We start from the raw sequence: 57671 nt of genomic DNA on the forward strand, positions 1-57671 counted from the left end.
ATGAATGGACAAATTCTACACATTGTCTGACGTGCTCCACTGTAATACCATGTCTGGAGCCAGGTGCAGGCAACGTAATAACGTCAGCACCAGAATCGATCAAGTCCTTAATAATTTCATTGGAAGGTCTCTCGCTCAGTGGATCCCCCAATACTTTCTCAATGGTTCCGTCTTCCCATTTTCCGGCGCAGATCAGGATTTTGTCTCCCAGTGTTTCTTTTGCCAGCTTGGTAGCCTCAATGATCCGTTCAAAGGTTGTACCTGCGGAAGGATTTCCTCCCAATACGATAAAGTCAGCTCCAATCTCTAAGGCACGCAGGAAGTTCTCTCTGGAAGCGATTCTTCCTTCTTTGGCCTCCACATATTGTTCTCCCGCAACCTGAGCATCCGGGCTTGGACACTCAAAATAAATACCGAGCGGAACACCGGCCCATTCCTTGATTTGCTTCAGGCTATACGGCTTATCAGCCAGCTTGCCATGCTTCATTTCACGCAATCCGATATTGGATTCTTCCTTGATCATATCAAAGCCATTCAGCATAACCATATCTGCGCCGTAAGCTGCTTGGATCTCCGCATTGGTAACGCCATCGACCAGGCCGGAATTCAGCATCACATGATGCTGTCCCATAATGACGCGCCCTTCAGAAGCCAGAATGGATTCTTTTAGATCTGCTGCGCTAAATTTCAAAATATCCGTTTTCGTGCTTGCGATTAATCTTTTTGCCAATGTAATCTCCTCCAAGTCATTTATGTTTTAAGTGGTCGTTCGTCAGCACAAATGCTGTTCCTCGATGTCGGATATCATCTTGATGCGGTCGCCATGGCGTCCTCCTTCAAACTCAGCCTCCAGCCATGATTTCACTATCATTTTCGCCAATTCGCTTCCGACGACACGTGCACCGAATGCAAGAACATTTGTATTGTTGTGCTGCTTGGACAGCTGTGCAGAGTAAGGCTCGCTGCATACTACAGCCCGAATTCCCTTGACTTTGTTGGCCGAGATGGATATTCCCACGCCTGTGCCGCAAATCAGAATGCCTGCGTCAGCCTGCTTTCCGACCACAGCCTCTGCAACGAGCTTTCCATACTTCGGATAGTCGGTTCTTTCTGAAGTTTGCGGTCCATAGTCCATGACCTCATGACCCAGTTCATTAAGATAAGTTGAAATCGTCGTTTTAAGCTCTACAGCCACATGGTCGCTACCGATGGCAATTTTCATGGCTTTATTCCTCCCCGAATTAGATATTTTTTAATCTGTTAATGATGGTTTTGTAAGATTCTTCTTTACCAAACAAAGTGGATGTCCCCAGTACGAATCCTTCAACCCCGTAGTGTGCCAATTCGTTGATCTTCTCTTCGGAGATAGCCCCATCAACCACGATTGTATAATTCAATCCCTTTTCGTGTTTAAAAGCTTGCAGCGCTTTAATCTTGTCGTTCACGAAGGGTAAATATTTTTGCCCTGCAAAACCCGGATTTACGGTCATGACCAACACATAGTCAACCATGCCAAGTAAAGGTTCTACTGCAGCAATGGCTGTCCCCGGATTAAGAGCGATTCCCGCTTTTACCCCTCTTCCAACAATTCGGTCAATGGTGCGCGTCGGGTGCATATCGGCCTCCGGGTGAAAATAAATGATGTCTGCACCCTTATCGGCAAATAAATCAATATAGGCGGAAGGGTTGTCTATCATCAGATGTACATCCATTGTTTTTTGGGTTTGTTTACGGATAAACTCCAAATCCTGAAGCCCCATTCCGAAATTAGGGACAAATCTACCATCCATAATATCAATATGATAAATATCCACATTGGCTTCTTCCAGCGCGTTTACTTCATGTTCCAAGGAGCTGAAATTAGCGCACATCATGGAAGGACATAATAACATACTCATTCATAATCACCCTTCTTTTAAAATAGAGTAAACGATTACTCAAACGACATAATCTGTTTAACATTTTCCAAAAAGCAGCAGTTGATCTTTATGCCCTTTGGTATTGAATAAATCAGTAGAGAAAACGTTTACCCATTGAAAAAAATAACAACAGTTCATGGCTCGAACTTCATCACTTGTTGGTTTCTCACACATCATATGGATTCTGACTCTCTTGGGTAAACGATTACATTTAACATAATTAAAGTTATCATTTTCTGATATTGTTGTCAAACCATTTTTTTGTTGGATATTAAACGGGAAAGTTTACAGCATAATAGAGCACAGCTCAACCATCTTACTCTGGAGAGGTAAAACAGTACCTATGCTCACCTCTCCCTTGGCTAATGCAAGATGATATCTGACCACGAAACTAGGTGGTACTGCGTTGTATCAATCGTACTGGGATGGAATAATGCTGCTCTTGTTCCATCTTGTCTCCACTCAGCATACGAAGCAGCATACTGGAAGCTTTATCTGCAAGTGTTTCTTTATCCTGTTCAATTGTAGTCAATGGCGGATTACAGTATTGGGAAATTGTGTCATTATCAAAACCCACTATCTTGACTTCACCGGGGACCTGTACTCCGAATTTCTGTAACGCCAGTAATCCGCCCAAAGCCAACCAGTCATTAGTTGCAAAAATACCGTCAAACCGCAGTCCTTTTTCCAAGACATGTTTAATAGCAGCCTGTGCGGTCTCCAGAGTAGGCCCATCATTGCGAACTGCAACCAAGTGGTCCTCGGATGGATGCAGTCCATGCTTTTGCAAAGCATCTTTATACCCGTACAGACGCTCATTAACAGAGGATAGATTGTTTTGCTTGGTCAACAGCAAAATTTCCTTGCAGCCTTTGTTAATCAGCTCCTCTGTCGCCAAAAATCCACCCTCATAATGATTGGACTCAATAAAAGCTACGTTCGTATTAATCTTTGGTCGTCGGTCAATACATACAATCGGAATGGGACGTTTAAGCAATTCCGCAGAAAGCTCCTCCTGACCCGAAATGCAGATCAGACCATCTACCATTTTTCCATCCAAAGTTTTCAAATATTCTCGTTCCTTCTCCGCATCTTTAGCAGTATTACATATAATGGTAGAATATCCTTGTTTAAAAAAGAAGCTTTCCACTTTTTGTACAATGACTGAAAAAAATTCATTATTAATATCCGGCACCAAAACGCCAATCGTCTGTGATTTACTCATCCGCAGGCTTTTGGCGATGCTGTTAGTCTCATATTGGTACTTTTGGATTACTTCAACAACCTTCTGCCGTGTTTCCTCAGAGAAGCGACCATTCTCGTTAATCACACGGGAAACCGTAGCTACAGAAACTCCACTTAACCTGGCAATATCCTTTATGGACACTTGATTTTTTTTCATATTATTTCCCTCAAATAATTATATTGAGTAAACGTTTTCCTGATTGGAGATTAACATAATCCTAATATGGGTGTCAACTGACACACTAGCATAGAAAGAGTTTTCCGCCAAAATACGAAGAGACCACAAGTCAACATACCATTTAATGAGTAAATACAACCTTTATAAGGAATACTTTAGGAACAACTTGTATCTTAAGGAAAAATGAATTAATCGTATGGAGGTGATCATCATGTGGTCTAAAATAATTTCTTATATTCCAAGCTGGAGTACACTCTTTCAAGCAGGCCTCGCGTTGATTATTCCTTTAGGGATTTATTATATAAACACCTCGATTTATTCGTTTGTTGGCAGTAAGGGAGCGAAATCCAAGCATTCTTCTGGTCGTTCTCTTTCCGACGAACATAACGAAGGCCACACTGATCAGCAGCATGAACCAAGCTCCAAAATTACAGGGAATTATGATTCCGACTTAAAGTCGATCCAAGAAGCTATAGGCGAAAATAGTGATGTGCATTTTCGTGAGTTTGTAGTAAAGAAATATCATGCACGGTCCGTTTTAGTCTTCATAGATGGTATGCAGGATGAAAAGCTAATGAGCAAGCAGGTATTGGAGGTCTTGATGTTTGACGGCCAGCAGGCCCCACAGGAACAGCAGGAAAGTATAAATAGCTCTTTTATAAAAGAAAGCTTGATGCCGCTTACGCAAATTAGTGAAGTTGCTGATATGGAGGACCTGCAAGAGTCTATACTTTTAGGGCATACTGCCTTATTAATTGAAGGAATGAAGGGAGCACTGCTGGTAGGCTCGCCTAATGGCGCCATTCGCTCCGTCAATGAACCAACCTCTGAAGCATTACTTCGGGGTCCCAGGATCGGTTTTACGGAGGTATTAAGTGAAAATACTTCGATGCTTCGACGCCAAGGCATAAACAAAAGTCTGGAAATGAAGAAATTCCAAGTGGGAAGCCGAATCAAAAAAGATCTGGTTGTCGCGTACATCAAGGATATTGTGAATCCGGATCTCCTCGAAGAAGTAAACAGCAGAATTTCAAAAATAGACATGGACTTTTTAGCTGAATCCGGTTATGTGGAGCAACTTATTGAAGACAATTATTTAAGTCCGTTCCAGCAGGCTCACAACACTGAGCGCCCCGACCGTGTCATGAGTGCCTTGTTGGAAGGAAGAGTAGCGATTCTGCTGGATGGTACTCCCTTTGCACTTATTGTTCCGGTGACCTTCAGTATGCTACTCCAATCTCCCGAGGACTATTATGAGCGCTGGATTCCAGGGACACTTTTACGGGTGTTGCGATTTTTCGGAGCATTTATAGCGCTTATGGGTCCTGCTTTATATATCTCTTTTATATCGTTCCATCCCGGTTTGATTCCAACCAAGCTGATTATTAGCATCATCGAGACCCGTCAAGGCGTTCCTTTTCCATCTGTCATAGAAGTTATGATTCTGGAAATCTCTATCGAAATCCTGCGGGAAGCTGGCATACGATTGCCCAAGCCTATTGGTCCTGCCATGGGCATTGTGGGAGGCTTAGTCATCGGCGACGCTGCTGTCAATGCGGGCATTGTTAGCCCGTTCCTTGTGATTGTAGTTTCGGTTACTGCCATCTCTTCGTTTTCGATACCGACATATAGTGCGGGCATTACCTTGCGTCTTTTGCGTTTCGTCGGCATGCTATTTGCAGCAATCCTGGGCATGTTTGGAACCGTATTGTTCTTTCTGTTAATTTGTATCCATCTGACGAAATTAAAAAGCTTTGGCGTACCGTATGTGACTCCCTTCTCCCCTATGCGTCCAAGCGACTGGAAGGATGTGTACATTCGAGCCCCTATATCTCTGATGAAACGAAGACCCGTTATGATGAAAACTCAGCAAAGCAAGCGCAAATCATAGCACCCGGAGGAAGGAGGAAGGATTGTGTTTAGACGTTCTGATGATAAGATTACATCCAAACAGGCGGCAGTATTCCTGACCAATACGGTATTGGGCGCAGGGATTTTGACACTGCCGAGAGGTGTAACTGAAACGGTAAAGACTCCGGATGCATGGCTCTCTGTCCTGCTTGGCGGATGTATTGTCATATTAGTGGTGTTGCTCATGGTAAAATTAAGCCAACAATTTCCCGGAAACACTGTGTATCAATACTCCAGGAGAATCGTCGGTATCATTCCAGGAGGATTTTTAAGTCTATTATTAATCATATACTTTATCATCATCGCTGGCTTTGAGATTCGTGTTTTAGCTGAAGTGACGATTTATTTTTTGCTTGAAGGGACACCCATATGGGCGATTGTGATTCCATTCATCTGGGTGGGAAGTTATCTGGTTTTTGGAGGTATTAATCCCATTGCGCGGTTATACCAGATTGTACTCCCGATCAGTCTCTTCTTTTTACTCATCTGTTTTGTCCTTAGCCTAAGGATCTTTGAAATTGACCATCTTCGTCCTGTATTGAGTAACGGTATTCTTCCAGTAGTTAAGGGGCTAAAGTCGACTGTCCTTGTTTTCACTGGATGTGAAGTCGTCATGACACTGGTCGCTTTCTTGCAGTACCCTGAAAAAGCCGTAAAGGCCATGGTAGTGGGAATCAGCATCCCTTGGGTATTATACTTTTTGACCGTAGTTATGGTAGTTGGCGGGTTATCGGTGGACTCTACTATAACAAGTACCTGGCCCACCATTAATTTAATGCGCAGCTTTGAAATCTCCGGATTTCTTTTTGAACGTCTTGAGTTTCCGTTGCTGGTAATCTGGATGATGCAAATGTTTTGTAATTTCTGCAGTTTTTTCTTCAATGCATCCTTAGGTGTCTCACAGGTATTTGGCCTTAAATATCGTTATGCGATTTTCGGCTTAATCCCAATTATCTTTATCTCCACAATGACTCCTGTTCGTATGATGGAAGTGTTTAGCCTAGGCGATGCGATCGGATACATGGGAATCATTTTATTTTTTCTGGTCCCGGTATTTCTCTCCATCGTTTTCATGATCAGGAAGAAGGGAATGAAGCAAAATGTATAGGCAACAAATCCTATCTTTGCTGCTTGCCTTCATTCTCCTGGTAACTCAAGCCGGTTGCTGGAGCAGCAGAGAAATAGAAGAACTAAGCATGTATACAGGACTGGCTCTGGATAAGGGTGAGCCCAGCACAGTGGAAAAGGGCCTGGAAAAGGAAGGCAGCCGTTACTTCAAGAAAAACAAAATTACTGCCACTGTGCAAATCGTCCCCAAAAAGACTTTTGGAAACACGGCAAAACAAGGCGGTGGACAAGGGCCAAACTATATTAATATAGCTGCCACCGGGGATTCTTTACTTGAAATCTTCCGGCAATTATCCCTCCGTCTGGATCGCCCGATTATTGGTCACCATCTAAAGGTCCTGGTGGTTTCCACCAAATTGGCAGAACAACAGACGATGCAGCAATTGATGGATTTTGTGCTTCGTGATAATGATATTCGTCCGAGTTGTTTTGTTTTCTTAAGTAAGGAACGTGCAGCTGATACCTTAGTTACCAAATATAAGGACGAGGTCCCATCCATTCATATTCTGTATATGCTTCGTAATCATTTCAGAACCAGCAAGGTGATGAGAGGAGTCAATTTGTCTGAATTGGATGGGTTGATGCACTCCAAAAAAAGCTATATATTGCAAAACATTTCTGAATCCGATGGGGAATTAGAATTTTCGGGTGCTGGTGTTATTAAAGGAGACACCGGTCACTGGATCGGTAGTTTGGGACAACAAGACGTAGAGAGCATTGCATGGATTAAAGGTGATGTTGAGGGCGGAGCTGTCAAAACGTATGACAAGCGGAATGAAGCTATAACTTATGAGATCAAATCGGTAAAAAGCAAAATAACAGCTAAGGTGACCGAGGGTAACGATATCTCGTTTCACGTAAAAATTGAATCCAAAGGACGTTTAATCGAAAACTGGGATGAGAAAGTGAACCCGACAGAGACACGAAACATGAAAGAGGCTGAGAAAGAATTTGAAAAAGAAGTGACTAGAAGGATTAAGTCTCTTATGCACAAATTACAATCAGAATATAAAGTCGATGTCGCCAGTTTTGGTGAACGTTTAAATATTGAGCAGCCTCAAGTGTGGAAAAAAGTAAAGGATGATTGGGATTACAAATTCAGCAAAATACCCGTAACCTTCGATATAAAATTATCTATTACGGATTTAGGCTCATCTGCCGAATGAAAGAGTCGAATTGGCCTTATATAAAAGCCAATTCGACTTAAGATTCGCGGTTGTCTTCATAACCATCCAACACTGCAACGGTCGCTCCTGAATTTCCAGAAGCGGCTACACGCTTAATTCAAATTGATTTTAAATACATCCCCTGCATGGCCACCTAAAACGATCAAGCCACCTTTGGGCAGTACAACCGAATTGTTATTGCTAGCAGTTGAAAATTTTACAACCGCACCGTTTTCATCATAGACAGCGAAGCCTCCGCTTTTTGGAAAATCAACGGTCATCGTTTTATTGGCTGAGTTTTTATCTATTTTATACCATGTGGCTTGGCCATTAGATGGTATGGTGTACACTGATTTTCCTCCCAAGATAGGTTTAACAGCATCTTCACTGATATAGGATTGTCCATCTATGGTTAAATACTCCGAACCATCCTTGGTATAAAAATTCAGATCAAATGCATCTCTTCCACTCATAACAGGAATCTCAACGGCATTTACTGCTTTATTCTCATCCACAATTTTAGTACCACTTGCGTATCCATCATGATCAACGGATATTTTTTTTGTTATAAATGAGGGGGCCAGATAAAATATGGAAGATATCTTTTCATCCAAAGCATAATAATTTTTCCCGTTTCTATTTTCCCATGCCTTTTTAACTGTAGTATTTAGAGGATTGGCATCAAACTTTTGATATTCATAAATCACCATAACCATTTGGCCTAATCCCGGAAAGTTTAAATAAATGTTAGCCTTAATATACGTTTTCCCGTTTTTTTGTTTGTCAAAGCTTACGGCTACACTGCCATCACTGCTTTTGAATTGTCCATCACCTGTATACACATATTTTTGCGCCGGGACGAATCCATCCAAAAAAGCAGGTAAATCAAACTCACCGTTTTTAATCTCTACATTGATGGTTGTACCCACAGAACCGTATAATCCCGAATAAGAAAGTAAATCAGATGGCATTTCCACTTTTACAGGAGCCTCAAATGTTTTATCCGGTATGATGTCTTTAATGATGCCCTTATCTTTTAAAACTTCCAATAAAACGTTAGAAGCAAAAATACTATCTAAGATGGAAGACCCTCCAGATGAAAGCACAGCCATAGAAATTTGATGCTCTGGTATGGTGATCAAAGTAGAGTGATACAAAACAGTATCCCCACCCTTGGATAGCGCAGTTATTCCGTAATCACTAAACGGTGCCAACTGAACCGCATCCCAGCCAAGCCCATAATTAAAGCTGTTTGTCTCCTCAGGTACCCATATTCCTTTTCGATATTCATGACTTTGCATGGACTTCGCCGATTGTGCAGATAAAATATCGGGTCTGTTCCCCATTAATACTTCTGAAAACATAGCCACCTCTTCTGCGGTAGAGTATAAGCCCCCTGTCCCGATGACATTGGCATTTTCAACGGGTAAGGCCCCCTCAATCGCAGGAAAATAAGTTTTGGACAGCTTTTGTCTGTCAAACTGATCGAGTGGTGTTTTCGTAGAGTTCAAACCCAAAGGGGCACTAATATGCTTTGCCAGAAATTCGGTATAACTTAGACCACTCACCCGTTCAACCAATATTTCAAGCAATTGAAAACTATCATTACTATATACAGAATATTCGCCGGGGTTGGATTTTAAAGTTTCTGATCGTAATCTCAGCAATAGCTCATCATGATTTTCTGTATCATTGTCATTAAATAACATACTATTTTTATAGTGGGCACCGTAAAGACCCGACGAATGATTTAACAGCATACGCGGTGTAATTTGTTTGTATCTTTCATCAGCCATTGTAAAGTCCTTAATGTATGTTGTTAGCGGCTGATCAATATCTACCTTATGGGCATCCACCAGCATCATCGTTGCAGCAGATACATACATTTTGCTTGTAGAGCCTATACCGAACATCGTATCCTTGGTGATTGGCTCGTTGGTTGCTTTATTCTTTACACCCACGCTATCCGATAATACGATGTTTCCATGGTCCCTAATGGCATACTGCACACCGCTAGCACCGTATTTGGATACCAGCTCCGAGGCCAGATTGCGAGCCTTTTCCTTAATGGGTTCAGGATTGTCTTGAGCAAAAGCATTCGTCATCGGCAGTACAAAAAGCATAGCCGAAATGAACACAGCTATTATTTTCTTCATTCCATATTTCCTCCTCTTATGGGTTCCCAGATTATTACTGGACTGATCATACAATGAACGAGGATTCTATATAAAAAAGTCACCCTGAAACGAAAAAAACAATCCCTAAACAGCAAGATGTCTAAGAATTGTCCTTATAAAATGGCAATAAAACCATATTATCGAATACTTTATTTTTTGTTTCAATGGTCATATTCCCACCGTATTTGTCACATATTCTGGATATATTGGTCAAGCCAATGCCATGTACATCCGGGTTTGATTTTTGACTATGCAAATGAGCCACTTCATTCTCCACATGATTAAGGATGTGAATGAAAAGCGCGGACTCATTGGAATGTATTTTAATAAGAATGTACCTATCATCCGCAATCTTGATCTTTTTAGATGCTTCTATGGCATTATCCAGCATATTGCCCAGAGCGACACACAAGTCATAACGTTCAATATTTACTTTTTGTGAATACAAGTTAAGCTGAGTATCCACCTTGATGCCATTGGCCTGAGCAATATTAAGACTATTTGTGACAAGAGCATCTATAACCAGATTACCGGTATTAACCCTTTGATAGGCTCCTTCGATTTTATTTAATGTAACCTTAATATGTTCACTCGCCTCAGCCAATTCATTTCTCTTGATACATTCTTCAATATACAAAAACTGTTGGTGTGTATCATGAATGATTCTTTTCATATTTTTGAAGCTGTAAACCGTTTTTTCGTAGTTAGCATCTTGGTAGTCCATCTGATGTTGTAATTGAGCATTTTCATGCATTAATTGAAATTTTTCAATGATATTATCGAAAATATATATGATAAAAACATTTAAAAAAATAAAGCTAATAATAGAACCAAAATAATACATATTCTTTTCACTATAAACAGATAAAACATTGACCTGGTATAAACTTATGATGGGAACGATTAAAAATAAAATATAGTAACGATGCTGCAAAGGGAAGGTTCTGCGTTTGGCAAATAGCCGTATAATCTGAATGACAGCAAACATGATAATGCAGCTGAGTAACATAACCTTAGAGGATATCAAGTGATCTTGCCCACCCAAATGGCTAAAGTTGCTAATTTTAACGGAGCCTATAGCATATAAAATATAAAGAGATATAAAATTAACGATGGTTATCAATACAGCATAAAGGATAGAAAAAATGATCTTTGTCTTTATTTCCACTGTATACGAGTGCGCTAAACTAAATATGACAAGTAATGCCAAAATCGAGGATAGCGTAGGAGACAGATAAACACTTAAATATAAGATGTTCAGCAACCCGAAAATAATGAAATATATGAATCTATTTGGCTTTCGATTGGACTTATCAAAAACCGAGTTAAAGTAAAAATTCACTTGAAAGCACATCACCAGTACAACACATAGGTTAAGAAGCAGGTAGCTATATTCCATCATATTAATGCATCTTCATGATCATAAATTTGGTATATAGATCTTTAACTTCTTTTATTTTAGAACGCCCAATAGGTAACTTCACATCATTTGACATCAAAACATCACCGCCAGCAAATTTTTTCACATGAATTAAGTTTATAATAATCGAACGATGAATTTGTAGAAAATTATGTTCTTTTAATGCTGAAGCATAGTCCGAAAGAATCCCTTTGCTATCATAGGTTTTAGTAGAGGTTACAAAATGCAGTTTGTTTTTTATGGTTAAGCTTTTGGCCACTTCAATACTAATGATATCATCATATTTTAAAAGCACTTCCTCATAAGCTGACTTGATGATAACGAATTTTTTATCGAGAGATTGAAAATATTGACACAGCTTTATCATTTTTTCCTCAAAGATATGGGGAGCAATCGGTTTTATTAAATACTGAAATGTGACTACGTCAAAACTTTCCACCATATATTCAGGGTAGCTCGTTAAAAAAACAATCTGTTCATCCAGGTGATTTAAATTCCTTATTTTTTGGGCGGTTTGAATTCCGTTTATGCCATTCATTTCAACATCCAATATTAAGATATGGAATGGAGATTCATGGTTTTGATAATGAGATACCAGCTGTTCTCCTGAGTCGAATAATTCAACTTTAAATTCTATATTGGTCTTTATCGACAAAGTGATCAGCATATTTTTAACAAGTTCTCTGTGCTTGTGCTCATCATCGCAGATAGCCACTCTATACATAAATAACATACACCTCATTCCCATTGCATTGATCATGGAATTGTATTCTAAACAGTATATAACCTTTTAATATTCTATAAACAGCTTTTGGATAAAACGCAAATTCAAATCCCTCAAATGCCAGTATACAAGCTGCTCAGCAGTTGCATCCAAGGTAAAAAAGAAACCCTCGTCTTCAAAAGACGGGGTTTCTTAACTGTTTTATTGATCGTTATTAAAAAAATCAGTTCTTTTCTCTTCACCGTGGGAACGTCTGGCAAAGTCGACAAATTGGAATTTGTCCAGCCGATGCCTTGACTCGGTATACTGGAACAAGGTGGTGTCCTCCAGATAAACATAGTTACGTACTACGACCACATGAGTGTAGTTCTGAAGGTCCATCAGCTTATGATCTTCTTCGTCTGCATTTTCTACGGAAACCACTTTTTTGGCATAACTGATTTGAAGATGGAGTTCTCCCTCCAAATATTCGTAGATGGACCCACGACTAATTTCCTCGGTAAGCACAGGTACAATGTCTGATCGAAAGTAATCTTTATCCAGTATGACGCATTCACCCTCAATCTCACGCGCACGAATAACTTTCCAGACCAAATACTTGTCTTTGTTAATCTCAAGATGATTGGCTATGTCATCTGGAACTGGAATTAAATGATTTTCATGTACAATTGTTCGTGATGTACGCCCAATCCGTTCAGACATTTCCTTGAAACTGACCAAGCCTCCTATAGGGAAATCCATCCGTCCAATATCCAGAACAAAAGATCCTTTAGCTTTTATTTTATGGATATACCCATTTTGTGCAAGCAAGTGAAGTGCCTTACGTACGGTTTCGCGAGAAGTGTTATACTCTCGGGCCAGTTCATTTTCAGATGGCATTTTCGTGCCTGGAGCCAATTCGCCTGTCTGGATTCGTCCCGAGTACTCCTGATAAATTTGCAAAAATATATTCTTTGTCAATTTTCATCACCACGTTCATTGTAGCATCCTTTCACTTCCTGTTCACTAAAATAGGCTGTACGATGAATCTGACTTAATTCGTATTGTCTGATGAAGAATTCAAATGAATTCTCATTAAGGTATACTGCAAATCTTCTGCCTCACCTGGCAGTTCCTCAACCGATTCAATCATACTCTGACCATCCGGGACAATGACTGGTGTAATAATGGGGTATCCCGATTTCTGAATCAGCTCACGGTCAAATTCCATCAATAGTTGTCCTTGCTTTACGGTTTGACCTGTCTCCACATGCATGGTGAATCCTTCCCCCTTCAGGGACACCGTGTTAATTCCCACATGTACCAGAATCTGTACACCTGTCGGATGCTCTAAGATCAAGGCATGCTTGCTTTTCACCATGATGTGAATGACTTGCCCACTGAAAGGGGCAAGAATTTTGCCATCCTTCGGTTCCACTGCTATACCTTGACCCATCTGCCGTTCGGCAAAAGCCGGGTCAGGAACTTGTTCTAACGGTACAACACGTCCTCGTACGGGAGTCCTCACTTCAAGCACATCTAGTGCGGTATTTTGCGGAAGCGAGTCTTTCCTTACGGAATCATTGGCTGGTGCAGCCTGACGGCGCTTAGTTAACAACTTGCCATACATTAAAGTTAAAGCAAACGGCACAATTAACACGATCGCCATCCCGATGAAGAATACACCCCAGTTGTTTGGGAAAATAGACAAGAAGCCTGGAATCCCGCCCACACCAATGGAAGAAGCCATCACATGATTTACGGTGAGCAATATACCTGCAATACCGGAACCGATCATTGCGAATACAAACGGATATTTATATCGGATATTCACTCCGAATATGGCAGGCTCGGTTACACCCAGAAATGCAGACACTGAAGAGGTAAGAGCCAATCCTTTTCCCTTTTGCTCCTTCAATACCAGCATCATTGCCAGTGCTCCGGCACCCTGAGCGATATTGGACAGCGCCAGCATCGGCCAAAGGAATGTTCCACCCTGCGTACCAATTAATTGCACGTCCACCGCCAGGAAAGTATGGTGCATTCCCGTAATCACGAGCAAGGAGTACAAGCCTCCATAAATCAGGCCTCCCAGCGCAGGAGCCAAATCGAAAACGTATACAAGACCAGACGTAATGGCATTACCAATCATAAAAGTAACCGGACCGATCACTGTAAAAGCCAGAAACCCCGTTATTAATAATGTAATCGGTGCTACGAGTAACAGCTTAAATGAATCCGCTATCTTCTTATTTAGGAATTTCTCAATGTGGGCGAGCACGTAAGCGGATACTAAAACGGGTAAAACCTGTCCTTGATAACCAATCTTGTTCACTTCCCACCCAAACAAATTCCAAACCGGAACGGTGCCCTTTGTAACCGCATCCGCATAACCGTATGCACTTAGCAGATCCGGATGAACCAGAATCAGACCCAGTACGATCCCGAGTAAAGGACTGCCGCCAAACCTGACAACGGCCGACCATCCAATTAAGGCAGGTAGAAATGTAAATGCGGTGCTGGCAATGGTGTTAATGATAGCAGCAAAGTCGGTCCATTGAGGATAGACCTGAACCAAAGCCATTCCTTCGAAGAAGATTCCCTTACCAGTCAAAATATTATTTATTCCAAGCAATAAGCCTGCAGTCACGATTGCGGGCAAGATAGGGATAAAAATATCTGCCAGCGTCTTGATGGCACGCTGAATTGGATTTTGTTTTTTGCTTGCCGCATTTTTGACATCGTCTTTAGAAGCCCGACTACCTCCTGTAATGGAGATCATTTCGTCATATACCTTATCCACCAGACCTGGGCCAATTACGACCTGATACTGTCCTTGTGAAGAAAATTGGCCTTTGACCAGATCATTTTGTTCGAGTGCATCTTTGTCTACCAGCTTATCATCATAAAGGGCAAATCGCAGACGAGTTACGCAATGCGTAGAGGCCTCTATGTTGTCTTTGCCACCAACGGCTTTTATAATGTCTTCTACCTGTGATCTTTCAATCGCCATTTAGCCCACTCCCTTAACGTTCGCTCATTTTAAAGCAGCAACCCCGGTTATCAAAGATAACGTGCCCGTGCCCGGGGTGCTACTAGATGTCTCCATACTATTCACTAAGTCTACAAACAATCCACATATATGAAGCATATGGGGTCAAAGAGATCACTTGTTTTAGCTCCGGGGCGTGCTGGGTATTACCGATTAAAAGCTCAGCCCCAGCCAACGCATGATTTTCTAATGATGAATAAAATGAATCCGGTATACGGAATTGCGTATTCTGTCCGCTAAAATTGGAGATGACGATCAAAGTCTCCTCTTCATTGCTGCGTTGATAGGCATAGACCTGAGGATGAGCTTCGTCCAGGCGTAGATAATTCCCATCGGTAATGACTTGCACCGTCTTACGCAGATGAATTAGCTTACGGTAATGGTGATAGATAGAGTTCGGGTCCTCTAACTGAGCCTGAACATTAATCTGTGGATATCGTTCATCTACCTTAATCCAGGGAGTACCTGAAGTGAAGCCCGCATTGCGAGTGCCATCCCACTGCATCGGTGTTCTCGAATTATCACGAGACCGCTCTCGAATGATATTCAATGCTTCTTCTGCACTTTTGCCTTGCTCCTGTAAGATACGATACATATTCAGAGATTCAACATCCCGAAACTCTTCAATGTCTGCCCACTGCGGGTTGGCCATCCCAATCTCTTCACCCTGAAATATATAAGGCGTTCCTTGAAGACCATGTAGCGTGGTTGCCAGCAGCTTGGCGCTTTCCGCTTGGTATTCGCCATCATCCAAAAAACGAGAGATTGCCCTTGGCTGATCATGATTATTAAAAAACAATGCACTCCAGCCACCACCCTGTTGCATGCCCGTTTGCCAATCCGAGAATAGCTTTTTCAGCATTTCAAAATCATATGGCATCAATTCCCACTTTTGTCCATTTGGATAATCCACCTTCAAATGATGAAAATTAAAGGTCATGGACAATTCTTTTCTCTCTGGATTGGAATAACGGATACAGTGATCCAGTGAGGTGGAGGACATCTCACCCACAGTGACGCTATTCTGTTTGGCAAATACTTTCTCATGTAACTCATGGATGTATTCATGCACATGTGGACCGTCCGTATAATACTTACGTCCGTCGCCAGGAGCCGTGCTTCTATCATCGTCCGAGAATTGCTGATCCTTGGAAATCAAATTAATGACATCCAGTCGGAAACCACTAACTCCCTTCTCAGCCCAAAATTCCAGCAGATTGACAACTTCTTGACGGACTTTGGGATTTTCCCAGTTTAGATCCGCCTGAGTCTTATCAAACAGTGTCAGGAAATATTGGCCTGTTGCCTCGTCATATTGCCAAGCTGGTCCACCAAATTTGGAAACCCAATTGTTTGGAGGTCCACCATCGGGTGCTGGATCACGCCAGAAATAGTAGTCCCTATACTCACTATCCTTAGAAAGCCGTGCCTCCTGGAACCAGGCATGTTCTGTGGAAGAATGGTTAACCACGATGTCGATCATTAGGTACATCCCACGCGCCCGGATTCCCTCGCTCAATTCTTCAAAATCCTGCATTGTTCCATAATCGGGATTAATCTGGCAATAATCGGCTACATCATACCCGTTATCACGTTGTGGTGAGACATATACAGGCTGCAACCAGACAATATCCACACCCAGTTTTTTTAAATAATCCAGCTTTTGCGTCAGTCCTCTTATATCACCGGTTCCTTTGCCCGTTGTATCGTTAAAACTTTTGGGATAAACCTGATAGACCACTGATTTGCGCCACCAGTCCTTATCTTGAGGAATTAAAGTCTTGTTCATTGCTTCCATTCATGCTCATTCCTTTCTTGCGAAATGAAGTAGCGTAAAAAATAATATAACGCTTTCAACATCTTGTATATACAAGATTAAGTCATGTATATACAAGTTGTCAACAGCTTTATCTATTAAGGTAATACCCGTTTTGCAGCTAAATGATCAGGAGACTCATCCATTCTGTCCGATTGTATGTTATGACTCGTAGAATAAGCTCAATTCACACGAAAAAAGGCTCCTGCCTATAGTCAGGAACCTTTCTTTTCTATGATGAATAAGGTACTCATTTACATCCATATCGATAGTGCACTATAAAGGAGCAATAAGGACATTATGATATTGAAGGAACGCTCATGCTTATTCAAGAAACGTTGAAACACTGCGCCAAAAATCGCCCAGCTCACTACAGCTACAAAACCAATACAGGTCAGGAGTAATGAAATCGTAATAAGCTCTATATACGATACATCATAAGGCATTACAAACGTTGAAATGACCGTAATACCATACAAAATGATTTTTAAATTGATAAATTGTAGCAACAGTCCTGATTTGAAGGAATATCCCTCATTGTGATCATTATCCTCCGTAGAGGATTTGCTCTTTGCAATTTTCACCGCCAGATAAAGCATATACAGACTGCCGAGAACATTCATCCAGATCTTAACCCGTGGCAAAAAATGATACAAAGCAAGATTAAAATAGCAGGCTAACAGCATAATGGCGAAACAACCTGCTGTTACTCCCAGCAAGAATGGGAATGCTTTTTTCAAACCCAACCGCCTGGCACTGTCTAAAGACATAATATTGTTGGGACCTGGCGTAAAGCTGCTAACAAGTGCATAAGAAAGGAACGGAATAAACGGCATACAACAATCAACTCCCGTATGTTATAATTGAATGAAATGTACGTTGAGACGCACATTTGTACTTTATGATTGTACAATATGTTCTTTATAAAGCACAATAGGAGCGAAGAATTATGGAGAATATTAATCTGATTTTAAGTAAAAATTTGAAACATCTAAGAAATGAAAGAAAATTAAGTTTAGATAAATTAGCTGATCTGACGGGGATCAGTAAAACGATGCTCGGTCAGATTGAGCGCGGAGAATCTAATCCCTCGATTACAACCGTATGGAAAATTGCGAACGGCTTGAAAATCTCTTTCACTGCTCTGATTAATGAACCACCTTCAGATGCAGTAGTCGTTCCTAAAAGCAAAGTACAAGTGCTTGAAGAAAATAATCAATATCGGTTGTATCCATTTTTCCCCTATGAAGGAAGTAGAAATTTTGAGGTTTACACCGTAGAGATTGAAGCAGGCGGAGAACTGAGTTCAGCGCCGCATCGTGAAGGTACAGAAGAATTTATTACGGTATTTGAGGGTGAGATGGTGGTAAAAGTCAGTGAGGAAATATACACGGTTAAAGCTGGAGATTCGATCCGCTTTAAAGCAGACCGCCCACACATTTACTATAATCTAGGAGAAACCCTGGTTCGGATGAATATGATTATTTATTACTCTGTATAGTTCAATCTTGAAGACCATAAGTATACAAGTCTTTAATTTAAATGATCCTATTAAAATAAGGAGCGCTTTTAATAGGATCATCGGTACAAATATTAAATGATTTGCCTGTATGCTGTTTAGGAGATTTTAATTTGCTTTATCACTCGTGCTGGATTTCCAGCTACAACCACATGATCTGGAACATCCTTGGTTACTACTGCTCCTGATGCCACTACGACATTATTACCTATCGTAACACCGGGATTAATAACTGCTCTACCGCCGATCCATACATTGTTGCCAATCGTTATAGGTTTTCCATACTCTGGGCCAGCGATTCGTTCAAACGGATCTATGGGATGAGTCGCTGTGTAAATATGGACTCCTGGAGCTATGAAACAATTATCTCCAATGCGCACTTCGCAAACATCCAAAATGGTACAGTCAAAGTTGGCGTAGAAATTTTCCCCAACATGGATATTGTATCCGTAGTCACAGCGTATGTTGGGTTCCATACCTATATTTTCACCAGTTGATCCGAAAAGCTCCTTAAGTAACTTTTCACGGTACTCACGATCCGTCTCTGCCGTCTGATTAAAGAGACGTACACATCTTCTCGCATACTCTCTTTCATTTGTTAATTGAGGATCAGCAGCTACATAAAGTTCTCCATTCATCATCTTTTGTTTTTCCGTTTTCATAGTCATGGGACAATCCCCTTTATATTTTAATCTGATTTTTTTCTTTCATCCCAATAGCTTGGGCTGCGCCCGATACCAAACCAGCAACAATAACGCCAGCAAGCACTACAATCAAGGCATGCAGAAGTCCAACATGTTCACCTAAAAACCCTAAGCCTGGAGGACCTACTAAAAAGGCAATGTAACCGATCGTGGCTACGGCTCCAACCCGGATAGCTGCACCACGAGGGTCATCTCCGGCAGCAGATAAGCCCACAGGAAAACCAAGTGAGGCTCCAAGCCCCCATAATACGACGCCCAGTCCTGCTATGAGGTAATGCTGTCCCCAGATCACTAGAATGATACCGATAGCAGCCAGGACAGCACTCCCTTTCAACACAGGGACACGGCCGTATTTATCCAGTATGAATCCGCCAGTAAAACGTCCAATGGTCATCGCTGCCACAAATAGTCCATACATATAGGAACCTGTTAAAGAATCCACGCCATAACCATCTACCATCGTTAGTGGCAGCCAGTCATTCGCAGACCCTTCTGCAAACGCCATACCTAACACGATGATACCGATCAATAAAATCCGTCTTTCTTTCCATACAGCAAGCTGCGCCTTGAGATTAGATCCGACCTTTTGAGTAGGAACTTCTTTCTCTATACCTGTATCGCGGGGCAGAAAACGATAAAAATAGAAAGTTACCGCTGCAATCATGACAGCCATTGCTCCAAAATGGACCACAACAGGTATGTGTAGTGCCGCTGCTCCAGAGCCAATAACCGCACCTACAAGTGTCCCCATACTAAATGAACCGTGAAAAGCAGGCAAAAGCGTTTTTTGCAATTGATTTTCTACCGCAGAACCTTCGACATTAAGAGCTACTTCCGCTGTCCCATAGCCACCTCCAAAGATGACCAAACCAGCAAATACGATGCTCGTGAGCGAAAATGCAGTTCCCAACCCTACAATGACAAAACCGATCACAATCAATATCGCACTTACCAAAATGACCGCCCGTCCACCTATACGAGAAATCATATTGCCTGCACTAAGTAGTCCCACTAAAGAACCTGCGGCTAATCCAAAAATAATGATTCCCATTTCGGCAGTCGAGACATGTAAAATATCCCGTATAATAGGCGTTCGAGACACCCAGGAAGCAAAAGCTACACCTGGTAAAGCGAATAACAAAAATAAAATATTACGAATTACCCGAGGATTCATGGATGATTCTACTGGCATTTACATATCTCCTTATCACCACTTTTTATTTATCTTTTAATAAGTTATATTATAATTAGTCATTCTATTCGTATCCAAACTATTTGTCAAAAAAACTGGACGGTATGATAAGCTGAGAGCAAGATCCCTTCCGTTTTCAGAGCTTCATCATTACAAGCCTTATCTCCATCCCCCAAGTCGCCCCAAACTGTTCCAGTGTGACGTGTTATGCCGAAATCCTTTCATCTTCTGTTGTAATTTCCAAGCACTCGACATTACTACCATTCGTGGTGCTGCCTTTGCAGAAAACGCGATGATTAGCAAAATGAAGTGATGGAGCGAACGCGGAAGCGGCGAAATGCAGCGTTCATGGTGTTTTCTGCCCTCCTTGGTCTACTTTCAAAGCCCTAACGATCCGTGAGTAGCGGCCCAGCAGTGCGTACTAGCTCTTAGGTGGCCGCTCTTGCCGCCTTAGAGCCAGTAGCATGAGCCTTTTTCCCCTGCTCTTGTCCTGTTGTTCTTCAGCCTATCGACTTCCTGAAGCTCGGATCAGAAAACTTAAAAGGAAAACATAAATAAAAGACGTCCCTTATTGCTCGGGACGTCCAAAATGAAGTGAAAAATCTATTTAATTTGATCTTTCCTTACTTCCCAGGATATAGGTAGAATAATATACGCTAATACCGAAGCACTATCAGGTAAAGCTTGCGTTACTGGCTTTTTGGCCCCTACTTTACCATATGTTACACTATTATCCACACGTTCTTTTAAGAAAAAATATTGTGTTTTGTCTACCGGTGATCGTTTCCCCTTTTCTTTCGTATACTTCCCTGAATCTTCTTCTATACCTTCCCAAACTAGATGTTTAACATCATCCTTAATTTCATAATAAGTGAGTAAGTTACCTACAACAGAGTAGTATCTTAAAGCCTCCCCTTCAGGAAAGATATACTGATAATAAATACCCTCCTCGGTATTATGAAGCGTATTTTCATCATTCAAAGGAAGGTTTACAGTGATTTTACGTGCCATCACCAAATCCGTACCTTGATACAGCTTCTTATATGTTTCTACTTGGTCAGCACTTCGAATAATGACAGTGTTCTTCTCCGCTTTCCAGTCTACGTCAGCCTTAAAGGCTTCGCTGATAAAATGCAAAGGCACAACAACGCGATTCTTGTTCAATTGAGCAGGCACATCCAAATTAAGCGTTTTTTCTCCATAAGAAGCTTCTTTTTGACCGATCGTAAGCACAAGTTTCTCTTTCACCCCAGGAGCATGACAGTCACCGTCTTCTTGTCCGCGTTCCAGACTAAATTAAGTTTTAGCGGCTTCAATGAAGCCAAAGAAAGCATAGTCCTTCCTGCAACAGAAACGGGTGGAGCATCTGAATTAACGGGCTCACTATTGATCACCAGTTGAATCGACGGTGCAGCAGAAAGCGGGATTGCAAACGTTAAGAGCATGCTTAAAGTAAGCATAGATGAAAGAAAGATTTTCTTCATACCTAAACAACCTCCAATAATTTGTAATAGTTACACCCCAATAAATTTCAAAGAAAAAGTTCGCAAAATTATATTGCGTAACGTTACGTAGTATTATATAATATAAATACAAAGAGGCGACCTACTGGTGCTGGGGTGCATTAGGAAAAGTCGCAAACCCCCTCCTTGTAACATCTAAATATAAACTAGGAGGAAATAATTATGAGTTATCATATTATTGTTAATTTACCACCATACGGACAACGCGATAACAAAGGAACTTTGAAAATGTACAACGGCAGCGGCTCACTTGTTTTTGGACCGGTAGAAGCCTTGGGACGTGGAGATCGAACCGATCACGGTGACAAAAATAATGCTAACTGGAGACTAACTGATGCTGACACTCCTCAAGGTGTTTACGGAGCAAGCATTGCTCCAGCAGATACTCCAGAGTCTTCCTACGGCCCGTACAAACGTGTAGCCATGAGTCCTATTAGTGGTGATATCACTGAAACCAGCCGATCTGGATTTTATATCCATGGTGGAGATCCTGGAACGTCTGGACCTTGGGTACCTTTACGTCCAACTCATGGATGCATTCGAATTTCTAATGCAAATGTAAAGCTCTTGCTGGCTGCAATTTCTAATACAGGTGGCACTGGAAAAGTAACTGTACAAAATCAATAATTGTATCTAGAATACAAAAAAGGGCAGAGTCTATGATTCTCGCCCTTTTTTGTATAGATGAAAACCTTCTGCATAGATCAATTACTTGAAATTAGAGTGGGACCTATTTTTTCCATATTGGATAACTCATCCTTAGTAACACTGCTAATGGTATTTATACTATTAGCAATTAAATTATATCTATATAATTTTAAAGAAGGGTTAGTTGGGAAATCGGCTATATAGTCAAAGCTTTTCCCATCCTTAAGCCACATAATACGATAAACACCTACATAAGCTTCTTGTAAAGGAGGATAAGAAAAAGTATTGTTTTCGACATCATAAATAGCCAACTTGCTTGTAGAGGTATCTCCATATCTAAAAGCTATTTTCTTTCCATCTGGTGACCAATTATTCGCACTAATACTTTCGACTGTCCCTTTGTTTTTAAACTTCAGCATATCATTAAATATAAAATATTTCCCATTAGAAAGGTTGACAAGCATCAACTTATTACCATAGCTATACCTTAGGGCAACAGCTACATACTTTTTTGTTGAGGATAAAGATACCGAATAAATATTATCAGGTTTTGGATCTATTTGGATTTTGAAGTTTCTATCCTTGTTTATAAAATTCATCGTGCTGATACTGCCTTTATCTACCTTTTTCTTGTCCGCTATAAATGTAACCTCATTTTCTTTCCAAGTAATTTTATCAGAAGTAACCTCTTTTACCGCCTCTTTGTCTGGCGAATAATAGAGTGATAAATCTACTTTTGTTTTACTTTGAGTCATGTCTGGCTTATTTGTATTAGTCTTACTCGTCTCATTAGGAATAGATTGGATAACATCTATATAGGATTTCGCCTTTGCAGTAATCTCCTTTTGTTGACCTTTATCATCTTTGTATAAAGCTGAGATATTCCCCTTATCATCATTAAACATCAAAATATCAGTTATCCATCCGACGTAATTATAACTTGGTTTTTGACCAGCACTGGATACAATATCATCCAGACCATTCCCTGATGTAAATTGCCAAACCGCCTTAGCTACTCCATCTTTAATTTCCACTATCGTATTACCAACATTGTTATAATACATGTATCTGGATGAATCCCCTCTCGGGAATACATAAAAATAGCTTTGATTAGCCCCCGGTTTTTCTAAGGAAGAAAGCGATTTGAAGGAGAATTGAATCGGCAACGATATAGCAGCCTGACGGGCTGCTTGTAAATCTTCTGCCTGCAAGCTCTCTTGGTCTACCTTATAATTACCGTCTTGAATAAATAAAATAGACCGAGCCTTCTCATAGTTTGCCTTGTAACCAAAGTTCTCCGACACAAAACGAATAGGTACCAATATCCTTCCTTGAGTCATTTGGACAGGAACGTCTACCTGAACTGCTTGGTTATTTTTAAATGCTTCTTTTTTGTTGGCCGTCAGCTTAATTTGATCTTTGCCTTTTGTGATGAGAGCAGATTGACTTTTACTATCCCATTGATAGGTTACCCCAAGTGAAGCAAGCGTGCGTATAGGGACCAAAACACGCCCGTCCTTAATAATAGGTGAAACATCAGTTGCTATAAACTTTCCATTCACATTCACCGCGTTAACGGATATAGGATTGGCAGCATCAGCAATCGCCCAAGATTGAAACGTAAGTACGAAGAAAAACACAAACACAATAACCTTTTTCAAGATAAATTACCTCCTTTTTCAATAAGTACCCTTACATAAGACGTATGAATTATCCGAAAAGTTTCTAATCCATACCAAAATTCATCTCAAAAATATATTGCGTTACGTTACGCTATATTATATAATGTAATTGTAGCCGATAAGTTTACTCTTTAAGCAGTCTTGCGAGATACATCACTGTTTAAAATATCTCAGTTTACACGTCGTCTACATACCCTAAAATGAAAAAAGGAGATTTTAATTATGGCTGATGAATATGCAAAGCTTTTAAGATGGACTGCTCTTAATTCTGTACGAGGTATGAAAGCAACGGTTACTCTCCCTAGTCCTGCGTCGAGTACAAGATGTGGCGGGCCTGGTAATGGATTTATCAACTACTATTTGGGAATGAGCTTTGGCAAACTTAGCTACGAATGCGGTATTTCTACTGCCCCTGGTCAAGCAGATAAGGATCGATGGCATTGGTTCTCCAATACAAATGACGGCGATGGATTCAGATACGGAGATTGGGGACAATTCCACGCTGGTGACACGATAGATATTATGCTTGAGCTCAAAGGTAGTCAGTTAACCTATTCCGTTAATGGACAACCTAAACGAACTTATAGTAAATCATTTACAGGCAATTTGAGTGAAGGCCGAGTTGTTATAGCTGCTTGCCATGCAGATTACAAGGGTCAAACAATCCCAAATCCACTTCCTGCATGGGATGTTACGCATAACCAAGTTACCGTGAGCAATATTCAGTATAAAAATGTGAACAATAGTTGGATTTCTTTTAATTCATCCAATTCTACGCCACCTAGCAGCACCACTAAATGGCCCGAAGGTAGAGCTCATAATGGAACACCTCAAGATTATAACATTTCTGTTCATCCTGGTAGTTCTTTGATGTATGCTTCTCTAAAAAAATAACGCATTTTATATTGCGTAATATTACGTTACGTTATGTTTTATTGAGTGGCGATCCATTGTGATCGCCACTTCCTCTATCACGATCAATAAATTTAGAAAGATACAAAGATGGGTGATGTAAAAATGGAAAATCTGTCCCTTTGGGTTAACTTGATCAGTAATGTGGGCTTTCCTATCATCATTGCCATTCTCCTACTAAGAAATTTAATGAGCAGCATCCAAGAGCGCCTGGATGAATTGAACAAGACCATGAACGAGCTATTAGAAACTATAAAAAAACAGAATAAATAGAAAATGAAAAAACTCCATATTTACTTATGGAGTTTTTTTCATAAAATCCATTATAAAATTTGAAACCTTTGGAAAAAAAGATCGTTAAATAGAATATCAAAAAGCATTGAATGAAAACATATGTTCGCATATAATATAGTAAGACACAAAAAAATGCAAAAAACCCTATTCTATATTGCGTTATTACACGTAGCGTAATATAATCAAATAAAAGGAAATACGAGGGGGAAATAACTAACAATGGACTTCGTTTCTCTCAATGAAAGCTTTTCTCCACTACAAGAATTGCCATCTTCTCCTTTATCGCTACATGTGCATGAAATCCTTAACACCGAGGATGCCGACACCAAGATTGCTATGAATATTGTTGACAAACCGATTTTTTTTAGTTTACTTCTAGTAACAACCAATGCCAAAGAAAATTATTGGAATGCACACCTTTTTTATATGGATCAGGTAGAGAAAAATAATAAGCAGTATCGTTACCATACCTTCTCCATCACCGAGAGCCTACACCTACATAGCTGCCTGTCTGAACTGTTCAAAGGATAATAAAAAAGCAGGACTCAATTCGAGTCCTGCTTTGCCCCTTTCACTCTTTGGTATTCCTCTTCAATAATTCTAGTTAATAGCTCTGTAGCGGTAATTCCCAGTTTTTTAGCCGTCTCTGCTAATTCTTTTTTAATGTATGCAGGAACATCATAATGGAATTTAACTTTATTCCCATAAGCCATTGGTTAGCCCTCCTAATTCTAATTCAGTCATTATTCATCACTTCCTGATACTTCTGATCAATGAGGCGAATTAACAATTGAGTAGCTGAGGTATCCTGTAGATCAGCACATTCAATGAGCTTTTCTTTCACTTCTGGAGCAAACTCATAGGGCAATTTGAGTTTTGGCTCGGACATCCTCCCCCCCATACTTTTTTCAACTTGAATCGCTTTGCTTATCATCAATTCAAGAGAATCCTTTTCTGCATCACTAAACTCGGTATATTTTAAAAGAACTCTGGATAGGTAGGATTTCAAAGCCTTCTGATTATCCTGATTTAAGGCAATGGTTAGGGTATCATCTTGTATGTCCAACTCACAATCAAAGTTGTTTCCAAACAAATTGATATTATATTTCACGATTACACTCCTTTATCAAACATTAAATTTTTGTTACTTATAATATACTTTGTTTCGTTATGTTACGCAATACTTTTTATTAACAATAATACTACAACAATTGGCATTTCAATATTAACTTGCCATCTTTTTTCCTAATAGCATCTATATTAAGCGTCAATCTGCGCGGGATCTGACCGGATAATCATTCATCATTTCATATTTTATCATCTGATCAGGTATGAGTGGCTTGCTTGTCATAGCGCTGCGGAAATGGGAAAACCTGGCCCATCGCTTCACTGATCGGCGGGCAGGCTGGCCAGACGCTCGGGTATGGGTGTGCTGTCGGTCCGGTCAGCTCCCCGGTTTGTAAAAGGGCGCGCTCAGCTGCCAACCATTCGTACATAAGAAAATCTTCACCGGGCGCATGCCCTGGCTGCTTTTCCAAATAGCGAAGAAGGAGCGCCCGGCGCTCAAGCGATAACGACCGGGACACGCTCACATGCTCGGCCCCGACATAGTGGACCCCTCCCATGTATACCCCACTATTTCCGGACGGCGCTGATTACTCTTCACCCATCCCACCGCTTCCTTTACATCTGGCTCTAACGGGCCATCGATCCATTTGACATTCACGCTGCTGCTTTGGGACGTTTCAGACGAACGCACAGTAAAGCTAACACCGGGAAACTTCACTTTCAGTACCTCACGTATTTTTTCGGCCGTTTCTGCGGACGTTTCATAGATCGCCTGCATGACGAATCAGCTCCTTTGGAATGGTTTTTAATGTGGGGGGTTCAGGGGGAAAATTCCCCCCTGATCGCTGCCCAAGACTGCCGCTACTACCGCTAGTAGTAGTAATCCAGTGCGAACGGCTCCATACTCACCAGCCGCCCCCGGCTATCCAGGGTAATACAACGGCGTGTCAGCCGATTGCGGTACCGATACACCCCGTTTTCATGCCCTTCATACATCACAGCAGCTAAAATCTGCTCTATTTCGTTGAGGTACGCCTTCAATAAATACTGGGTAAGGAGTGCGCCGGGTTCTGGCGCCCCCCTTCCCGAACAAGCGGAATATAGCGACCATTACAGCTGCACATGCCGCCGCACTACAATAGAGCGCGTGTCTAACTCAAAATCACAAATACGGTCATGGCCGCTCTCAGTCAAATGCCCCAGCATTTCATTTATGCGATTCGTTACAAAATGGTAGATTAACTCCCCGATTCGCCAAATGCAGCAATACACCGGGACATGCGGATTGACACGCGACAGCATCGCTTCCACATTACATACGCCCTTTTCGCGGAGTTGCTGCGCGGTGACTTCATACTCATTTGATTTTTGGAAATGTACACATATCGGCTGACCGTCGATAATAAAACGCGCCTGATAATAGATACCGTGAGCTACCTTAAAAGCGGCAATAACCTTTTGTTTATGGGCTTTCATCATGCTATATCCTCCTCCTGATTTGCGGGAATTAGAAAGCTATTAGGCTGGTACGTATCGCCCTGATATTGAATATCCGTGAAGCGGCTGCGCCAGGCTTCAGGCAAAAGCAGCCAGCGGAAAATGACCTGAAGGGCAAGCGGCCCGGAACCGTAGTAAAACCATGAAAAGCAAGTAAATTGAAATTGTTCATGCCGGGTACGGATGGTCAAGCGTTACCAGCGCCGAACGCTGTACGTTCCTCGGACAGTTACAATGTCCGCTGGTCGCAATCGCCCCCGCTCTAGCAAGCGCCGTACCGTCTGTAGAGCCTACTCGGTGGTTGGCCGTTTGTAATATCTATAGATTATGGGTTTCCTCTACTTTCTTGGTGTGTGCTGCGGCCTGTAGGCCGCAGCTGGATTTGTGCCGGTTGGTGGTTATGCTCTTGCCTTCGCTTCACATAGAGCGTCATAAATGGTGCTCAATTCTTCGTCAGCATCTTCCCAACCATCGGCAATCTGCCACGTAATCCCGCGTGCATCGAGCGTGATAACTACATTGGTTTTGTAGTTGCTGTTATCCCGAAACATGGCATTATACGTATACACGGTCGGTTTTTTAGAGACTTTAATAACTTCGCTTTCTTCAAAATCAAAAGCGTTATATTCTTGAAACGTCTTACAAAACGTGATGAAATCAGCGTATTCCATGTGCTATAACCTCCTTATGTGCCGGAGCTGCTACCCCGGATTCATCAAATGTCACTCCCAAAATGTGATCAGCCGCCTTTTGAGCGAGTCCCGCAGCCTGAATAATCCAATTCGGTTCCTGTGTCCTGTGCTGTGAACCATCTCATGGAAGCGAACGCTATAATATTCCTCGACCTTGGGATAATCCTGTAACGGTGGTACGCTGATACTATCCGTACTCGGTCTGTAGAAAGCTCGTCCTGAAGCAAAACTAGTAGGCGGTCCACCCACATAACCATTTATGATCGCTTCAGCAGCGGCAATTGGATCATGCTGAAACGCTAATGCCTGTCGTTTGCTTTGCAGTCCTTCGCATTGCGTTTGAATATTGAATACCGCAGATTTACGCAAAAACGGTGTTTTTTTTAGGTTCGTCTTCTGCGCTATCTTTGTCCTCCAGCTCCAACCACTTCCAAAACACCACGATTTGTGCCTGCGCTCCCCGCTTGACCCTGCCGCCTGCTTCCTTTATCTGTTTGAACATGGCGTATTCGCCAGAGTCCAGCAGCATTGTGTTAATGCCGCGATAGGGCTTTTGTGTTTTCCAGTTGACCGCGCCGCCGACAACCCACGGTTGCCTTCACGGGGGAACACCCGCCGCCAACATATCCAAAATGCGCTTGGTTACAAGCTCGTATACATCATTTTTCATATTGCCCTCCCATTTTTTCCCGTGTTATGATAGGAGGGTAGGAACGGAAAGCATCCGTCTTACCAACCTTTTGACCAAGGTTTGTTTCAGGCTTCAATCGTTACCGCGATTGGGGCCTTTTCCATTTTTGTTTTGATCTACAAATGCTTTTAAGTCTTGAAATGCTGCTAACTCTGCTCGGCAATCAACAAGAAGCTCGTCCAAATTTTCTTCTTTGTCACCCGCTGCCTGCTGTATTTCCAAACTGCATATATTTGATTCACAGCGCTGAATCCGCGCAAGGACCAACCATTCTAAAAAAGACCAATAATCCTCGATTTCGACCTCACGAACATATCTAAAAACGGTTGTAAAATCCTCCTCTTTCATGCTGGCTCCCCCTTACTATTCTTCCGGCAGTAACAGCGTGGTTACGTTGCGATCTGCTTCTGTAATAATCCAGAACCGAACACCGCTCGCTGCTCTGTAGGCCGACAACAGCCGCTCAACATCTTTTAAAGCCTGCTTGTTGCTTTCCTTGTCCTCTTCCGATATCTCGTCCCAGTTCCCCGAAATATGCCAGCGCAGAGCTAACAAAATTTCATGTTTTGGAACGGCTTGCAAGCATCCCGGTGTTCCCACTACTCGACCCAGAGGGAACTTTCTAACCATGTTTAGCATGATGTTCTTCTTTCCTTTCTGTTTTTGATTTTGGGTTGTCAAAAGAGCATTTTGGGGACGTTGCCTGCCGCATGGCCTGAATCCCCCAAAGGGAAAAAAATGCTTTCCAAACAAAAGAAACGGCGGCTGCCGTTTCTCTCCTTCTTCGATTTCACTTCCATAGCACGATGATGGAGCGCAGCGGAATCATGGTGCCGCTCTGTGCAGGTATACATGATGATTAGCGCAGCGCCAGCGTAGCGGCTCATGATGTGTGCCTGCCCATCTTTGATTTGACCCACAGCTCTTACGCTCCGTGGGCAGCGTAAAACGAACGACAGGAACGTAGAGCGCCTTGGCCGGGGTGCTCTTGCCAGCGTAGGCGCTTTTGTTATCGGCTTGAGTAGCATGAGCCAGTTTCCCCGCTCTTGTCCTGGCTCGCTCCCTTAATTGCCGATCAGACAGCCTACTTGCTACAGATACCCGGCTGGTTAAAACCAGCCTTTAGGGTTTCAACCGATGTATAAAAAGGTGCTCCTGGATTGCTCCAGAAACACCCCTACTAATTGTTCTTCAGCCCTATCAACTTCCTGAAGCTTACGGATAGGAAACAAATTAGGAAAATATAACAAAAGACGTCCCATATTGCTCGGGACGTCCAAATTGAAGTGAAAAATCTATTTAATTTGATCTTTCCTTACTTCGCCGGAAATAGACACAATAATATCCGCTAATACCGAAGCACTATCAGGTAAAGCTTGCGTTACTGGCTTTTTGGCCCCTACTTTACCATACGTTACACTATTATCCACACGTTCTTTTAAGAAAAAATATTGCGTTTTGTCTACCGGTGGTCGTTTTCCTTTTTCTTTCGTATACTTCCCTGAATCTTCTTCTATACCTTCCCAAACTAGATGTTTAACATCATCCTTAATTTCATAATAAGTAAGTAAGTTGCCTACAACAGAGTAGTACCTTAAAACCTCCCCTTCAGGGAAAATATACTGATAATAAACACCCTCCTCGGTATTATGAAGCGTATTTTCATCATTCGAAGGAAGGTTTACTGCGATTTTACGTGCCGCCACCAAATCCGTACCTTGATACAGCTTCTTGTATGTTTCTACTTGATCAGCACTCCGGATAATGACAGTATTTTTGTCCGCTTTCCACTCCACCTCTGCTTTAAAGGCTTCGCTGATGAAGCGCAAAGGCACAACAACGCGATTCTTATTCAATTGAGCGGGCACATCCAAAGTAAGCGTTTTTTCTCCATAAGAAGCTTCTTTTTGACCGATCGTCAGTACAAGCTTTTCTTTCACCCCAGGAGCATTGACAGTCACCGTCTTCTGGCCAGCATTCCAGACTAAATTGAGCTTAAGCGGCTTCAACGAAGCTAAAGAAACCATAGTTCTCCCTGCGACAGAAACGGGTGGAGCATCTGAATTAACGACCTCACTATTGATAACTAATTGAATCGACGGTGCAGCAGAAAGCGGAATAGCAAATGTTAAGAGCATAGCTAAAGTAAGCATAGATGAAAGAAAAATTTTTTTCATACCTAAATAACCTCCAATAATTTGTAATTACACTAAATTATAAACGTTTCGAACAAGAAAAAGTTTTGTTTTTCCAAAAATTATATTGCGTAACGTTACGCTATATAATATAATAAAACCACGGTAAGTCGTTTGTTGCAGAATGATTGATGAGTGCCGGGAAGCACCTCATTCTGTTCCCCTCCAAACTCCTTAACCAATATAAATTTTAGGAGGAATACTATCATGGGAACACCATCTTATGAGTATGCTAAATTTGCTAAAATTCACCCTGATACAGGAAGATACACCAATCTAGGTTTTCAGGCCTACGTAACTTTACCTTCGTCCAAATCACTCCCACAAGGGGGATCATACATTAATGCCTATTGTGGTATGGCAGGATTTGAGTGTGGTATTTCGGTTAAATACCATTCCGATTTTAAGGATTCCAGAACTGGAACCTACCAATGGCATTGGTTCGTAAATGGTCCTGAAATAAAGAACGGTCCAATGTGCGAATACCGTGATGGCGAAAAGGTCCATATTAAGCTAGTGCGCCTGGAGGAAAATGACCACGTGCAGTTTATTGTGGACGGCGATAAGAAATTTACTTCCGCGTATGCTTATGGCGAGAACACCTTCAAAACGGATGAAACTTGCGCTCGTTTTATCATTGGATCTGAAATAACACGTTGGGATACTCTGCCGTCCAGTCTTCCGCCATGGAATCTGTCCTTCTCCAGACTTCAAATTTCTGACATGAGATTTAAAAAGGCCTCAGGTGCTTGGAAAGACGTAAATTCAGCAAATGCGACAGCAAGATTGTCTCATACTCCAGTACAAATCACACCTCCTTCACCAGTAAATTTCAACGGTGTTGACGATGATCTGGAAAATGGACGGTTTGCTGTTTCCATGAGCGTATAATAGATACAAGCTTCAGAAAATAGCGATTCGTTACCTAGCAATCACTATTTTTGAAAGCAGGTGCTAATATGGAAGATCTGTCCCTTTGGGTTAACTTGATCAGTAATGTGGGCTTTCCTATCATCATAGCCATTCTCCTATTAAGAAATTTAATGAGCAGTATACAAGAGCGCCTGGATGAATTGAACAAGACCATGAACGAGCTATTAGAAACCATAAAAAAGCAGAATAAATAAAAGAAATAAAAAATAACTCCATATTTTTTTATGGAGTTATTTTCATAATATTTCATCTCAAAATTTGAAACCATTGGAAGAAAAAATACGTTTAATAGAGTATCAAAAAGCATTGAACGAAAACATTTGTTCGTATATAATATATAAGGATACAATAAGATACAAAAAAATACAAAATTCTTATGATATGTTGCGTTATTACACGTAGCGTAATATAATCAAATAAAAGGAAATATGAGGGGGAAATAACTAACAATGGACTTCGTTTCTCTCAATGAAAGCTTTTCTCCACTACAAGAATTGCCATCTTCTCCTTTATCGCTACATGTGCATGAAATCCTTAGCGCCGAGGATGCCGACACCAAGATTGCTATGAATATTACTGACAAACCAGACTTATTCAGTTTACTTCTAGTAACAACCAATGCAAAAGAAAACTATTGGAACATGCATCTTTTTTATATGGATCAGGTAGAGAGGCATAACCAAGAGTACCGTTATCATACCTTCTCCAACAACGAGAGCATACACCTACATAATTGTCTGTCTCAGCTCTTCAAATGATAAGAAAGCAGGACTCAATTTGAGTCCTGCTCTATCCCTTTTACTCTTTGATATTCCTCTTCAATAATTCTAGTTAATAGCTCTGTAGCGGTAATTCCCAGTTTTTTAGCCGTCTCCGCTAATTCCTTTTTGATATATGCGGGAACATCGTAATGAAATTTAACTTTATTTCCATAAGCCATTTTTTAGCCCTCCTACTTTAATTCAGTTATTATTCATCACTTCCTGATATTTTTGATCAATAAGGCGAATTAATAATTGAGTAGCTGAGGTATCCTGTAGATCGGCACACTCAATGAGCTTTTCTTTCACTTCCGGAGCAAACTCATAGGGCAATTTGAGTTTTGGCTCGGACATCCTCCCCCCCATACTTTTTTCAACTTGAATCGCTTTGTTTATCATCAGTTCAAGAGAATCCTTTTCTGCATCACTAAACTCGGTATATTTTAAAAGAACCCTGGATAGGTAGGATTTCAAAGCCTTCTGATTATCCTGATTTAAAGCAATGGTTAAGGTATCATCTTGTATGTCCAACTCACAATCAAAGTTATTTCCAAACAAATTGATATTATATTTCACGATTACACTCCTTTATCAAACATTAAATTTTTGTTACTTATAATATACTTTGTTTCGTTATGTTACGCAATATTTTTTAATGAAAATACATCACAACAATTGGCATTTTCATATTATCTTTCCACCCTTTTTTTTACTCAATATTTACTTTTATTGAGTAAAAATCTTTTTCTTTACCAAAAATGCCAGTTGGATAAACGATTAATCAAATTCTTGGGCATCAGGATCCAGCAGTTTTTAATGGAAAGGCAGCTCTCTTCAAGGCATTCATCATTTTATGACCTGGTCAGGAGTTGCTAAATACGCTGCAGGAAAGAAATATATCGTCTCAAAGGCTCACCAATCGGCGAGCAAGCGAGTGACTCGCTAGGCTCCAGGATATATGATTACTGTCTGTCCTGTTTGTAAAAGTGAACATGCTGGTGCAATCCATTCATACATTGGAAGATGACATCCAGCGCATACTCTAACTGTCCCTCAAGAATCCAAGAAGAACGCTTCCCCACATACTCCCATTTCCTCTATGCTGCGTCGATTACTCTTTATCCACCTCACCGTCTATTACGGTCTCATCTGTTCAATGGACGATCACTCCACTGCTTTGGAACAATTCGGACGAACGGATAGTTAAGTAAGCACCGAAAGTCCTTCTTCATTACCTTATTTGTTGGTTGTATCTGTATCCGTTTCATAGATTACCTGCAAGCACCATTTATGTGGGCCGTTAGAGAAAGATAGAAGACTATTAGATTCAAAAATTCGTTATACTATATTGCGTAACGTAACGTAGTATAATATAATACATATAGGTGATACCCCTAATTATAAAGGAGGTTCAAAATGGAGAATTGTGTAATTGAAAATTTCCAAACCATTAGAGAATTTCAATTTATAAAATACATGGCCACCTTGATACATTTTAACTCAATGAACTATGGAAAGAAGATCCGTAATAATTGCGAAAGATTCCCAATAATTTTAGATCAACCTATTTCTTCAGAAGAACCTGATCAAACGTTATTAGATTTAGTTCCTGCTACATATCAAATCGAACAAATTCTTGATTTTGAACCATTAGAAAATCAAATTACAAATCCAAAATTGTATGCAGGGTTTGAAATGCTAACAAATCAGCAAAAAGTCATACTCAATTACTCCTATGTAAAAGAAATTAATGACACAACCATTTCTACTTTGCTTGGATTATCCCAGCAGTATGTATCAAAAGCACGCAAAAGTGCACTAAAAAAATTAAAGCTCCATTTAGAACAAGAACAATAAGAATGGCTCGTACTAGACCAATTAAGAATTTAGAGAAAAATATAGGAGGGATAACCTTGGGACAGTTAAAGGATTTAATTTTACAGGCTCAAAAAAATGATAAGGATGCCACCATGTTAATAATCGATATGTTTAATAACAAGCTACAAAAATCATTATATCAAGTACCCTTTCAAGAAAGAGAAGACTTATCCCAGGATCTGTACGTCAAGATGATTGAAGTTATTGGAAAATTCCAAGTAAAGGAGTGAATAGAGTATGATTTGGATTATTATTTTTGTATCATTAATCAGCATCATTTGTACTCTCATTGGACCGTTAGTAATACTATCTAGTAAAGTGGTAATTTCAGAGCTAACAAAGCAGCGAATCATCTTTCTCAGTGCTGGTCTTTTTTTAGCCTTAGCTACGATCGATCTTTTACCCGAAGCCTTTGAAATTAATCCGCATTCAGGTATCTATTTTGCATTAGGCATCATAGCTCTCTTTCTAATAAATGGATCTCATTATCACTGTTCTATTCATTCTGTTCATTCCACTCACATTAATAAAACTACATTTTGGGCTTTCTTATCCATTGTACTCCTTCACTCTTTTTTCGATGGCTTTAGCGTGATTTCTTTATTCCATACAGAGACATACACTGGTATTGCCGTTTTAATCAGTTTATTACTTCACAAATTTCCGGAAGGTCTAGCAGTCGCTTCATTCCTGATTTTTATGCTTGAGGATAAAAGAAAAGTCTTTATTAGTCTTTCTATTATTATTTTCTTTAACCTAATCGGCAGCATCTTCAGTATATTTTTGATTCAGTCTATAGAAATGCTCCAGTATAACATAAGCATAATTCTATCAATTACAGCTGGATTTTTCGTATTCATTTCTTGCGTAGAAATTCTACCTATGCTAAATGAAAAAAAAACAACAATGAATAAATTTTATGTTATTTTGGGATTCGGTACTATTCTCGTCTTACATGTATTACTCCATTAGTGCTCATTAAATAATCCCATTACTGAACCATCCCCCAGATCATACGCATCCAGTCCTTTTTATGGTAAAATTAACATTACAATCAAAACTATATAGGGGGAATCAAATATGAGAAAATTCATTTACCTTCTGACATCCGCGATATTGTTAACAACAGCAATAGGTTGTTCAAATCAAGATCCAGCTACTACTTCAAACAACTCAGAACAGAAGACTAACAACACCACGATTGCTCAGGAAAATAAAAATGATTCAGACATCCAGAGTGTTACAGAAGTTGCTACGCAATTTAAACTTACTGAATTTGAAGTAAATGACTACAAAAAAACGATTACACCTGACTGGGTGGAGCAAAGAAAAAGTAAATTAGAACCTCTAATGACAACAAGTTTTTTAAAAAAACAAGCTGACAATCGGAGAATTGCTCTTCCCCTAGAATTAGCTTCCCTTGAAAAAACAAATTTAACACTTGAAGACCTCAAAATCCAAGAGAAAAATGCAACAAAAGAATCCATGGAAATAACTTATTCGGGAAATCTTGTTTTGAAGGATAAAAACGAAAAAATTCCTTTAGAAGGCCAACTCACCTTCTTAAAAGAAAATGATACGTGGAAAGTTAATAACGATATCTACAATGTAGAGAAGCTTCAAGAAGTCTTAGATAAGCATAAGTAAAAATAAAGATGGTATCCCTTACTCTCAGGGATACCATCTTTATTTCTATCTATAGTTTTTTGTACAATTGTCTATTTAACTATCAACCTTAATCAATTTTTTTGAATATAGCTCTCTGAATCTTAGGTAAAAAATTTTAAGACTTTGGTTGTTATTTTCATTACTCACGCTTCTTTAATAAGTATAAGGGATATCACTTCCCTTATAAACAAAATGATTAAAGGAGAGATTTTTATGCCAGAAGCAGTATGTAGTTATTTCGGTGGAGATCATCAAATGCGCCCTCAAGGATTTGCCTTTTTGGCTGATCAAAACAACAACCGTATTTCTTGGGGCCAAACACCAGGTCTTTACAAATGTAAATGTGGTGATCGTTTCATCTCTGAAGGTTCGCCTGAAGCTGGTGGTGTTATTGGTAACTATGTTACAGAAGGTGGTATCATTGGTGCTGCCACTGTTGAGGGCGTTGGGGTACTGAAAATAAACAAAAGCCTCGTCCGTTACACAAGTAGTCGAACATTGTCTGGATTTCGCTTCTTGCAATAATGCAAACGTATATTTAGAAAAAGAGCCGATGCGAAACTTCGGCTCTTTTTCTATTTTTAACCTTATTTTACCCACATATGTTATAATAAACATTTAATACAAAGGAGGTGCGTGATTATGGATTTTAGAAATCCACCTAATCAATATGACCCTGAAGCACATAAAAGAAAACACGAAGAGCAAGAACAAAGATACTTATCAGGAAAATTCGGATTTTTACGTAATGCAGTAAACTTGCTAATTGTAGTCGGTATTTTTGCAGTCATTATTTTGCTTATCAAATTGTTTTGATATTGGCGCAATGTAATGTGCGTTCGTGGTGTTTTTTTGCCCACCTTAATTAATCTTTCAAGGATCCTTCGCTCCATGGGCCGCGACGATAGCAAGCACCTGGAATATGAAGCACCTTGGCTGGGGTCACTTTCTTCCGCTCTAGTTAAATAGCCGGCCCAGCTGTGCGTACTGGCCCTTAGGTGGCAAGAGCCTCCGTCTAAGGGCCAGTAGCATAAGCCTGCTCCCTAGTCTTGTCCTGCCCGATCTCTTGCTCACCTATCTGGAAGCTAACCGCTTGCTTCTAAACTGGTTTTAATGAAAAAGGGATGACCTAGATTGCTCTAGAAACACCAACTGCTTCTATCCAAATGCCTACTATGCCATTTTGGACGAAAGACTTCAAATCTGGATTTTTCCGACATCAAATTTACGACCAAGTATACTGGTCGTTTTTTGAATGAAATAGCCAGCTGAAGGAGCTGGCACGAGATTCTCAGAACACAAACAATTAGCCGTGGAAAAATGTCAGGCGTAGGTAGCCTTTTTATGTTGCTAATTTGCTAGGTTGCATCTATAATTATGAGTATTAAAAAATATATACCTAATTATCTTTGCTAACATTAGTAAGCAAAGAAGAAGAGCAGTTCTCCAACAGAGCTGCATTTGATAAGCTGATGAATACCAAATTGGAAGTTATAAAGCATTTTATTTACACTGCCAACCTTTGGAATGGTGCGAAGAAACAGAATCTTACAGATTAAGCACAAGTCTATTTTTTCGTGTCTTATTTAGGCATGTTCAAAAAGGCTTTTTTTGCTTACAGCCGATTGTAGAGGGCAGTCATGCCACTATAGTCGGCTTTTTTAATATACTGGTTACTTTGGTACAACTCGCAAACGCTAATAGTTAGAGGTATATAACATAAAAATTATGGTATTTTGACGGGTTTTATGAAGAAAAAAATGGTCGTATAACGATGAATTCTGCATTTTTTGTTTAGGTTTGACCGTCGAAGTGACCTATCGAGTTTTTTGATTATCCACATATTTATAGCCAATACCATAACTCCACCACAAAGTCGCTTGCGACTATAAATGGTTGAAAAAGTGGAGTGCGACTTAGCGCATTGCCGGGCGCTGATCGCAGTTTTTCAATCGGCACAAAATGATCTAACCCGAAGGATCAGACGCGTTCTTGATGTAGGACACCACAAATCTATTTAAATTTGAAAGGAGTTTTGTTACATGCAATACAACATTAATGAACTTATTCAATTCGCCTTTATCTGGGCAACACACGTAGACTGGAGCGGAGCAATAAACAACACCTTCGATTGGCTCGACAAAGCTATTGTTGTTATTGAACTTGTTCTTGTCGCAAAGACACACAATAGGGACACGTCTCCTAAAGATCATCAAACTTCCCCGGAAGAAGGAAGAAAGCGAAATAGCCCTTATCGAAATCGAAAAGGGATGCGCAAAAGATAAATGTTGTTCAGAAAACAACAGATCAAGAGCTGTTGTTTTGTCTGTACCAAACATTTCGTTGGCTGCGTTTCAGCTCACATAAGCAACCGATTTGGGCACGGTTAATTATCTTGGCTACTACAAGTACAAAAGCCTATGCTCCAATCCATTTAACATTTATTGACATGACATATGTATTTCATTTTCAAATAAGACATTTTATTGAATAATAATTCATTGTGTGGTGGGGTAAATAGTTTTGCATAGAACGTCACCTATTATAAAACAAAAAAAGACCAGCTAAGAAGCTGGTCAAGGTAACTATAAATACGTATGCCTAACTTATGCCCCACCGATATAACCTTGAGTAGAAATTAAACCAGAAGTTTGATGTTGCTCAAATGGCAACTGTGCTGATGCTACAAACATCAGTACAAAACTAACTGCTAAAAAGAAAACCATCTTTTTTTTCATTTCTTTCCCACACCTCCAGAAACATACTTTGATACTGAGCGAGTGTTTCAGGGTCTGCGTGAACCCTGAAACGTTCAAACAAACCTGAGCAGTTGGAAATAAGTAGTACATTATTTATTTTAACGGATTTTTCAAAAGCGTCCATAAGACATTTAAAACCGTATGGATATTCTCCTCTAAACAACTTGTATTTAGCGAGTTTGTACCAAAAACGAGCGTATTCGTCTGATAATACCTGCTGAGTGTAAATATCTGTAGATTCGGGTTCACGGTATGCTGCGATTTGAGATTCAAAGCGGTCTAAAATATGGTCAATGTCTAAGTTGTATCGATTAGCCGCTTCAACAACGTTCAGAAGTTCGGCAAAGATTTCTTTTTCACCGGATATATACTCTACATAATCCGGCAACACACTAACATCTCCAGACATAAGCCTGTTTACGTACGTATTAATTTTAGCCCAACCTTGGAATAATCCCAACCAATGTTGTGATTCCGAATCTTTTTCTTTTACCCAACTTAAATCAGTATGAGCCTTCAGGTGTTTTAAACCTTGTTCATAATTACCTCTTGCATCACAGGCATATGCACACAATAGATCTCCGTAAGCTATGTATACAAACGGTGGTCTGCTTGGCCTCTTATGGGATTCTTGTTTCATGCCATAACGAAGCTTTGCTCTTTCTCTCATCATCTGAGCAAACTCATATACTTTATCCCACTGGCCCAATGCTCGATATAAGTTAGCTAAGTCTTTTAAAGCATCCAATTGGTCTACTTCATCCAAACGATCAATAAAAGGCTCAAATCTAGCAGCAATCTGAAGATTTTGAATCTGATCTTCCCCAATTCCGATCGTAAACAAGCGATACTGACAGATTGCCAAGCGCTCTGAATGCTGATGTTTTTCACTCTCGGCTACTTTTTCATACAGATAAGCCGCCGTATCCTTGTATCCTTTTTGAAACGAATCCTCCGCTAGTTCAAAAAGCAACGGGGTATAAGCAGGATTATCCAATAACATACTGACAACTCGCTGTACACAATCTAACCGATTAAGTTCAACACATCGGTATAAGAACGGGCTTATTTTTCGCCAGTTGAGTGAAAAATCTTCAATACACTCTTCTATAAAACGTTCGTAAAAATAATCCGGTGGTAAATTCATTCCCATAGTAATACTGTCCAGTTGGTGAACAGATATAGAACGATTTCCTGTCACAATGCCACTAATAGTACCTACGTTTAGATCAATGATGTGACCGAACTCGGTCATAGTTAAGTCTTTCTGTTTTAAGTATTTTACTATTTCTGCCCGAATCGTAGGTGTGTTTTCCATGATAAACCACCCTTTCAGCACGAACTTAGAATGTGCAAATTTAATAAAATTCGAAAATAGAAATTCTGTAATATAATTAAATATTTTACATTCACGATAATACCATCTTTTGGAACAACAATAAATACTTATATTAGGAGAACATTGGATGATGTACGCAAAAATGACAAGGAATTTAGACACCCTTGGTAGACTTGTAATTCCCAAAGGGGTACTCATTACATGTGACATTTTTTCGAATGACTCAGTAAAATTTCTCGTAGATGAAGAAACGAGTACAATTTCCCTAAAAAAGTACATTGGACAGTCATGTAAATTTTGTCAGTCCACCGAGGAGTTAAGTTACTTTAAGGGTTCTCTTATTTGTAAAAGCTGTACCTATATGCTCAAGATTCCTTCTACAAATAAGCAGGTTTTACAACCAAAAGAGATTATGGTCCAAATGCTCTTAGATTTACATGAAAAGTATCCGACTGCCACACAACAGGAATATGCTGATATGTTGGGTATATCAAAGTCCCGTGTAAGACAGCTCATACCAAAAATGTTTAGCCCCACCGAGAGAGATAGATTAGGAGATTAAAGTTGGTTTCAACACATTTAGTCTGAAGGAGGGTATCAATTGAAGAATACAGGTATGAAACGTCCCTTAGATACGTTAGGCCGGATTGTTATTCCCATAGAAATCCGGAACACAACGGGGATTGAGATTGGCGATCCATTAGAATTTTATATGGACAATGAAAAAGGTTTTTTAGGGATAGGAAAGTATAACGGGGTTGCCTGTAAATTGTGCAATTCGGCTCAGGATTTAAGCTATTTCAAAAGCTCTCTTTTATGTAGGCAGTGTATACTCGAAATGAAGGGGAACGTAGGTGTTACTCTCATTCCCGCTCCTCCTGTTAGAGAAAAACCTAAAGAATCTAGAATCCATCGGTCTACATTACAATTGCTTAAAGGTCTACGGCAGCTTATGAAAGAATATCCAAAAGCCAAGCAAAGCGAATATGCCGAATGGCTTGGCGTGTCACAAGGCCGAATATCTCAGCTAAAAAAATTATTATAGGTTATCGTTCTGATTTTGGAACGTATACTTAGTTGACCGTCTGCTGTAAACATAAAAAAAGGTCTGAACAGGTAAGGCATAAGCATTCACCACCTATTCAGACCTTTTAATTAAACTATACAAGCTCTATACTGAATCAGCCTTGAATTATCATTTGGGTTCTTCTTCTATTTTCAGTCTGGTTTCTCCCAGCAACCCTCCATCTGCTGACGCCTGAAGCAACAACTCACCAGCCACATAACCGGATTGTATAACAACGAGACACCTTCCCCTGTGTGTTCGTCTCTCATTCCCCTTGAAGAATTCATCGCTGGTGAGATTACCATTGTCTATTCCAAGGATACGACCATCTCCCTGCAGTTTAAAGATTACATCAAAATCCTGGTTAGGTACGATGATCCCGTTTGGGTCTATGACCGTTACTTCCACATGAGATATCTCATGCCCATCAGCAGGTAGAACCGTCCGATCGGCCTCCAACTTTAGAGCATAAGGAGCCCCGGCAGTGGTCAGTTCATGCTCACAAACCTTCTCGTTTCCATTGCGACCCACAGCTCGGATTTTGCCCGGTGTATAGGGAAGCTCCCATAGGATTAAATGATTAGGGTAATCCACTAGCTTCCTCTCACCGTATGATTCATCATTCACGATCAATTCCACACTCTCACAATTAGTGAAAGTAACCAACCGTATCAATTTTCCACCGTATTCAGGAAATGTCCAGTGATCTTCCATAGCCGGAGATTTCCAGTGCATCGTCCATGTCGGATTAAATTCCGATTTCATATGTTCGTTAAATGCGGCTATGTGCACAATAGGCTGATCAGACCATAAACTTTGTTGGAGATAAGATACTGGTTTGCGGAATCCGCAAGTATCAATCAGACCCGAAGACCACCCTTTGGAGGGATAGCTCGTTTCTCCCAAATAGTCAATTCCACTCCAAACAAATTGACCGATCACATAATCACGATTAGCGACATCAAACCAAGGATTTAGGGGCAAATAACCTTTAACACGGTTATCCTTACCCCGATAGTATGGGAATGTTTCTGTTCCAAGGATAAGCGTATCCGGCATGGCCGCTCTATAGTGCTCATACCACTGCTCCTGATAGTTTACCCCCAGAACATCCACTCGTTGTCCCAGCTGTTTGGTATGCTCCACTTTGGCCTCAATCGAACCCTCACGCAAGCTGATTGGTGTATTATGCGGCTCAAGTGCACATGTAACTGGTCGAGTCGGGTCTTTTTCATGGCAGAAACCCACAAGTTGCTCCAACATTTTGAGCATGGATGGCTGACCTTGATTCTCCACTTCATTCCCAACGCTCCACATGAAAACACTGGGATGGTTCCTGTCTCTGAGCAACATTGCTTCCAGATCTTTTTCCCACCACTCATCATATAAATGCTCATAGAAAAGAGACTTCCATTTGTCAAAAGCTTCATCAACCACCAAGAACCCCATCTGATCACATAAATCTAATAATTCGGGCGCCATCGGGTTATGAGCAAAACGAATCGAGTTACAGCCCATTTCTTTCAGCCTCTGCAGCCTTCTCTTCATGGCTGTATCATGGTAAGCAGCCCCCAGACAGCCTAAATCATGGTGAATGCACACTCCCTTTAGCTTTAAGCTGTGCCCATTCAGAAATAAACCTTTTTGAGTGTCCAGCTTCACTTCTCTTATACCAAAAGGAGTACAATAACGATCCACCTCTGTATTGTCGCAATAGATCGTCGTCTGGGCTTCGTAGAGCACTGGGTTGTCCGGTGACCATAGTTCTGGCTCTAAAACTTGCGCTTTTTGCTCTATTTCCCTCGTTTCACAGCCCAAAAGAGTTACTCGGTTTTCCACTTTTCCTTTGATCTGTCCCTGTGGGTCCAGCATTTCAGTCATAATCGTACACTCTACGGCATGCGCGTGATGATTAGTGACCTGGATTCTGGCAGTCACCTTGGCTTCATCTGGCGAAATTTCAGGTGTGGTAATGTAAGTCCCCCATTCGGTTATATGAATATAATCCGTACAAATCAGCCAAACATTACGATAAATACCGGCCCCCGAATACCATCTATCAGGTGAAAGAATCGTATTGTCCACTTTGACGGCAATCACATTCTCCTCATCCCACCGAATATATGGAGTCAAATCATATTGAAAGCTAACATATCCATAGGGTCGCTTGCCCACAAAATGCCCATTGATCCAAACCTCACTGTTACTGTGAATGCCATCAAATTGTATGTATACGCGCTGTTTTGGAGAGGAGGGCTTCACATTAAAATGCTTTCTGTACCACCCGACAGACCATCTCGGCAAATAAGCTTGATTGCCACCATACAGCATATGCGGATCAAAGGACTTTTCAATGCTCCAATCATGAGGGACTTGAAGGAGCCGCCAATGCTCATCGTTATAGTCCATTTTCTCAGCACCTGCATAATTACCTTCTATAAATTTCCAATCTATTTTGAATGGCATAATCACTCTGCTTCCCATCATCTTGCCTCCATTTCATAAAGTGGATGAACGGATATAACAACAGTGCGGGATGACCATCACAAAAGACGTGTTCTCATTACAATATTTGATACACCGGGCGATCTTCTATAAAGTGTACGGGGAGCATTGGAAATTGGGCGGAAAGTACATCTGCGAGATACTTCATCCCAGGTGCTTCACTTTCAGCATGTCCCAGCATGATAAGTGCTTTACTTTGCCCTTGATAGACAGCATCTTTAACATATTCTGGTGTTTCCCATTCTGGGCCCTCACCGGCAATGACTAAATCCACATTTTCATTTAGAAATAATGGAATGGCTAGTTCACCACCTCCCCTGTATCCTACTGAGATTCCCACTCGTTCACATGGCATGGAAACCTCGCCAGCCACCCGTACATAACGAATATGTAGTTTGGCTTTGATATATTCAGCGATCTCCTTAACCTCCATAGCCGGAATAGTCAAAATGGCGGCCGTCGGCTGCTGTTTCACAATGTAGTTGTGCCAGCTAAGCGCCTGAAGAAGCCCAACCATCACTCCATCCGGTTGATAACGATGTATGGCGTCATGAAACCGATAAATGCCTATACCTGCATCGGCAATGAGGCGAGATTTTTGCAAAAAAACAGGATCATATAGTAAACATTCATGCATTCTCTGATGACTATAAAAGATGCCTTCATGCGTAATGATAAAATTTGCACCTAGAGAAATAGCTTGTTCTATCACATACTGCGAAGCTGAGAAAGCGGTTACAATTCCTTGCACCTCAGTATCTATATATCCTGGGTCCAGTAGATCTACGGTGGTGTTGGGTATGCTTATTCCCTTGGTCAGATGATTCACAATCTGACCCATAGTCATGGTCATACACGTTCCCTCCTCATGGATAATGCATATCAATTGTACCATTTTATTTCAATCATAAGTGCTATTCTTTCTAGCAAAATAGCCAGTTCCAAAGGAGCCAGCTGTTTTACGAATGGTTCTATTATTTATACAGAACTCCTAAAATGGAGTCGATTCGTTCTTTTGCTCCTTGCCAGGATGTCATGACGGGGAACTCATATTGCTCTCTTACTCTCAGATTCCATGGATGAGGAATGCAAAGCACCTTTTTCCCCTCCTCTAGCGCAGGCACTAAATTATGAGGACCATCATCAATCAGGAGATCATAGTTAATCAGGTTCTTTCGTTTACATGGGAAAAAGTTCTCAATCGGAATGAATGGCATATGTCTTTGAAGCCAGTTCCATTTCTCTAGGACGGTCTTGGGTTCTGCCGCTGTCACAATAATGACATCAAAAGCATTGCAAAGCTTCTCCATCTCTTCTACAACATACTCGTCATACAGTTCAAGTTCCTCAAACAAACCCGGTCGCCCATAAAATACATCATGCGTGCTCTTGGGATGACGTAGATGATCAGTATTCCAATCTAACATTTCTTCATACCGAAGCGGATGAGTGGGAAATTCACTATTGTTATGGTATATGGCTCGTTTGACGAGATGACAGATGGTATCGTCCATATCGACTGCAATGATTGGTTTTCTCATCAGCTTGCCCCTATTCACTCTGGTAAAATTTTTCACAAGAATATCATACTATAATTTAATATCGCGGTGAAGCTTAGGTATTGCTGGCCGATTACATCTCGCCTTTATTCAAGATAATTAGCCAAGTACAACGTTAGGTTTATCTACATAAATCAGATATATTAAAGCAAAAAAGTTATGTTAGTTTTATTAAAATAAACTAAATTTCAAACAAATATAAGCAATAAATACAATGATACCATAGAAAATCTCACTTAAATAATAAATCTATGTGTTTATGATTAGAAAACACAAAAAATAACTAAAAAAATCAATTGAATAACAAAAACTCAAATGATAGAATAACAAAAATAACTTTTCTCCAAATTGAAAACGCTTAATTTGTGTTTAGCTTACTGCTATTTACACACTTACATACCTACTTCATCTCTGTATAGCAGGAAGTTGAATAATATATTTAGGGAGGAATAAAAATGAAGGCATTGTTAAGAAAAGCATTATTGTCTGGACTGGTCGGCTTGCTCATCATGATTGGTTTAGGAGGAGTTTTCTCCAAGGTAGAAGCTGCTTCAGGATTTTATGTAAGCGGTACCAAATTGTATGATTCTACAGGCAAGCCATTTGTTATGAGAGGCGTCAATCATGCTCACACATGGTACAAAAATGATCTTTATACAGCTATCCCGGCAATTGCCCAGACAGGTGCTAATACCGTCCGAATTGTCCTTTCTAACGGAAACCAGTACACCAAGGATGACATTAATTCCGTGAAAAATATTATCTCTCTAGTCACGAGTTACAAAATGATTGCTGTGCTTGAAGTTCATGACGCTACAGGCAAAGACGACTATGCGTCTTTGGATGCAGCTGTGAACTACTGGATTAGCATAAAGGATGCTCTGATCGGCAAGGAAGACCGGGTTATCGTAAACATTGCGAACGAATGGTATGGTTCTTGGAATGGAAGTGGTTGGGCTGATGGATACAAGCAAGCGATTCCCAAGTTGAGAAACGCAGGTATCAAAAATACGCTCATCGTCGATTGTGCCGGATGGGGACAATATCCTCAGTCTATCAATGACTTTGGCAAATCTGTATTTGCAGCTGATTCTTTGAAGAATACGGTATTCTCCATCCATATGTATGAGTTCGCGGGTAAAGATGTTCAAACTGTTCGAACCAATATTGATAACGTTCTGAATCAAGGACTTCCTCTGATTATTGGTGAATTTGGCGGTTACCACCAGGGAGCAGACGTCGACGAGACAGAAATCATGAGATATGGCCAATCCAAAGGAGTAGGCTGGTTAGCCTGGTCCTGGTATGGTAATAGTTCCAACCTTTCCTACCTTGATCTTGTAACAGGACCTAATGGCAATCTGACGGATTGGGGAAAAACTGTAGTTAACGGAAGCAACGGCATCAAACAAACATCGAAAAAAGCCAGTATCTACTAAAAACACATTAAGAAAATAAAAAATACTCATGTATTCACTGGCCCCTTACTTTATGTGAAATTAGTCTGGAAAGGAATCACCATGTAACCTTCTGGGTTATATGGTGATTTTGATTTCATATACAGGCACAAGGCTAACCGAACCGATATCTACAATACTTTCCTTTGTCGTCTCTTTCCAGCCAGCCATGGTCGTACTGCTATTGAGAACCTTACCTTTTCGAATGGAAGAAACATATACGTACAACCCTTGCTCGATGAGCCGATGCTCAAATGCTTTCAAACCTATTTCCCAGGTCGTATGGTTGCAGAAATTATCGTTGATCAGTTCGCCATCAATAAAAGCATAACCGATATCTCCAGTATAATGGATACGCAGCAGAGCTTCCTTGATTCCGTGAAAGGCATCTAATTCGAAATCAAGGGTAAATTTATCGTTATTTATCCTTTTCAAATTGAAATGAATTTCTTTCTTAGGAGCCTTTAAACGATATGTTTTGAATACATTGTTTTCTGTTATTTCAAGCAGTTCTCCACCGGAAATCGATGTGAATGAGGCGTCAAAATCCGGGAATACACTCAGGGTTACCATTTCTTGGTCCGTTGATTCCAGCCTTAGATCGCCCTCAGATACAAGTACATTGGCATTTGTCAAAATGACTCTGTCCCGGCCTTGCATGTTTACCTTCCAAAATGTAAGACTTTGCTCATCAGTCATCGTATAGATGGCAACTTTTTGACCACTTTCAGATACCAGATGGATGAGACTATCCTCCTCTTCAGCAACCTTAATGATCGTGTTCCCATCCAATTGCTCTATCGAACCTTTGTCGATTGTGGCACTGATTATATCTTTTGACTCCATTACATACCTTCCTTGCATGCCCTCTGGTACAAAGAAAAAATAATATGCTTCTCCATCCTCTTCTATCCTTGTTATCAGCTGTGCCGTAGCATATTTGAGTTTCATTCCATCTAAATTGAAGTTAAATGGCAATATGGCAAAACTATCACGTCCTAACGTCAGTTCACCTTGGCTAGGGATTACAATTGTTTCCTCGGGTAGCTCAATACTCACATTAAAATCGCACAGGTCGTAATTTTCGACATGGTCTTGAAAATTATTTAGAAACAGGTAACCCGATCCGGCACTGGATCGCACTGCATATCGTAACGTATCCACATCATAAGGGTCCATCTGGGACGTATCCCCTGGCAGAATTGTCTTTGTTAGTGAGAATTGCTTTTGGAACGTTGAAAAAAAGTAATGCTGCAGCTTTGTTCTTTGGTATGATTCCCTTACTTGGCCGAATTCGCCGATCATAGCGTTGAAATCATAGGATATTTTAGGAGTGGCTAGATCATTTGTGAACGGGTTAACCTTACCTCGAGGATTGGAACCCCCATGATACATGTAGTATCCGATCAGGTTACAGCCTTCTGCAACCTTCATGACAGTCATCGCTGGAACACTGCGGTAGGGAAATGCGAATCGATATTTATAAAACTGAACCATGCCGCCACCCATTTCACAGCAAGCGTACGGATAGTCTTCAGGCGCGTATTGAGGCTCAAAATTGTAGCTCTTTGGAATCTTGTTATTATGCTTGTCTCGGAAAATGTATTCCGGTGTCGCAGGATGCTCGTTCATCCCCTCCAACCGTCCCTCTTCGTAGTAGATCCATGGCCAATAGGCATACCCGCCCCATAATGGCAGCATATCAGGTACAGGAGTTGTCGCTCCTCCCCATCCTGTGCACGTATAGATCGGAGTATCAATCCCTGCTTCCAGAGCTATTTCTTTAAGTTTTAACATATGCGAGTTACCGTCACTTCCACTGTTTAACCACATATCATTAATTCCTACAGTCAAGGCCCACTGGGCAGATGAATGATTATGCTCGTTTTCGATTTGGGTGCCGATAATTGGCCCCCCCTCCTTATATAACAACCCTTTAACCTGGGTACCGATTTCGTTATACATTCTTCTTGTATAGAACAGATACCCCTCATCATTAGAACGAACCTCAAATGGTCGACCAAATAACCAATCTGGCATACCGCCGTTTCGAATTTCCCCATGATCAAAGGGGCCGATCCGAATCATGGAGTATACCTGATGCTTGCCGCACAACTCGATGAAACGACGAAGATTTTTGTTCCCACTCCAATCAAAAATACCTTCAACTTCTTCATGTAGGTTCCAAAAAATATAAGTGGCAATGATGTTTACGCCGCCCATTTTTATTTTAATAATTTCGTCTTCCCAATAGCGTTCATCATAACGGGCATAATGGAATTCACCACAAATACCGAAAAAGGGCTCTCCATCCTTCTCCATAAAATAGTTGGTGAATCCGATTTCCTCTCCTTTGGGATTGGTGCCGCCAAGTTTGATATGTCCTTTAACAATATGCTTTTGATCGTCTTTGACTGTAACCCGATAGTTTCTCATGGAGTTCACTCCCCTCACTCGTTAATCTGAATTCAAGATAAATTGATTCCATTTGCGCTGCCAAGCGATATCATTCCAGAATGGATGATGGGGAGCACAGTTAGAGCAGAGGGTCATTCCCCAGAACCCAAGTGCCATTCCTTTTCGCAACACATATTCAGCGATAAATTTGCCGACTGGGCCTTCTTCAAATTGGGCATACAGCGGCGTATAGCCTACATAACCTTCTCCTATGACTATTGGAATACCGGAATGACGAGTCCATTCATGAATTTCTTCTAAACGGGTGTCGGCCTTCTGCAACATGGCAATTTTATGGTCTCCATACCGATCGTACAAAAATAAATCCCATTGGTCGGGATCTACCCAGTCGTGTAAATAAATAAGCCTCATGCCGACTGGATTGCCTTCCATCCGCCAATTCTGCTCCGGAGGCAGGGTCCACTTTGCAAATGGAGGAGCATCTTCTCTTAATAGGGATTGTACGAATGGATTGGGGAACGGCGCCAACTCATCATAAAGCCCTGCCGCTTCCATAAGCTCATTGAGCACCCCTTTAATATAAAGATGAAAATGGGCAACCTGCATATTGCGCGCGACGTAAGCTTTAGGGTAGGCTTCATTTAACGTATAGCTTGCCGTCATCATAATATCGGGATGACATTGGCGAAGATATTCAATCGCTTCTTCTACATAGGGCTGCATGGCTTCAATAAGCGCTGGTACATTCGTTTCGGCTATGCCTTCAGACGTCCCAACAGCGTTTAACTGCCCAAATTCCACTTCGTTATGCAACTCTGTATAGATGATCTGGTTCCTATAGCCTTCTGCTGTGACGAAACGGATCAACTGATCCATTGATTTTGCAATGGCCATGAATCTCTCCTTAGGAGGTATTGCAGCTAATTCATCTCTAAGCTCAGCATGAGCCAGAAAGCTGGGACTCTGCTGATATTCCCAAGAGGATAACATAATGTAACAGTTATGAGCCTTTGCTTGTTTAAACAGTTCAAGTAAATGAGCATGCCCGTCCAGCACTGCGCCGCCACGACAGTTATACCAACGCGTACGCTGACCTACTTCCCCAAGGTTAGCAAACTCCAAGGGTCCAGGACGTTTGCCATCCGCTGTAAACAACATGAATGGCATAGCACATATTCGGATCGTATTGTACCCTCTTTCGACCGCTTCTTTAAAACGGGCTTCAAGATCGCTGTAGGGCTCACCTTCTTGCGTCATTGTATACCAAGAAAAGTCCCACATGGTGATCGTCAATTTGCGCGGTACATTTCTCATGAGATTACTCATTTGATTTCCCCTCCCAGCTCCAGTCCATATGGTTCAATGCTCCTTGATGGTTAGCTTCCAGCTTAAGCACCGATTCAAAATGCAAGATAGCTTCGTCCTGTCGTCCTAATCCAAGCAAACCAAGTGCTTTCATATAAGTACAATGAACCTGATTACGATTATTCAGGTCATCTTCAAAGATGAGAAAGTCGGGTAACGAAACCGCAAAATAATCCATTTTCACGGGTTCGAACAAGTGCCTTTCGGCGTAATCAATGAGCTTGTTGAATCGACGATTGCCTTCCTTCGCATAACCAAGTTTCTGCCAGGCCAATCCTTGGTAAAATATCATATCCGGCTGTTGATCGTTATAATACATGGCGTTAATGGGTTCCCCCTGTCCTTGAGAGGCCGTGGAAAAAGCCTGCCTTGCCTCATCTGTTAATTTCAATAGTTCATACGCGCAGCCCAAATAATAGTAGATATCGTTATCTCGGGAACCCTCTAGCTTACCTTCGCCAAGATTCTCTGGATACACTAAAGCCTCCCGCAGCCCTTTTACAGCCTGCTCAATCTGCCCAGACCTCAGGTCGGACTTCGCAAGCTCTACCTTGGCAAGCCTATACTGTCCAGTTACCTTCCCCTCTCCGCCTTCCCATGGATGAAATATTCTCCCTGTCAGCAAGGACAACGCTATTTTATGCTGCTTCATCGTATTGTGAACGGTTACATATTCCAAAAACAGATCATCGCGAAGCTTTATGATTCCCGGATAACTCTCCATTAGGTTCAATCTGTCGTTGGGCTTGATGTTCAGCTTCTTATACAGCTGGTCAAGCTCATAAAGAACACGCGCGTCTGAAGTATTGCACGCAAAGGCCTGCTCTAACGAATGGCGAGCCTTCTTTACTTGGCCTTGTTTGTTAAAATATCCAAGAGCAAGATTACGGTGAACAACGGGGTAAGTATCGTCAATGGAACGAGACGTTTCCCAGCTGGAAATGGCATCCCAATGCCGTTTCTTGTCATAGAGTAAATTACCTAAGTAATAATGCGCCTTTCCATCCCCCGGTCTCGTTCGAATTGCAAATTGTAACACATCCAACTCCAACAGACTGTTAGGAAAGCAGTAGTCGGGAACTGCAACTGCGGCCTGCGCGAGAGCATTATTCGCCTGCTCATACTTGCCGATTTTAGCATAGCAGAAGGCCTGAACGTAATACAGCATAGGGTATGTTTTCGCCTGCTCTGGAGCTTCTTCCAACACACATACTGCATCCTCATAGAGTCCCGCCGCTGCATAGTCCGATGCTACTGCTATATAATTATGCACATCTCCACGCATCCATTTTTCCAGCTCTTCGAAGACCGTTTTAGCATCATCTCGTAACCCGAGAGCCTCTAATGATAATGCTTGCTCACGGTAAGCTCCAAAATCGGCGATATCGAGCTTAATTGTTTCCTTGGAATAGGCTATTGCCGCTTCGTAGCTGCCAAGCTTACGAAGAATAGCCGACTTCAGGTTGCGTGCTTTGTAGTTGCGAGCATTTCGGATTATCGAACGCTCCACCAGCTCCAACGCTTCTTCATAGTTCCCTTTTTCTGTCGCAATCTGTGCCAGTGAGAAATACCCGCTGTCTTGCCATGCTGCACTCCATACTGATTTATAAAATGCAGCGAACGCCTCATCCATCCGCTCTTGGTATTTTAGCGACAAGCCAAGCTGGTAGTAGGCCTCACCGTCATAGGGATTAGAGTTACGCCAGGTTACCCGCGAGATAGCTTTACGAAAGCACTCTTCACTTTCTGAATACAACCCTCTACGAAGAAGCAACGTACCATATGCCACATTTATGCGGCTGTCATTTTTATCTCTTTTCAGGCCCTCAAGATAATACGCCTCGGGTTCAAAGGTAGCATGACGGTATTGCTCCAAGTGTTGTCCTGCTAAATATAATTCTTCGTTCGTTCTTAATTCCTCCGGTTCTGGCAGGGGGGCGGCAGCAGCCGGCATCTGTTCAACTTCCTTTTTCTTCGGCTGATAGCTAATCAACTCCCTTCCGGTCGCGTCTTTGACGGTTAAGCATAGTTCATAATCCTCATCCTCAGCCAAAATAACTGTCTTCTGCATAAAGGCCTTATTAGGTGTCAGATCTAAGGTTTCTTGGATATAAACTTTCCGCTGACTACTTAATTCCACAACAGCGTCACGAAATGACGAAGTTACATAGACTCCAATCTGTGCTGTCCCTTCGCTGCGATTTAATTCCAAATTAACGGCTGCGTCAATTGAAGCGTTTTTGACAATACCAATATGTTTGTAAGGCATAAAATACTGCGAGAACGATTTTTCTTCATACGGCTGAAGCCAAGTGAAATCTGGTTGGTTATCGGTATATACCCCCGTCATCAACTCGATGTAGGGGCCGTCTTCGTCTGTTAGATTCCGGTCCCATGCTTGGCCGAATTCGCCATTTCCCCATGTCCATTGCTTTTTTCCGGGAGAGATGTGATGGTTAGCCACATGCAAAAGCCCGGCTTGTTTCATATGGTCGTAACCACCTATGAAATTGTAATCCGATTTATAGGCCATATATGAAGTGGGGACAGGAATATTTTTGTATCGGGAGATATCTACGCCTTCAGAATAATCCATTTTATAATAAGTGCCTGTAGCGATCGGGAAACGGGATACATCTCGCTTTCCATGGTCGAACACGGCTGATACGTCTGGAGGAAAAACAGATTGTGTGTGCTCATGTACCGCTACGGCTGGATTGGCCCACCATAGAAACGTTTGAGGCTCGGCAGTCCGGTTGTATAGCTGGGCCCCAACTTTAAGGTATGCTTTATCCGGTTGGAGTGTAAATCCAGCTGTTACTTTCGTGCCGAACATACGATCAATTTCGCTCACCCATACCGTTGCGCTTCCGTCCTCATGTTCTTCCAACTTGTATTCAACGGGTCCGTAAGTGTTGGGACGGTGATGCTGCGGCCAGTTGAACTCAATGCCTCCAGATATCCACGGCCCCAATAAGCCCACAAGCGCTGGTTTGATGACCCTGTTATAATAAACAAAATCGTAACCGTTGGTCTTGTCGACCGCACGATAAATGCGGCCTCCCAGTTCCGGCATGATCTCAATGCGTAAATATTTATTTTCCAGAAAAACCATTTGGTAATTTTCAAGCTTCTTCTCATCCTCAATTTTATCAATTACTGGATGCGGATACACTCGACCAGAACTTCCCTGATAGACACGTTTCTCCAGAAACATTGGATTTTTGTCGGGTTTGCCAATTCCATATGTGGGGATGTGCACGGTTTCCTCCCACACGCGTGCCTTAGCGTCGAAGATGCTCAATTCCATCACTCCCTCATAGTCGCTCTTATATTCAGAGCTTACAAGTAAGCGACATTACAGACAATTGACAATCCACTGTTTATGATGGATTATATACGTATTTCATCATTAGAGCCGCCTAAGGCTAGGAGATGGATAGATTATGAATAAGAAAGCTGATGGATTTGAGGGTGAAAAGTTATATGTCCTTCCACCCTATATGCTGGATAAATTAAATATGAATCCGCTTACAAAAAATCTATATATTACGGACATAGGCTGCTTCAGCCATGCCCGCCATCATTTTCGTGAAAGAATGCACGGATGTGACTCTCATATATTCATCTACTGTGCCAGCGGAAAAGGTTGGATACGAACAAAGGATGGCCTAACGATTGACATGACGGAGCGAAGCTTTGCGTACATTCCCAGGGACATGCCACATGCTTATGGGGCTGACGATGGAGATCCTTGGACGATTTACTGGTTTCATCTTAAAGGGGACCAAGCTGATGATTTTATGGCATTATTCGAGCCTTTTAAAACGTATATTTCGATGGCCGCCAGTGATGAAGTCAAACTACTGGAGCTATTTCATCAGTGTTACGACCTTTTACTGAACAAATCATACTCCATCATACATTTAGTTCAAGTATCGCAAACTGTCCGTTATCTGCTGAGTTTTGTTGTATCGGTTGCATTTCGCAAGGAAGACAGTACGTACCAGAGTCATGTGGATAAGGCAACACGCTATATGAGTGAACAATTGGAATCCACCGTTTCGCTTGAGGAGCTTAGTCGGCATGTTCAGGTATCCAAGCAGCATCTGAACTTGATATTCAAACAATCCACCGGCTACTCTCCTGTCGATTACTATTTAAGAATGAAGATACAGAGGGCCAGTCAGCTTTTGGATTTGACGAATGCTTCTATTAAAGAAATTAGCATACAACTCGGTTTTAGGGACCCTTACTACTTCTCCAGGCTATTCAAAAAAATAATGGGTTGCTCTCCTCTGGAGTATCGAAATAATTTGAAGGGTTGATCTATGTTCATCAGGAGCGTTCAAATTTGCTTCTATCGGGCTACCGCAAGGTCACAGATCATTTACGAATCAGGGGTGCAAGGTCTATACTTAAGGTTAAAAAAGGAAGTTTTGTATGCTCCTCACGTTGAATCGAAGACTAAATGCAGCTATGCCGCTAATTACGCCAATCAGCATTCTAATTGGCGTCCTGATCGGTACGCCGTTGTCACAATATACCGAACTCTCTCCCTGGCTGTTTGCATTCATGACCTTCGCGGGCAGTATCAGTATGGGGTTTAAGGATTTTGTCCATGTGATAAAGCATCCTGGTCCGCTCATCGCCTGTCTGTTTATTCTTCACCTGGCCATGCCGCTTCTCGCCATGATGCTGGGGCATCTGGCCTTCAGTAATGATCCTTATACGATCACTGGACTTATTCTTGGTGCAGCTATCCCTACAGGTATTTCCAGCTTCGTGTGGGTCAACATCTATAAAGGCAACACGGCGCTGACATTGGCGATCATTCTAATTGATACGATTTTGGCCCCATTCGCCGTGCCGGGCATCATGTCCCTGCTGATCGGAGCGGATGTGCATCTCGATACCTGGGCGATGATGCAGAGTCTGTTCTGGATGATTGTCGTTCCTTCGCTAATCGGCATGGTATTGAACGAATGGACTAAAGGGAAGATCAAGCAGGTATGGGGACCTCGGCTAGGCCCGTTCTCCAAGCTGGCTATGGCTCTTGTCGTCATGATTAACGGATCTGTCATCGCGCCTTATCTGGTCGATTTTAATCTCAAGCTTGTTGGAGTATGCCTATCCATAGTCGTCCTTGCTTCCACTGGATATGCGATCGGTTATCTGATATCAGGGCTGATGCGGTGGAATAATGCAGACCGTACGGCGCTTGTCTTTAACGGCGGCATGCGTAATATTAGCGCGGGAGCTGTGCTGGCCATCACCTATTTCCCGGCCCCGGTAGCACTGCCTGTTGTACTCGGGATGATTTTCCAGCAATCCACGGCATCTCTGGTCGGATTTCTGCTAAGTCGTCGCGACCGCGGCAACGCCAAGGAAAAGCGCAATACGGCCTCAGTTTCTTAAGCAAAGGGGGCTGGCGGCGGTTCCAGACGATAAAACTCCTCCTTTTGAGGAGGAGTTTCGGAAGGGCGTCTCTATGCGTACATGGTTGGAAGCCTAATTTAAATATGCATGCACAATCATGTAAATGTTCACTTTCCAATCATAACATTTCTATTGAATCGTCTAGGGTAATAAACTAAGCCCCTGTAAAGAGCCTTTCGTGGCACAACGTTCAAGCCACATATTACCCTAAGGAAACTAAGAACGATATACACAGGTTGCAAAGTCTAAAATAGCTTTTGCGTAAGATTTTGAAATTGTGACTTCACTCCATCTTTCTGAAGTTCTGATTGTAACACCTGATTAAAGGTTTGAAGTGCACGCTGGAATTTATTTTCACCTAATTCCGTAATCCGAGTATACACACCTCGTCGATCATCCTCGCATGTATATCTTTGTAAAGCCCCGCAGTTTTTGGCTTCCATTCTCACTACGAGTCTCGATGTCGCACTTTGACTTAATCCCACCAATTCTTGAAGTTGCTGCAGTCGTAATTTTTTTTCCTCGGAATTGGATATAAAACCCAAAACATAAAACTCCTTCAAGGATAAATCATAATTTTGTAGTAGAGCTTGTTCTAACTTATCATTTAAAGTGGAATGGATGTGAGACAAAGACAACCATACATCCAAGAGTTCGTTTTCATGTTGCAAGTTTAGACCACACCATTCTATGTTAAAGTATCTCCACTTCGTTTAACCTATTGTATCAAGCTTAAATGGAATGGTCAAAACCCATACAATATTTTAAATATTACAACCCGTCATCACCGTACCAGTATGCAAATGCAGCATAATGATTCTCGTTTCAGAGCGTCCACTTATTGACAGTAATCCACCTTAACTATCGTCCACGGATATTACATGGTTTATATGTGTTATTGGTCGTATGGTTGGGTTCACTCGAAATTGGTATGTACTACAAAACCAACATCTTCTAAATAAGGTGGGCTAACTCCGCTTAACCACAGGAACATATCATCAAGTGGTTAGGTGAAATCATTTTACCTAATTTTCTACATCGGCAAAGTAAAGATTACTTCAAGTGGATCTTTACCTTCGAAAAAATCTTCATACAATTTTCTGACTTCCATCGAATCTAATTCTTCTTCTTGCATGTTGATTAACCTATCCAACTCTTCTAAAATACTTATTTCCTTTGATGACAACACCTT

At 41.2% G+C, this 57671-nt stretch carries 60 protein-coding genes and 1 pseudogene (1 of these 61 running past the window's edge); 20 read left to right on the top strand and 41 right to left on the bottom strand.

Going from position 1 to position 57671, the window contains the following annotated elements:
* From GRP75_RS04480 to GRP75_RS04495, 4 genes are all read right to left on the bottom strand, one after another.
* A partial coding sequence (locus GRP75_RS04480) for a DUF7916 family protein (RefSeq protein ID WP_160788703.1) occupies window positions 1-730 on the bottom strand: 730 nt, incomplete at its 3' end.
* Between the two features lie 42 nt (window positions 731-772).
* The gene (gene rpiB, locus GRP75_RS04485) at window positions 773-1222 is read right to left on the bottom strand and encodes a ribose 5-phosphate isomerase B (RefSeq protein ID WP_023986894.1); all 450 of its coding nucleotides are present in this window, start codon (window positions 1220-1222) and stop codon (window positions 773-775) included.
* Window positions 1223-1241: 19 nt separating this feature from the next.
* Window positions 1242-1898, bottom strand: a complete 657-nt coding sequence (gene rpe / locus GRP75_RS04490) for a ribulose-phosphate 3-epimerase (RefSeq protein ID WP_068941342.1) — start codon at window positions 1896-1898, stop codon at window positions 1242-1244.
* Between the two features lie 412 nt (window positions 1899-2310).
* On the bottom strand, window positions 2311-3321 hold the full coding sequence (locus GRP75_RS04495) for a LacI family DNA-binding transcriptional regulator (RefSeq protein WP_028541072.1): 1011 nt from the start codon (window positions 3319-3321) through the stop codon (window positions 2311-2313).
* Window positions 3322-3553: 232 nt separating this feature from the next.
* Between GRP75_RS04495 and GRP75_RS04500 the strand changes: the two genes are divergently transcribed.
* The 3 genes from GRP75_RS04500 to GRP75_RS04510 are packed head-to-tail and all read left to right on the top strand — an operon-like array spanning window position 3554 to window position 7547.
* Window positions 3554-5233: a spore germination protein gene (locus GRP75_RS04500; RefSeq protein ID WP_160788704.1), complete on the top strand. Its 1680-nt coding sequence runs from the start codon at window positions 3554-3556 to the stop codon at window positions 5231-5233.
* A 24-nt stretch (window positions 5234-5257) separates the two neighbouring features.
* Window positions 5258-6361 carry a GerAB/ArcD/ProY family transporter gene (locus GRP75_RS04505; RefSeq protein WP_160788705.1) on the top strand — a complete coding sequence of 368 codons (1104 nt, stop codon included), beginning with the start codon at window positions 5258-5260 and terminating at the stop codon, window positions 6359-6361.
* The gene (locus GRP75_RS04510) at window positions 6354-7547 is read left to right on the top strand and encodes a Ger(x)C family spore germination protein (RefSeq protein WP_160788706.1); all 1194 of its coding nucleotides are present in this window, start codon (window positions 6354-6356) and stop codon (window positions 7545-7547) included. Before GRP75_RS04505 ends, GRP75_RS04510 begins: the two co-directional genes overlap by 8 nt.
* 113 nt (window positions 7548-7660) lie before the next feature.
* Here the strand turns inward: GRP75_RS04510 and GRP75_RS04515 are convergent, their stop codons facing one another.
* The 7 genes from GRP75_RS04515 to GRP75_RS04545 form a co-directional block, all read right to left on the bottom strand.
* Entirely contained in the window at window positions 7661-9703 is a 2043-nt protein-coding gene (locus GRP75_RS04515) for a serine hydrolase domain-containing protein (protein ID WP_160788707.1), read from the bottom strand.
* A 121-nt stretch (window positions 9704-9824) separates the two neighbouring features.
* Window positions 9825-11126 carry an ATP-binding protein gene (locus tag GRP75_RS04520; protein ID WP_160788708.1) on the bottom strand — a complete coding sequence of 434 codons (1302 nt, stop codon included), beginning with the start codon at window positions 11124-11126 and terminating at the stop codon, window positions 9825-9827.
* A 1-nt stretch (window position 11127) separates the two neighbouring features.
* The gene (locus GRP75_RS04525; RefSeq protein WP_160788709.1) at window positions 11128-11868 is read right to left on the bottom strand and encodes a LytR/AlgR family response regulator transcription factor; all 741 of its coding nucleotides are present in this window, start codon (window positions 11866-11868) and stop codon (window positions 11128-11130) included.
* Between the two features lie 201 nt (window positions 11869-12069).
* Window positions 12070-12828, bottom strand: a complete 759-nt coding sequence (gene treR / locus GRP75_RS04530; protein WP_069079787.1) for a trehalose operon repressor — start codon at window positions 12826-12828, stop codon at window positions 12070-12072.
* Window positions 12829-12901: 73 nt separating this feature from the next.
* A complete protein-coding gene (treP, locus tag GRP75_RS04535; RefSeq protein ID WP_069079788.1) occupies window positions 12902-14860 on the bottom strand; it encodes a PTS system trehalose-specific EIIBC component in 1959 nt (652 codons plus the stop codon).
* A gap of 97 nt (window positions 14861-14957) precedes the next feature.
* Window positions 14958-16697, bottom strand: coding sequence for an alpha,alpha-phosphotrehalase (gene treC / locus GRP75_RS04540; RefSeq protein WP_160788710.1), 1740 nt, complete (start codon window positions 16695-16697; stop codon window positions 14958-14960).
* Between the two features lie 272 nt (window positions 16698-16969).
* Window positions 16970-17551, bottom strand: coding sequence for a LysE family transporter (locus tag GRP75_RS04545; RefSeq protein ID WP_023986882.1), 582 nt, complete (start codon window positions 17549-17551; stop codon window positions 16970-16972).
* A 113-nt stretch (window positions 17552-17664) separates the two neighbouring features.
* Here GRP75_RS04545 and GRP75_RS04550 point away from each other — a divergent pair, with 113 nt between their 5' ends.
* Window positions 17665-18216 (top strand): helix-turn-helix domain-containing protein, encoded by a 552-nt coding sequence (locus tag GRP75_RS04550; RefSeq protein WP_202403976.1) that lies wholly within the window; start codon window positions 17665-17667, stop codon window positions 18214-18216.
* Window positions 18217-18332: 116 nt separating this feature from the next.
* Here the strand turns inward: GRP75_RS04550 and GRP75_RS04555 are convergent, their stop codons facing one another.
* From GRP75_RS04555 to GRP75_RS29490, 4 genes are all read right to left on the bottom strand, one after another.
* Window positions 18333-18902: a sugar O-acetyltransferase gene (locus GRP75_RS04555; RefSeq protein ID WP_160788711.1), complete on the bottom strand. Its 570-nt coding sequence runs from the start codon at window positions 18900-18902 to the stop codon at window positions 18333-18335.
* A gap of 13 nt (window positions 18903-18915) precedes the next feature.
* Window positions 18916-20130: an MFS transporter gene (locus GRP75_RS04560; RefSeq protein WP_483311084.1), complete on the bottom strand. Its 1215-nt coding sequence runs from the start codon at window positions 20128-20130 to the stop codon at window positions 18916-18918.
* A gap of 603 nt (window positions 20131-20733) precedes the next feature.
* Window positions 20734-21363, bottom strand: coding sequence for a copper amine oxidase N-terminal domain-containing protein (locus GRP75_RS04565; protein ID WP_337194208.1), 630 nt, complete (start codon window positions 21361-21363; stop codon window positions 20734-20736).
* Window positions 21364-21374: 11 nt separating this feature from the next.
* The gene (locus GRP75_RS29490) at window positions 21375-21614 is read right to left on the bottom strand and encodes a copper amine oxidase N-terminal domain-containing protein (RefSeq protein WP_237448917.1); all 240 of its coding nucleotides are present in this window, start codon (window positions 21612-21614) and stop codon (window positions 21375-21377) included.
* A gap of 201 nt (window positions 21615-21815) precedes the next feature.
* Here GRP75_RS29490 and GRP75_RS04570 point away from each other — a divergent pair, with 201 nt between their 5' ends.
* The gene (locus tag GRP75_RS04570) at window positions 21816-22280 is read left to right on the top strand and encodes a L,D-transpeptidase (protein WP_076160520.1); all 465 of its coding nucleotides are present in this window, start codon (window positions 21816-21818) and stop codon (window positions 22278-22280) included.
* Window positions 22281-22357: 77 nt separating this feature from the next.
* On the opposite strand, the gene GRP75_RS29495 is transcribed toward GRP75_RS04570, so the two are convergent.
* Window positions 22358-23962, bottom strand: a complete 1605-nt coding sequence (locus GRP75_RS29495; RefSeq protein ID WP_237448918.1) for a copper amine oxidase N-terminal domain-containing protein — start codon at window positions 23960-23962, stop codon at window positions 22358-22360.
* Window positions 23963-24205: 243 nt separating this feature from the next.
* On the opposite strand from GRP75_RS29495, the gene GRP75_RS04580 reads away from it, so the two are divergent.
* The 3 genes from GRP75_RS04580 to GRP75_RS04585 all read left to right on the top strand — a co-directional run bounded on the left by GRP75_RS04580 (window position 24206) and on the right by GRP75_RS04585 (window position 25720).
* The gene (locus tag GRP75_RS04580; RefSeq protein ID WP_076160518.1) at window positions 24206-24877 is read left to right on the top strand and encodes a hypothetical protein; all 672 of its coding nucleotides are present in this window, start codon (window positions 24206-24208) and stop codon (window positions 24875-24877) included.
* 108 nt (window positions 24878-24985) lie between these two features.
* A complete protein-coding gene (locus GRP75_RS29120) occupies window positions 24986-25168 on the top strand; it encodes a hypothetical protein (RefSeq protein WP_076160515.1) in 183 nt (60 codons plus the stop codon).
* Between the two features lie 240 nt (window positions 25169-25408).
* Entirely contained in the window at window positions 25409-25720 is a 312-nt protein-coding gene (locus GRP75_RS04585; protein ID WP_160788712.1) for a hypothetical protein, read from the top strand.
* A 14-nt stretch (window positions 25721-25734) separates the two neighbouring features.
* On the opposite strand, the gene GRP75_RS29125 is transcribed toward GRP75_RS04585, so the two are convergent.
* From GRP75_RS29125 to GRP75_RS04640, 13 genes and pseudogenes are all read right to left on the bottom strand, one after another.
* Window positions 25735-25902 carry a hypothetical protein gene (locus tag GRP75_RS29125; RefSeq protein ID WP_014280161.1) on the bottom strand — a complete coding sequence of 56 codons (168 nt, stop codon included), beginning with the start codon at window positions 25900-25902 and terminating at the stop codon, window positions 25735-25737.
* Window positions 25903-25925: 23 nt separating this feature from the next.
* A complete protein-coding gene (locus tag GRP75_RS04590; RefSeq protein ID WP_160788713.1) occupies window positions 25926-26300 on the bottom strand; it encodes a hypothetical protein in 375 nt (124 codons plus the stop codon).
* Between the two features lie 477 nt (window positions 26301-26777).
* A complete protein-coding gene (locus GRP75_RS04595; protein ID WP_076161399.1) occupies window positions 26778-27035 on the bottom strand; it encodes an LPD29 domain-containing protein in 258 nt (85 codons plus the stop codon).
* A gap of 92 nt (window positions 27036-27127) precedes the next feature.
* Window positions 27128-27256, bottom strand: coding sequence for a hypothetical protein (locus GRP75_RS30245; RefSeq protein ID WP_272917179.1), 129 nt, complete (start codon window positions 27254-27256; stop codon window positions 27128-27130).
* Between the two features lie 111 nt (window positions 27257-27367).
* Complete coding sequence (locus tag GRP75_RS04600) at window positions 27368-27736, bottom strand: hypothetical protein (RefSeq protein ID WP_076161395.1); 369 nt, start codon at window positions 27734-27736, stop codon at window positions 27368-27370.
* Window positions 27733-27945: a hypothetical protein gene (locus tag GRP75_RS04605; RefSeq protein ID WP_076161390.1), complete on the bottom strand. Its 213-nt coding sequence runs from the start codon at window positions 27943-27945 to the stop codon at window positions 27733-27735. The genes GRP75_RS04600 and GRP75_RS04605 overlap by 4 nt, the downstream gene beginning before the upstream one ends.
* Window positions 27946-28152: 207 nt before the next feature.
* Window positions 28153-28425 (bottom strand): hypothetical protein, encoded by a 273-nt coding sequence (locus GRP75_RS04610; protein ID WP_076161386.1) that lies wholly within the window; start codon window positions 28423-28425, stop codon window positions 28153-28155.
* A 51-nt stretch (window positions 28426-28476) separates the two neighbouring features.
* Complete coding sequence (locus GRP75_RS04615; protein ID WP_076161381.1) at window positions 28477-28815, bottom strand: zincin-like metallopeptidase domain-containing protein; 339 nt, start codon at window positions 28813-28815, stop codon at window positions 28477-28479.
* Window positions 28808-29029: pseudogene (locus tag GRP75_RS04620) on the bottom strand (ArdC-like ssDNA-binding domain-containing protein); the annotation flags it as partial. The pseudogene GRP75_RS04620 and the gene GRP75_RS04615, both read right to left, overlap by 8 nt.
* A gap of 180 nt (window positions 29030-29209) precedes the next feature.
* Window positions 29210-29485 carry a hypothetical protein gene (locus tag GRP75_RS04625; protein ID WP_076161377.1) on the bottom strand — a complete coding sequence of 92 codons (276 nt, stop codon included), beginning with the start codon at window positions 29483-29485 and terminating at the stop codon, window positions 29210-29212.
* Window positions 29486-29500: 15 nt separating this feature from the next.
* Entirely contained in the window at window positions 29501-29776 is a 276-nt protein-coding gene (locus tag GRP75_RS04630; RefSeq protein WP_160788714.1) for a hypothetical protein, read from the bottom strand.
* A 38-nt stretch (window positions 29777-29814) separates the two neighbouring features.
* Window positions 29815-30057 (bottom strand): hypothetical protein, encoded by a 243-nt coding sequence (locus tag GRP75_RS04635; RefSeq protein ID WP_076161368.1) that lies wholly within the window; start codon window positions 30055-30057, stop codon window positions 29815-29817.
* A gap of 375 nt (window positions 30058-30432) precedes the next feature.
* Window positions 30433-31314, bottom strand: a complete 882-nt coding sequence (locus GRP75_RS04640; protein ID WP_076161363.1) for a copper amine oxidase N-terminal domain-containing protein — start codon at window positions 31312-31314, stop codon at window positions 30433-30435.
* Window positions 31315-31539: 225 nt separating this feature from the next.
* On the opposite strand from GRP75_RS04640, the gene GRP75_RS04645 reads away from it, so the two are divergent.
* Window positions 31540-32223 (top strand): hypothetical protein, encoded by a 684-nt coding sequence (locus tag GRP75_RS04645; RefSeq protein ID WP_076161359.1) that lies wholly within the window; start codon window positions 31540-31542, stop codon window positions 32221-32223.
* Window positions 32224-33037: 814 nt separating this feature from the next.
* Here GRP75_RS04645 and GRP75_RS29130 read toward each other — a convergent pair.
* Window positions 33038-33205 carry a hypothetical protein gene (locus GRP75_RS29130; RefSeq protein WP_179085415.1) on the bottom strand — a complete coding sequence of 56 codons (168 nt, stop codon included), beginning with the start codon at window positions 33203-33205 and terminating at the stop codon, window positions 33038-33040.
* A gap of 22 nt (window positions 33206-33227) precedes the next feature.
* Complete coding sequence (locus tag GRP75_RS04655; protein ID WP_076161350.1) at window positions 33228-33602, bottom strand: hypothetical protein; 375 nt, start codon at window positions 33600-33602, stop codon at window positions 33228-33230.
* Between the two features lie 840 nt (window positions 33603-34442).
* On the opposite strand from GRP75_RS04655, the gene GRP75_RS04660 reads away from it, so the two are divergent.
* The 7 genes from GRP75_RS04660 (at window position 34443) to GRP75_RS04690 (ending at window position 38857) form a co-directional block, all read left to right on the top strand.
* The gene (locus tag GRP75_RS04660; protein ID WP_076161268.1) at window positions 34443-34883 is read left to right on the top strand and encodes a sigma-70 RNA polymerase sigma factor region 4 domain-containing protein; all 441 of its coding nucleotides are present in this window, start codon (window positions 34443-34445) and stop codon (window positions 34881-34883) included.
* Between the two features lie 56 nt (window positions 34884-34939).
* On the top strand, window positions 34940-35134 hold the full coding sequence (locus GRP75_RS04665) for a helix-turn-helix domain-containing protein (protein WP_076161272.1): 195 nt from the start codon (window positions 34940-34942) through the stop codon (window positions 35132-35134).
* Between the two features lie 7 nt (window positions 35135-35141).
* Complete coding sequence (locus GRP75_RS04670) at window positions 35142-35876, top strand: ZIP family metal transporter (protein WP_076161281.1); 735 nt, start codon at window positions 35142-35144, stop codon at window positions 35874-35876.
* Between the two features lie 108 nt (window positions 35877-35984).
* A complete protein-coding gene (locus tag GRP75_RS04675) occupies window positions 35985-36551 on the top strand; it encodes a hypothetical protein (RefSeq protein WP_076161287.1) in 567 nt (188 codons plus the stop codon).
* A gap of 234 nt (window positions 36552-36785) precedes the next feature.
* A complete protein-coding gene (locus tag GRP75_RS04680) occupies window positions 36786-37097 on the top strand; it encodes a hypothetical protein (RefSeq protein ID WP_076161292.1) in 312 nt (103 codons plus the stop codon).
* Between the two features lie 117 nt (window positions 37098-37214).
* Window positions 37215-37388, top strand: a complete 174-nt coding sequence (locus GRP75_RS04685; RefSeq protein ID WP_160788715.1) for a hypothetical protein — start codon at window positions 37215-37217, stop codon at window positions 37386-37388.
* Between the two features lie 1226 nt (window positions 37389-38614).
* Window positions 38615-38857 carry a hypothetical protein gene (locus tag GRP75_RS04690; RefSeq protein ID WP_160788716.1) on the top strand — a complete coding sequence of 81 codons (243 nt, stop codon included), beginning with the start codon at window positions 38615-38617 and terminating at the stop codon, window positions 38855-38857.
* A 321-nt stretch (window positions 38858-39178) separates the two neighbouring features.
* Here the strand turns inward: GRP75_RS04690 and GRP75_RS30250 are convergent, their stop codons facing one another.
* Both GRP75_RS30250 and GRP75_RS04695 read right to left on the bottom strand, forming a co-directional pair.
* Window positions 39179-39310 carry a hypothetical protein gene (locus GRP75_RS30250; RefSeq protein WP_256715730.1) on the bottom strand — a complete coding sequence of 44 codons (132 nt, stop codon included), beginning with the start codon at window positions 39308-39310 and terminating at the stop codon, window positions 39179-39181.
* On the bottom strand, window positions 39276-40649 hold the full coding sequence (locus GRP75_RS04695) for a helix-turn-helix domain-containing protein (RefSeq protein ID WP_076161299.1): 1374 nt from the start codon (window positions 40647-40649) through the stop codon (window positions 39276-39278). Before GRP75_RS04695 ends, GRP75_RS30250 begins: the two co-directional genes overlap by 35 nt.
* A 622-nt stretch (window positions 40650-41271) precedes the next feature.
* On the opposite strand from GRP75_RS04695, the gene GRP75_RS04700 reads away from it, so the two are divergent.
* The gene (locus tag GRP75_RS04700) at window positions 41272-41715 is read left to right on the top strand and encodes an AbrB/MazE/SpoVT family DNA-binding domain-containing protein (protein ID WP_160788717.1); all 444 of its coding nucleotides are present in this window, start codon (window positions 41272-41274) and stop codon (window positions 41713-41715) included.
* A gap of 150 nt (window positions 41716-41865) precedes the next feature.
* Here the strand turns inward: GRP75_RS04700 and GRP75_RS04705 are convergent, their stop codons facing one another.
* The 3 genes from GRP75_RS04705 to GRP75_RS04715 all read right to left on the bottom strand — a co-directional run bounded on the left by GRP75_RS04705 (window position 41866) and on the right by GRP75_RS04715 (window position 45782).
* A complete protein-coding gene (locus GRP75_RS04705; protein ID WP_160788735.1) occupies window positions 41866-44220 on the bottom strand; it encodes a glycoside hydrolase family 2 TIM barrel-domain containing protein in 2355 nt (784 codons plus the stop codon).
* A 79-nt stretch (window positions 44221-44299) separates the two neighbouring features.
* Entirely contained in the window at window positions 44300-45094 is a 795-nt protein-coding gene (locus tag GRP75_RS04710) for a Nif3-like dinuclear metal center hexameric protein (protein WP_069079793.1), read from the bottom strand.
* Window positions 45095-45215: 121 nt separating this feature from the next.
* Window positions 45216-45782: a 5' nucleotidase, NT5C type gene (locus GRP75_RS04715; protein WP_160788718.1), complete on the bottom strand. Its 567-nt coding sequence runs from the start codon at window positions 45780-45782 to the stop codon at window positions 45216-45218.
* A 473-nt stretch (window positions 45783-46255) separates the two neighbouring features.
* Between GRP75_RS04715 and GRP75_RS04720 the strand changes: the two genes are divergently transcribed.
* Window positions 46256-47239 (top strand): glycoside hydrolase family 5 protein, encoded by a 984-nt coding sequence (locus tag GRP75_RS04720; RefSeq protein WP_160788719.1) that lies wholly within the window; start codon window positions 46256-46258, stop codon window positions 47237-47239.
* Window positions 47240-47335: 96 nt separating this feature from the next.
* Here GRP75_RS04720 and GRP75_RS04725 read toward each other — a convergent pair whose 3' ends face one another.
* From GRP75_RS04725 to GRP75_RS04735, 3 genes are read right to left on the bottom strand one after another with little or no spacing between them, the layout of a single operon-like run.
* Complete coding sequence (locus GRP75_RS04725) at window positions 47336-49693, bottom strand: beta-galactosidase (protein WP_160788720.1); 2358 nt, start codon at window positions 49691-49693, stop codon at window positions 47336-47338.
* Window positions 49694-49714: 21 nt separating this feature from the next.
* Window positions 49715-51001 (bottom strand): cellulase-like family protein, encoded by a 1287-nt coding sequence (locus GRP75_RS04730; protein ID WP_028541090.1) that lies wholly within the window; start codon window positions 50999-51001, stop codon window positions 49715-49717.
* On the bottom strand, window positions 50994-54350 hold the full coding sequence (locus tag GRP75_RS04735) for a DUF5107 domain-containing protein (protein WP_160788721.1): 3357 nt from the start codon (window positions 54348-54350) through the stop codon (window positions 50994-50996). The genes GRP75_RS04730 and GRP75_RS04735 overlap by 8 nt, the downstream gene beginning before the upstream one ends.
* A 136-nt stretch (window positions 54351-54486) precedes the next feature.
* Here GRP75_RS04735 and GRP75_RS04740 point away from each other — a divergent pair, with 136 nt between their 5' ends.
* Both GRP75_RS04740 and GRP75_RS04745 read left to right on the top strand, forming a co-directional pair.
* Complete coding sequence (locus GRP75_RS04740; RefSeq protein ID WP_160788722.1) at window positions 54487-55368, top strand: AraC family transcriptional regulator; 882 nt, start codon at window positions 54487-54489, stop codon at window positions 55366-55368.
* 115 nt (window positions 55369-55483) lie between these two features.
* Window positions 55484-56458: a bile acid:sodium symporter family protein gene (locus tag GRP75_RS04745; RefSeq protein WP_023986870.1), complete on the top strand. Its 975-nt coding sequence runs from the start codon at window positions 55484-55486 to the stop codon at window positions 56456-56458.
* 266 nt (window positions 56459-56724) lie between these two features.
* Here GRP75_RS04745 and GRP75_RS04750 read toward each other — a convergent pair whose 3' ends face one another.
* Both GRP75_RS04750 and GRP75_RS04755 read right to left on the bottom strand, forming a co-directional pair.
* On the bottom strand, window positions 56725-57150 hold the full coding sequence (locus GRP75_RS04750) for a MarR family winged helix-turn-helix transcriptional regulator (protein WP_023986869.1): 426 nt from the start codon (window positions 57148-57150) through the stop codon (window positions 56725-56727).
* A gap of 362 nt (window positions 57151-57512) precedes the next feature.
* Window positions 57513-57671, bottom strand: the end of a protein-coding gene (locus GRP75_RS04755; RefSeq protein ID WP_237448920.1) for a hypothetical protein. It continues 399 nt past the right edge of the window; the window shows 159 of its 558 coding nt (coding positions 400-558); the start codon falls outside the window, past its right edge — the gene reads right to left on this strand; it ends in the stop codon at window positions 57513-57515.

The organism is Paenibacillus sp. OT2-17, assembly GCF_009827695.1.
GTDB classification, from domain to species: Bacteria; Bacillota; Bacilli; order Paenibacillales; family Paenibacillaceae; genus Paenibacillus; species Paenibacillus polymyxa_B.

Coding starts and splice junctions, on each gene's coding strand:
- GRP75_RS04720 (WP_160788719.1), top strand. CDS start 46,256: ATGAAGGCATTGTTAAGAAAAGCATTATTGTCTGGACTGGTCGGCTTG.
- GRP75_RS04545 (WP_023986882.1), bottom strand. CDS start 17,551: ATGCCGTTTATTCCGTTCCTTTCTTATGCACTTGTTAGCAGCTTTACG.
- GRP75_RS04705 (WP_160788735.1), bottom strand. CDS start 44,220: ATGGGAAGCAGAGTGATTATGCCATTCAAAATAGATTGGAAATTTATA.
- GRP75_RS04690 (WP_160788716.1), top strand. CDS start 38,615: ATGCAATACAACATTAATGAACTTATTCAATTCGCCTTTATCTGGGCA.
- GRP75_RS04585 (WP_160788712.1), top strand. CDS start 25,409: ATGGACTTCGTTTCTCTCAATGAAAGCTTTTCTCCACTACAAGAATTG.
- GRP75_RS04740 (WP_160788722.1), top strand. CDS start 54,487: ATGAATAAGAAAGCTGATGGATTTGAGGGTGAAAAGTTATATGTCCTT.
- GRP75_RS04555 (WP_160788711.1), bottom strand. CDS start 18,902: ATGACTATGAAAACGGAAAAACAAAAGATGATGAATGGAGAACTTTAT.
- GRP75_RS04570 (WP_076160520.1), top strand. CDS start 21,816: ATGAGTTATCATATTATTGTTAATTTACCACCATACGGACAACGCGAT.
- GRP75_RS04745 (WP_023986870.1), top strand. CDS start 55,484: ATGCTCCTCACGTTGAATCGAAGACTAAATGCAGCTATGCCGCTAATT.
- GRP75_RS04550 (WP_202403976.1), top strand. CDS start 17,665: ATGGAGAATATTAATCTGATTTTAAGTAAAAATTTGAAACATCTAAGA.
- GRP75_RS04630 (WP_160788714.1), bottom strand. CDS start 29,776: ATGCTAAACATGGTTAGAAAGTTCCCTCTGGGTCGAGTAGTGGGAACA.
- GRP75_RS04670 (WP_076161281.1), top strand. CDS start 35,142: ATGATTTGGATTATTATTTTTGTATCATTAATCAGCATCATTTGTACT.
- GRP75_RS04495 (WP_028541072.1), bottom strand. CDS start 3,321: ATGAAAAAAAATCAAGTGTCCATAAAGGATATTGCCAGGTTAAGTGGA.
- GRP75_RS04680 (WP_076161292.1), top strand. CDS start 36,786: ATGCCAGAAGCAGTATGTAGTTATTTCGGTGGAGATCATCAAATGCGC.
- GRP75_RS04580 (WP_076160518.1), top strand. CDS start 24,206: ATGGCTGATGAATATGCAAAGCTTTTAAGATGGACTGCTCTTAATTCT.
- rpe (WP_068941342.1), bottom strand. CDS start 1,898: ATGAGTATGTTATTATGTCCTTCCATGATGTGCGCTAATTTCAGCTCC.
- GRP75_RS04675 (WP_076161287.1), top strand. CDS start 35,985: ATGAGAAAATTCATTTACCTTCTGACATCCGCGATATTGTTAACAACA.
- GRP75_RS04525 (WP_160788709.1), bottom strand. CDS start 11,868: ATGTATAGAGTGGCTATCTGCGATGATGAGCACAAGCACAGAGAACTT.
- GRP75_RS04660 (WP_076161268.1), top strand. CDS start 34,443: ATGGAGAATTGTGTAATTGAAAATTTCCAAACCATTAGAGAATTTCAA.
- GRP75_RS04625 (WP_076161377.1), bottom strand. CDS start 29,485: ATGAAAGAGGAGGATTTTACAACCGTTTTTAGATATGTTCGTGAGGTC.
- GRP75_RS04715 (WP_160788718.1), bottom strand. CDS start 45,782: ATGAGAAAACCAATCATTGCAGTCGATATGGACGATACCATCTGTCAT.
- GRP75_RS04515 (WP_160788707.1), bottom strand. CDS start 9,703: ATGAAGAAAATAATAGCTGTGTTCATTTCGGCTATGCTTTTTGTACTG.
- GRP75_RS04600 (WP_076161395.1), bottom strand. CDS start 27,736: ATGATGAAAGCCCATAAACAAAAGGTTATTGCCGCTTTTAAGGTAGCT.
- GRP75_RS04595 (WP_076161399.1), bottom strand. CDS start 27,035: ATGCAGGCGATCTATGAAACGTCCGCAGAAACGGCCGAAAAAATACGT.
- GRP75_RS04560 (WP_483311084.1), bottom strand. CDS start 20,130: ATGCCAGTAGAATCATCCATGAATCCTCGGGTAATTCGTAATATTTTA.
- GRP75_RS04735 (WP_160788721.1), bottom strand. CDS start 54,350: ATGGAATTGAGCATCTTCGACGCTAAGGCACGCGTGTGGGAGGAAACC.
- GRP75_RS04725 (WP_160788720.1), bottom strand. CDS start 49,693: ATGAGAAACTATCGGGTTACAGTCAAAGACGATCAAAAGCATATTGTT.
- GRP75_RS29130 (WP_179085415.1), bottom strand. CDS start 33,205: ATGGCTTATGGAAATAAAGTTAAATTTCATTACGATGTTCCCGCATAT.
- GRP75_RS04520 (WP_160788708.1), bottom strand. CDS start 11,126: ATGATGGAATATAGCTACCTGCTTCTTAACCTATGTGTTGTACTGGTG.
- GRP75_RS04510 (WP_160788706.1), top strand. CDS start 6,354: ATGTATAGGCAACAAATCCTATCTTTGCTGCTTGCCTTCATTCTCCTG.
- GRP75_RS04685 (WP_160788715.1), top strand. CDS start 37,215: ATGGATTTTAGAAATCCACCTAATCAATATGACCCTGAAGCACATAAA.
- GRP75_RS04500 (WP_160788704.1), top strand. CDS start 3,554: ATGTGGTCTAAAATAATTTCTTATATTCCAAGCTGGAGTACACTCTTT.
- treC (WP_160788710.1), bottom strand. CDS start 16,697: ATGGAAGCAATGAACAAGACTTTAATTCCTCAAGATAAGGACTGGTGG.
- GRP75_RS04710 (WP_069079793.1), bottom strand. CDS start 45,094: ATGACCATGACTATGGGTCAGATTGTGAATCATCTGACCAAGGGAATA.
- GRP75_RS29120 (WP_076160515.1), top strand. CDS start 24,986: ATGGGTGATGTAAAAATGGAAAATCTGTCCCTTTGGGTTAACTTGATC.
- GRP75_RS04730 (WP_028541090.1), bottom strand. CDS start 51,001: ATGAGTAATCTCATGAGAAATGTACCGCGCAAATTGACGATCACCATG.
- GRP75_RS04610 (WP_076161386.1), bottom strand. CDS start 28,425: ATGGAATACGCTGATTTCATCACGTTTTGTAAGACGTTTCAAGAATAT.
- GRP75_RS30250 (WP_256715730.1), bottom strand. CDS start 39,310: ATGAAAAAAAAGATGGTTTTCTTTTTAGCAGTTAGTTTTGTACTGATG.
- rpiB (WP_023986894.1), bottom strand. CDS start 1,222: ATGAAAATTGCCATCGGTAGCGACCATGTGGCTGTAGAGCTTAAAACG.
- GRP75_RS04640 (WP_076161363.1), bottom strand. CDS start 31,314: ATGAAAAAAATTTTTCTTTCATCTATGCTTACTTTAGCTATGCTCTTA.
- GRP75_RS29125 (WP_014280161.1), bottom strand. CDS start 25,902: ATGGCTTATGGGAATAAAGTTAAATTCCATTATGATGTTCCTGCATAC.
- GRP75_RS04645 (WP_076161359.1), top strand. CDS start 31,540: ATGGGAACACCATCTTATGAGTATGCTAAATTTGCTAAAATTCACCCT.
- GRP75_RS29490 (WP_237448917.1), bottom strand. CDS start 21,614: ATGAAGAAAATCTTTCTTTCATCTATGCTTACTTTAAGCATGCTCTTA.
- GRP75_RS04695 (WP_076161299.1), bottom strand. CDS start 40,649: ATGGAAAACACACCTACGATTCGGGCAGAAATAGTAAAATACTTAAAA.
- treP (WP_069079788.1), bottom strand. CDS start 14,860: ATGGCGATTGAAAGATCACAGGTAGAAGACATTATAAAAGCCGTTGGT.